The sequence below is a fragment of the Kitasatospora sp. NPDC048239 genome (assembly GCF_043202015.1).
In the GTDB taxonomy this organism is placed as follows: domain Bacteria; phylum Actinomycetota; class Actinomycetes; order Streptomycetales; family Streptomycetaceae; genus Kitasatospora.
This window is the reverse complement of record NZ_JBICZP010000002.1, coordinates 1-57,154: the sequence shown is the minus strand read 5'-3', so window position 1 is coordinate 57,154 and position 57,154 is coordinate 1. Positions and strand designations below refer to the sequence as shown.

The window sequence follows — 57,154 nt, the reverse complement described above, 5'->3', positions numbered from 1 at the left end:
CGGAGCAGGTGGTGGCGAAGGCCCTCGGCTCGCAGGCGCAGACGCTCTCCGGCACGGTCACGGTCTCCGCGGACCTCGGTGTCCCGGGCCAGCTGTTCTCCGCCGCGGGCGGCGGGATCGGCTCCGGCGGCTCCGGCGGCTCCTCCTCGGCCGCGCCGGAGGCCAAGCTGGCCGGCCTGCTCGGCGGCGACCACACCCTGCGGGTGGCGGTGGACGGCCCGGACCGGCAGCGGATCGGCCTGATCGAGAACCTGTCCGAGTACGAGCTGGTGCACAACGGCGACCAGGTCTGGGCGTGGGACAGCGCCACCAACGAGGCCGTGCACCTGACGGCTCCGCAGGGCGCACGGTCCGGCGGCCACCAGGGTGGCGCCCCGCTGACCGGGGTCCCGGCCACGCCGGCCGAGGCGGCCCGGCAGTTCCTCGCGGCGGGCGCGGGCACCACCGCCGTCACCGTCGACGGCACGGCGAGCGTGGCCGGGCAGAAGGCGTACCAGCTCAGCGTGAAGCCGACCCAGTCCGGCTCGACCATCGGCGAGGTGCGGATCGCGGTGGCCGCCGACAACGGCGTGCCGCTCGCAGTGGTGGTCAGGGGGACGGACGGCTCCACCGTGCTGGACGTCCACTTCAAGGACGTCTCGTTCGCCAAGCCGGCCGCCAAGTCCTTCGAGTTCTCGGCCCCCAAGGGCGCCAAGGTGACGGAGCAGAAGGCGGACGGGCGGGGCGAGGGCCACCAGGCTCCCGGCGCCTCCGCGGAGAAGGGCGACCTGAACGTCGTCGGCGAGGGCTGGACGACGGTGCTGAGCACCCGGCTGCCGAGCGGTGACGCCACCGCTCCGGCCGACTCCGGCAAGCCGGGCCGGCACGGCGACAAGGGCCGGGGCAACGGCGGCGGCCAGAGCGTCCAGGGCCTGGTGAAGTCGCTCGGCAAGCCCGTCAAGGGCGGCACGCTGATCAGCACCAAGGTGCTGAACGTGCTGGTCACGGATGACGGCCGGGTGTTCGCCGGTGCGGTGACGCTGCCGGTGCTGCAGAGTGCGGCCGGGGTGAAGTAATGACCCAGGCTCCCGTAACGGGGGACGTTACGGAGCCGGCCGGGGGGCGGGGCGCCGAGGTGCGCCCGGCCCCCGCGGCCGTTCCCGCCGTCGCTCCGTCCGGTGCTTCCTCCGGCGCTCCGTCCGGTGCCCCTGCCGTCGCTCCTGCCGTCGGCTTCTCCGAATCCGACAGTGTGATCAGCGCCAGGGGTCTGACCAAGCGCTTCCGGGGCGGCCAGCTCGCCGTGGACGGGCTGGACCTGACGGTGCCCCGGGGCAGCGTCTTCGGCTTCCTCGGCCCGAACGGCTCCGGCAAGACCACCACCATCCGGATGCTGATGGGGCTGATCGCGCCCACCTCCGGCGTGGCCACGGTGCTCGGTGAGTCGATGCCGCAGTCCGTCGCCACCGTGCTGCCCCGGGTCGGCGCGCTGATCGAGGGCCCGGCCCTGTACGGCTTCCTCTCCGGCCGGGACAACCTGGCGCGCTTCGACGCGGCGGATCCGACGGCCGACCCGCGCACCCGGCGCCAACGGGTCACCGAGGCGCTGGACCGGGTCGGGCTGACCGCCGCCGCGGGCAAGAAGGCGCGGGCGTACTCGCTGGGGATGAAGCAGCGGCTCGGGCTGGCCTCGGCGCTGCTCCAGCCGCGTGAACTGCTGGTACTGGACGAGCCGACCAACGGCCTCGACCCGCAGGGCATGCGGGAGATCCGGGCGCTGATCCGGGAGGTCGCGGCGGAGGGGACGACGGTGTTCCTCTCCTCCCACCTGCTGGACGAGATCGAGCAGGTCTGCACCCACGCGGCGGTGATGTCGCGCGGGCGCCTGATCGTCCAGGGCACCGTCGCCGAACTGGCCGCGCGGGCGCAGGGCCGACTGGTGGTCCGGACGCCCGACGTGGCGCAGGCCGCCGACCTGCTGACGGCTTACGGGGTGGCCGATGTGGCCGCCGGCGAGGGCCGGGTGGACGGCGTGCTGGGCGTGCCCGCCGAGGGCGCGGCGGCCGCGGAGGCGGCGACCGACGAGATGCTGCCCAAACTGTGCGCGGCGCTGGTCGAGGCCGGGGTGCGGGTGCGCGGCTTCGGGGTCGAGCGCGGGACGTTGGAGGACGCCTTCGTGGCGCTGACCGGGGAGGGCTTCGATGTCGCGGGCTGAGGTTGCCGGGACGGGGGTTTCCGGGGTTGCGGGTACCGGGGTCGCGGGCGCCGGGGCTTCCGGGGCCCGGGTGGCCGCCGGGCCGGTGGTCGGGCGGCGGCCGCAGACGGCGGCCGGGTTCCTGGCGCTGTTCCGCAGCGAGCTGGTGCTGACCTTCCGCCGGGTGCGCACCATCGTGCTGCTGGCGATCCTCGCGGTGCTGCCGATCCTGATCGGTGTGGTCGTCAAGATCGAGACGGACGGGCCGCGCGGCGGCGAGGGCCCCGCCTTCATCGCGCAGGTGACGCAGAACGGCCTGTTCCTGGTCTTCACCGCGCTGGCGGTGGCGCTGCCGGTCTTCCTGCCCATGACGGTCGGCGTGGTCGCCGGGGACTCCGTCGCGGGCGAGGCGGCCGGCGGGACGCTGCGCTACCTGCTGGTCGCGCCGGCCGGACGGACCAGGCTGCTGGCCGCCAAGTTCACCGCCGGCCTGGTGTTCTGCCTGGCGGCCACGGCGACGGTCGCGCTGGCGGCGCTCGCCACGGGCGCGGCGCTGTTCCCGCTCGGCGAGGTCACCCTGATCTCCGGTGACACCATCGGCCTCGGCTCCGCGCTGCTGCGGGCGGTGCTGGTCGCCGCGGTGGTGGCGGCCTCACTGGCCGGGCTGGTGGCGATCGGGCTGTTCATCTCGACGCTGACCGGCAGCGGCATCGCGGCGATGGCCGCGACCGTCGGCCTGGTGATCACCGTGCAGATCCTGGACAGCTTCCCGCAGCTGCACTCGATCCAGCCGTTCCTCTTCACCCATCACTGGCTGACCTTCGGGGACCTGCTGCGCGCACCGATGTACTGGGACGGCGTACTGAAGAACCTCGGTCTGCAGGCCGCCTATGTCGCGGTGTTCGGCTCGGCCGCGTGGTCGCGGTTCACCAGCCGGGACATCACGGCGTAGCGCGGTGCCTGGCAGCGGGCCCCCGTCGACGGCTGTCGGCGGGGGCCCGTGGGGTTTCGGTCCGCGGAGGAGGGGGCGTGTGGGCTTCCGTCAGCGGGTGGCCGCCGGGGCGGTGGCGGGTACGGCGTCGTGGACCGCCGCCGCCCGCGCCAGGAGGGCCGCCCGCTCGACGCGGTCCGCCCGCACCCGGCGCAGCGCGTCCCAGGTGAGCACCGCGAGCGCCGCCCACACCAGGGCGAAGCCGGCCCAGCGGGCGGGCGGCATGGACTCGTGGAAGACCGCGATGCCGATCAGGAACTGGAACACCGGCGCCAGGTACTGCAGCAGCCCGAGCATGGTCAGCGGTACCCGGATCGCGGCGGCGCCGAAGAAGAGCAGCGGGATCGCGGTGATCACCCCGCTGATCAGCAGCAGCCCCGAGTGCCCCCAGCCGTACTCGCCGGGCACGGTGTGCCCGAAGGTGCCTCGGCCGACGACCTCCAGGTAGACCAGGTACCCGAGCGCGAACGGGAACATGAAGGCGCTCTCCACCGCCAGGCTCTCCAGCCCGCTGAGTCCGACCTTCTTCTTCAGCAGCCCGTAGGTGGCGAAGGAGAGCGCCAGGGTGAGCGCGATCCAGGGCAGCCGCCCGTACCCGATGGTCAGCACCGCCACGGCGAGGACGCCGATGCCGACGGCCGTCCACTGCACGGCCCGCAGTCGCTCCTTGAGCACCAGCACGCCGAAGGCGATGGTCACCAGCGGGTTGATGAAGTAGCCGAGGCTGGTCTCCACGACGTGCCCGGCGTTGACGCCCCAGATGTAGACGCCCCAGTTGACCGAGATCACGGCGGCCGCCGCACCCGACATGGCGAGTCGGCGGGGCTGGCGAAGCAGCGGGCGTATCCAGCCCCAGTGCCGCTGGGCCAGGAGGAGGAGCACCACGGCGACCAGGGACCAGACCATCCGGTTGGCCAGGATGTCGTCCGCGGCCCCGGGCTCCAGCAGCGGCCAGAAGAGCGGGAAGAGCCCCCATATCCCGTAGGCGGCGACGCCGAACCAGAGGCCTCGACCGGCGTCCTGCTGGGTTGTCTCTGCCATCGACGGCCTGCCCTCCGCGCGCACGTGTGTCGAGCCGACGGTAGCGGGCGCGGGGGCAGGCTGTCATCTACGTATCCGCCTTTTGGTCATGACATGACGCGCGCCGGCTCCGACACCGGGACGGTGCCGGCGCGCGTCGGGCGCCGGTTGGGCCCGGGGCGGCTGGAGGGCCTAGGCGCCCAGGGCCGCGCGGACGCTCTCCGCCAGCGGCGTGGTCGGGCGGCCGATCAGCCGGGCCAGGTCGCCGGGGGTGCCGGCCAGCTCGCCGCGGGCGATACCGGCGTCCACGTCGACCAGGATCTCGGCGAAGCCCTCCGGCAGGCCCGCGCCCACCAGCACCTCGCGGTGCTCGGCCGGGGTCACGTCGCGGTGCTCCACGGACCTGCCCGAGACCTCGGCCAGCTCGGCGGCCAGCTCGGCCAGGCTCCAGGCGGTGTCGCCGCTCAGCTCGTAGACCCGGTTCTCGTGGCCCTCGCCGAGCAGCACCGCGACGGCGGCGTCCGCGTAGTCCCGACGAGGGGCGCTGGCCACCCGGCCCTGCCCCGCGCTGCCGATCACGGCGCCGCGCGCCGCGGTGCCGGCCGCGTCACCGAGGTAGTTCTCGGTGTACCAGCCGTTGCGCAGCAGGGCGAAGGGCACACCGGACTCGCGGATGGCCGCCTCGGTCTCCTTGTGCTCGTCCGCCAACCGGAAGGTGGCCGCGCCCGGCGCACTGGTGTAGGCGAGCAGCGCGACACCGGCTGCGCGCGCCGCGTCCACCACCGCGCGGTGCTGCGGGATCCGGCGGCCGACCTCGCTGCCCGAGATCAGCAGCACCCGGTCGCCGGCCGCGAAGGCGTCGGCCAGGCTCTCGGGGCGGTCGTAGTCGACCACCCGGACGCCCACCCCGCGGTCGGCGAGGTCGGCGGCCTTCGCGGCGGAACGCACGGCCACCGCCACCTCGCCGGCGGGGACCTTGGCCAGCAGGCCCTCGACGACCAGGCGGCCGAGCTGTCCGGTGGCACCGGTGACGACGTACATGATGTTGCTCCCTGGGTTGGCTTCGCTGCTTCGTTGACCTCGCAACTAACCCTAGGGACTGCACTAACCTTTCGAAAGTACGAACTTCAAAGTACGGTACTGGCATGAAGGTAATGACCCCGGCGGCGGGCCGGGCGGCCGCCCCTCTCGGCGAACTGCCCCCGCCCGACGTCTACGACCGGATGTGCCCGTCCCGCGGCGTCCTGGAGCACGTCACCACGCGCTGGGGCGTCCTCGTCCTGGCGGCGCTGGAGGAGCGCGGCTACCGCTTCAGCGAGCTGCGCCGCCGGGTGTCGGGCGTGAGCGAGAAGATGCTCGCCCAGACCCTGCAGACCCTCGAACGCGACGGCTTCGTCCTGCGCGAGGCCCACCCGGTGATCCCGCCCCGCGTCGACTACAGCCTCACGCCGCTCGGCCGGGAGGCCGCCCAGCTGGTCGCCGCCCTGGCGCACTGGTCCGAGTCCCGCGTCCCCGCCGTCCTGACGGCCCGCGCGGAGTACGACGCCCGGCCGCGCTGAGCGGGGCCGGAATGCCGAGCGGGGCCGGAACAGGGGGCCGGAATAGACCGACCGGTCTACATGGATGGACCGGTCTGCTTATACCGACCGGTCTACAGATTCCCCTCGACCAGTGCCGCCAGCCCGTCCAGCACCCGGGCCAGCCCGAAGACGTAGGCGTGGTCAGGGCTGTACGCGCCGCCGTGGGCCTCCCCGGCGGCGGCGCCCACACGGGCGGCGGTCGGGTAGCGCTCGGCGTCGAAGACCCGGGCGAGCAGCTCCGCGTTGGCGACCCACCACTGCTCGTCGCTCATCGCACTGTCCTGCTCGGCGGCGCGTCCGTCGGCGGCCATCCGCGCGCAGGTCTGGACGAAGCCGAGCAGGTGGGTGAGGGCCGCGTCCAGGTCCACGTCGGACAGGCCCGCGCCCTCCAGGGCCCGCAGCTCGTACTCGTACTTCGCCATCAGCCCCGGCCCGAGCGGCGGGCGGCTGGTGGAAACGCTCGCCACCCAGGGGTGGGCGCGGTAGAGGGCGCGGTTGTCGTCGGCGACGGCGGTGGCCCGGGCGCGCCAGCCGTCGTCCGCGGGCGCGGTCCGGGGCATCCGGGCGTAGACGGTGTCCAGCATCAGGTCGAGCAGCTCGGCCTTGCCCGGCACGTACGTGTAGAGCGCCATCGCCGAGAGCCCGAGCTCCTGGGCCACCCGGCGCATGGTGACGGCGTCCACGCCCTCGGCGTCGGCCAGCGCGATCGCCGAGGCGGCGATCTCCTCCGTCGAGCGCGCCTGGCGCGGCCCGCGCCGGCCCGGCTTCTCGGCCGCCGTCAGCCCCCAGAGCAGGGCGAGGGTGCGCGCGGGGTCTCCTGCGCTACTGCGGTCGGTGGCCATGCGCGAATCCTTTCACGGCGACGGCCCGGGCCCGGCCCCGTCCGGCCGGGCCCCGTCCGGCCGGGAGCCGTGACGGCGGGCGGGCGTCCGGCTAGGTTCGGGCCATGACCAGCCCCGGACCGACTCCCCTGCCCGGCACCCCGCCCGAACAGGAGCTGCTGCGCCCCCACGTCACCTGTCGGCGCTGCCACCGCCCGCTCCACGATCCCGAGTCCCGTCTGCTCCGACTCGGCCCCGGCTGCCGCGACACCTCCGAGCGCGTCCCCCGCCACCACGTCGAGCAGGATCCGCTGCCGGGGATGGGCTAGGGTCCGTCCACGCCGGGCGCGGGGGCGGCTGGTCAGCGCCTGCCGAAGAGCCGCCTGAGGAGACCCGGGCGGGCGGCCGGGGCCTCGGGGGCCGGTGCGGCCACCAGGTCCGGGGCGCTGCCGAGGCCGACGGCCCGCTCGCGACCGCCGTCCACCCCGGCCTGCCCGTCCTGCTCGGCCTGCCCGTCCTGCTCGGCCTGCCCGGCAGCGTGGTCCCGTTCGTCGCGCTCGATCAGGGACGCCGCCAGTCCGAGGGCGTCCTCGTCCAGCCACGGACAGGCGCGCACCAGCGTGCAGACCGACCGCAGGATGGTCACGTCCCGGTGCCGGGCCGCCTCGCCGGTGTAGCTCAGCCGCTCCACCAGCCGGGCGCCGACATCGGCCCGGGTCTCCGGCTGGGTCCAGGCGATCGCGACCAGCGCGAAGCCGGCCGCCTCGACCACCCAGTCCTCGGAGCCGAGCAGCAGGTCGAGCAGCACCCGGCGGCGGTCCGATCCCTCCCAGGGCTGGTCGGTGCGGTGGTGGGCGATACCGAGGCAGGCGAAGGCCTGGACGGCGCGGACCCACAGTTCGGGCTGGTGGGCCAGCAGTGCCCGGCCGAGTTCGTCCTCGCGCGGCGCGGGCGGGTGGGCCAGCACCCCTAGCAGGTCGTCCAGCGGCACCTGGGCGAGCCGGACCGCGTGGTCGTAGGCGGCCGGCAGACCGGGCCAGGCGACCTCGGCGGTGTCCCGGACCAGCTCGGCGGATGCCGCCGACGGCGGGGCGACGGCCGGGCGCGGTACGGCTCCGTCGTAGTCCCAGATCCGGATGCCGACCTCGCGCAGGGGCACCCGGGGGTCGGGTTCGGGGATCGCCCCGTACTCGATGGTGGCCAGGGGCAGCGCGAGGAGGAGGGCCGACCGCGAACTGGGCGGTTCCAGATCGGAGGCGGTGAAGGCGATCCGGCTGTCCCGGGTCGCATCCGACGATGCCAGGAACTGGTGGAGGACGTTGACCGACGCCTCGGTCGCCCCGGGCACGATGCCCAGCCAGGGCTGGTGACGACTGAGCCGGGACAGCAGTTCGGCCGCGTACTCGTGCTCGGGGTGGGCCCGGTGATGGTCCACCAGGGCCAGCAGTTGAGCCGTTCCCCCCTCGACGGCGTGCCGCAGGCCGTACAGGGCCGGGGCGGCCTTGGGGTGCTCGGGCTCCGCGTCGAGGACGCGCTCCAGCCAGGGCAGGCCCTCGGCGGGCCGCCCGGTCGTCCCGTACAACTCGGCGATGTCGACGGCCAGATAGCTGTTGGAGGGGTCGCGGGCCAGTTCGGCCTCCCAGACCGCCAGGGCCCGGCCGGGCTCCCCGTGGGCGCGCAGGGCGTTGCCGAGCATGACGGCGGGGAGGTAGTCGGGCGAGAGCCGGTGGGCGTGCTCGGCGAGCTCGACGGCGCGGGCGGTGTCGCCGAGGCGCCTGGTCAGCCCGGAGGCCAGGGCGAGCAGCAGCGGGTGCTCGGGGTGACGGTCCGCCACGGCCCGCACGAAGGCCTCGAACGGCTCGACGGCCGGGCGCAGTTCCTCGTCCAGCGGGTCCGCGAGGGAGCCCGAGGCCCGGGCCGCGGCCTGGGCCACCGCGTCGGCGGAGACCAACCCCGGCAGGTCCTCCCGGGTCAACCAGGCGGCGTGCGCCCAGGGTTGGGCGGGCTCGAACTGGATCGCCGAGGCCAGCAGCCCCACCGCGGCGTCCCAGTCGCCCGCGACGGCCTCGACGTGGGCCCGGCAGACGAGGGTGCCCAGGTAGACCTGCTCGCCGAGCGGGAAGAACTCCCGCGCCGCCACCGGGCCACCCGCCCGGGCGCAGAACTCGGCCAGCGCCTCGTGCAGTTCCGGCAGCTGCGGGTCGACGGCCATGGCATCCGCCAGGTGGTCGGCGGCGTGCGGGAGGTCCCCGGAGTCGATGGCCAGCCGGGCCATCGCCACCTCGCCCTCCGCCGCCAGTCGCCGATCGTCGTGGCTCTCCGCGTGCTCCATAAGCCGTGGCCCCCCTCTGCCCTGTTCCGACGCGTGCGCGGACGAGGCTATCCGGCGGTGGCCGGCGCCGGATGATCACCCCACCCGGCCACGCTCCGCCAACCATCCGTCACATCACGTGACATCAGCCGGTTCGTCGGACCCTCGGGCGGGTACCACTGGAGGGCTGATCGCAGCCGGAAAGCACCGGCATCCAGGCCAGGAGAAGCCGATGGACCACACGAACCTCCTCCGGCGACGGGCCGACAGCAGGCCCTCGGTCGAGCCGCCGGAGGCCCTCCCCGGCGCAGGGCCCACCCACGTCGGCACCGCGCGCGGCGGCTGCGGTGCGCCCCCCGGTCCAGCGGCGCGCCCGAGCCCCTCACCGGCGGACTTCAGCGGGACGCCGCTCCGAGCGAAGGCCCTGGTCGGATCGGTCGACGACCCGCTGGAGCACGAGGCGGACCAGCTGGCCGCGCGCCTGGTCGCAGGCGGCACGCCCGATCACCACGGCGGCGGCGCGAGCGGCGCCAGCACCATCGGCCCCAGCGGCCCGGCCGTGCTGCGGCGCTGCCCCGGCGCCTGCACCTGCGAGTCGGAGGACCACACCCTCCTGCGCTCCCCGGAGACCGACGGCGGAGCAGGCCCGGGCCCGTCGCCCGCACCGGCGGCGGCGACGGCCGTGCTCGGCCAGGCGGGACGGCCGCTCACCCCGTCGGACCACGCGTTCTTCGAACCGCGCCTGGGCATCGACCTCTCCGGGGTGCGGCTGCACACCGGACCGACGGCCGACGCGGCGGTGAACGCCGTCCAGGCGAAGGCCTTCACCGTGGGCGAGCACATCGTCCTGGGCAGTCGGCACTGGTCGCCGGGCGCCGCCGCGGACCGCAGGCTGCTGGCGCACGAACTCGTCCACGTCGCGCAGCACCGGCGCACCCGGTCCGCACCCGCCGCCGGGCCGACCCTCCGGCGCCAGCCCGCGACGGCGGAGGACCTGGGGCGTCAGATCCTGGAGAACGAGCGGAAGCTGGCCGACCAGAGCCTTCCCCCGGAGGAGCTGCGCCGGCTCAACGCGGAGCGCGACGAGCTTCTGGAGCGGTACCGCGCGGTGGCCCGGGGAGGCTCCCCCGCCGCACGCCCGGCCGCACCGGCAGCCGCGCCGACAGGGGCTGCGGCAACCGGGGCGCGGCCGGCCGCGCAGTCCGCGGGCGAGCAGTCCGCGGGCGAGCAGGTCGTCCCGGTGGGGGTGACGTACGAGGTCCTCCAGCCCCTGGCGTACGCGCAGCCGTCCGGGGCCGGCCAGGACTCCGACCTGCCGCCGTGGGTGGCGCCCTACCTCGCGGGTGCGTCGACCGCGGCCGGCCAGGGGGCCCTGCGGTACGTGGACCCGCTGCCCGGGAACGTCGCTCCCGGCACCTCGAACGTCTTCACCAGGTTCGTCGGGCCGGGGCGCGGAGAGCTGCGGCCGCGGCTCGGCCAGGCCGGCGACTTCGCGGAGGGGGCCGAGGCCTTCGAACAGTTCAAGGTGCGGGGGGTCGACTACGGCCAGCTGTCGCGGCTGTCCGCGAAGCTGCGGGCCGGCGGCGTCAGCGCGCTCACCCAGGAGGAGGCCGCACTCCTGCGGACGGTGACCCAGATCCACGCGACGGTGCACGGGGCCACCCCGTCCAGTCCGCTGCTGTCGCTCACCGAGCTGGAGCCCGCGGCCGGGGTGAAGGTGCTGCCTCCGGTGGCGACCCAGCGCCTCTACGTGGTCCGGGTGCGGATCGACCCGAACGACGTCATCCGCGTCAACGAGATCCTCAAGCGGACCGGTCAGACCGGGCTCGCGGCCGAGCAGGAGGTGGTGGTCGCGCTGGATCTGGCCGCGGGCTCCGGCGCCCGCGGTCCCGAGATCCTGTCGATCACCGCCAACCAGGCCAAGGGCGCACCGCTGGCCGGTGCGGCCGGCACGGCCCTGCGTTTCGTGGGGCGCGCCCTGGTGGTGGTCGGCGCCGGGCTGGCGGTCCGCGAGGTGGTGACGGCGGAGGGGGCGAACCGCCGGGAGACCCAGGGCCGCGCCGCGGGGAGCTTCGTGGGGGCCACGGCCCTGGGCGCGTTCGGCGCGGGGCTGTGCGTCGGCCTGGGGATCGCGACCGGCGGCATCGCCCTGGCGCTGTGCGGCCTGGGCTTCGGCCTCGCGGGTGCGCTGGGCGGCGGCGCCCTCGGCGGGCGGATCGGCCGCGCCTTCGACTAGGGCCCGAAGGTAAGGCCGGGACGGCCCCGGGTCCGGATCCGGATCCGGGTCCGGATCCGGGTCCGGACAGGGCTGCTCCACAGGGCTGGGGACAACTCTTGCGCGATTCTCCGTACTATGTATAGTGTACTGCGTACGGGATAATCGCCGACGAGAGGCACCTCTTTTATGCAGATCACCGCGTCCGCCGTTGCGCTCACCGTCGAGGACGTCGACGCGTCCTCCGCGTTCCTTCGGAGGCACTTCGGATTCACCGAGCAGATGGCCGCCGACGGATTCGCCTCACTCGGTCGCGAGGATGCCGGGATGAACGTCATCTACCTGCGGCGCGGCCTTGAGGTCCTGCCCGAGGGGTTCCGGGACCAGCACGCCGCCGGGCTGATGCTGGCCTTCACCGTGCAGGACCTGGCCGGCGAGGAGGCCCGGCTGCAGGGCGAAGGGGTCGAGATCACCATGCCGCTGCGCGAGGAACCGTGGGGTGAGCGACTGTTCCAGGTCACCGACCCGAACGGGGTGGTGATCGAGCTGGTCGAGTGGGTCCAGCAGTAGGGGCACACGACGGCGCCCCCGGTCGGATGGTTCTCCGACCGGGGGCGCCGTGCTGGAGCCCGCCCGACGCTCAGTCGACCGTCCAGGTGTCCCCGCCGGCTAGCAGCGTCGCGAGGTCCCCCGGCCCGCGCTGGGCGGCGGCGGTGGCCAGCTGGTTCGCCATCAGCTCGTCGTACACCGGGCGCCGCACACTGCGCAGGACGCCGATCGGCGTGTGGTGGAGGGTGTCCGCGTCGGCGATCCGGGAGAGCGCGAAGGCCGTCGTCGGACTGTCGGCGTGGGCGTCGTGCACCAGGACGGCGCCCTCGTTCTCCGCCGTGACCGCGGCGACCGACAGCTCGCCGTCCGCGCCGCGGAAGACGCCCTGCGAGCGATCGGCGCCGAAGCGGATCGGCTGCCCGTGTTCGAGCCGGATCAGCGCCTCGTCGCGCGTCCCCGACTCCTTGAGCACCTCGAACGCGCCGTCGTTGAAGATGTTGCAGTTCTGGTAGATCTCCACCAGCGCCGTGCCCTCGTGCTCGGCGGCCGCCCGCAGCACCGCCTGCAGGTGCTGGCGGTCCGAGTCGATCGAGCGGGCGACGAACGAGGCCTCCGCCCCGATGGCCAGCGAGAGCGGGTTGAACGGGGCGTCCAGCGAACCCATCGGCGTGGACTTGGTGATCTTTCCGACTTCACTGGTGGGGGAATACTGCCCCTTGGTAAGTCCGTAGATGCGATTGTTGAACAAGAGGATCTTCAGATTCACATTGCGCCGCAGCGCATGAATCAGATGATTCCCACCGATCGACAGCGCATCGCCGTCACCCGTCACCACCCAGACGCTGAGATCCTGCCGCGCCGAGGCCAGCCCGGTGGCGATCGCCGGCGCCCGGCCGTGGATCGAGTGCACCCCGTAGGTGTTCATGTAGTACGGGAAACGCGAGGAACACCCGATACCGGAGACGAAGACGGTGTTCTCCCGTCTGATCCCCAGTTCCGGCATGAACGCCTGCACCGCGGCCAGGATCGCGTAGTCCCCGCAGCCGGGGCACCAGCGGACCTCCTGGTCGGTCTTGAAGTCCTTGCCGCTCTGCGGCGCCTCGGCCTTCGGCACCAGCTTCAGCGAGGGGAACCGGTCGTCAGTCATCGCTCTCGTCGCCTTCCAGGTTGCCGATCGCCGCCCACAGCACGTCCGCCAACTGCGCTGCCTTGAAGGGCAGTCCACGCACCTGGTTGTAGGACTGCGCGTCCACCAGGTACTTGGCACGCAGCAGCAGGGCCAGCTGCCCGAGGTTCATCTCGGGGACGATCACCTTGTCGTAACTCCTCAGCACCGCGCCCAGGTTGGCCGGGAACGGGTTGAGGTTGCGCAGGTGCGTCTGGGCCACCCGGCCGCCGTCCGCCCGGACCCGGCGGACCGCCGCGGTGATCGGGCCGTACGTCGAGCCCCAGCCGAGCACCAGCACCCTGGCCTCGCCACTGGGGTCGTCGACCTCCAGGGCGGGCACCGCGATGCCGTCCACCTTGGCCTGGCGGGTGCGGACCATGAAGTCGTGGTTGGCCGGGTCGTAGCTGATGTTGCCCGTGCCGTCCTGCTTCTCGATGCCGCCGATCCGGTGCTCCAGACCGGGCGTGCCGGGTACCGCCCACGGGCGGGCCAGCGTCTTGGGGTCGCGCTGGTACGGCCAGAAGGAGCCGTCCTCGCGGTTCGGCCCGGTAGCGAAGTCCGGCTTGATCTCCGGGAGTTCCTCGACGGCTGGGATGCGCCACGGCTCGGAGCCGTTGGCCAGGTAGCCGTCCGAGAGCAGGAACACCGGGGTGCGGTAGGTGACCGCGATCCGGGCCGCCTCCAGCGCCGCGTCGAAGCACTCGGCCGGGGTCGCGGGGGCCACGATCGGCACCGGCGCCTCGCCGTTGCGCCCGAACATCGCCTGCAGCAGGTCCGCCTGCTCGGTCTTGGTCGGCAGGCCGGTGGACGGGCCGCCGCGCTGGATGTCCACCACCAGCAGCGGCAGTTCGAGCGAGACGGCCAGGCCGATGGTCTCGCTCTTCAGCGCCACACCCGGGCCCGAGGTGGTCGTCACCCCGAGCGCCCCGCCGAAGGCCGCGCCGAGCGCCGCACCGATACCGGCGATCTCGTCCTCGGCCTGGAAGGTGCGCACGCCGAAGTTCTTGTGCCGGCTCAGCTCGTGCAGGATGTCCGAGGCCGGGGTGATCGGGTACGAGCCGAGGTAGAGCGGCAGCCCGGAGCGGTCGGAGGCGGCGATCAGGCCGTAGGACAGCGCGAGGTTGCCGGAGATGTTGCGGTAGCGGCCCGGGGGCAGCTTGGCCGGCGGCACCTCGTAGGAGACCGCGAAGGTCTCGGTGGTCTCGCCGAAGTTCCAACCCGCCCGGAAGGCAATGATGTTCGCCTCGGCGATCTGCGGCTTGCGGGCGAACTTGCTGCGCAGGAAGGACTCGGTGCCGTGGGTGGGCCGGTGGTACATCCAGGAGAGCAGGCCCAGCGCGAACATGTTCTTGGCCCGCTCGGCGTCCTTGCGGGCCAGGCCGCTCTCCTTGAGCGCCTCCAGGGTCAGCGTGGTCAGCGGCACCTTGTGCAGGTGGTAGGCCTCGAGCGAGCCGTCGGCGAGCGGGTCGGCCGGGTAGCCGACCTTGGCCAGCGCGCGCTTGGTGAACTCGTCGGTGTTGACGATGATCTCGGCGCCGCGCGGCAGGTCGGGCAGGTTGGCCTTGAGGGCGGCCGGGTTCATCGCCACCAGGACGTTGGGTGCGTCCCCCGGGGTCAGGATGTCGTGGTCGGCGAAGTGCAGTTGGAAGGACGAGACGCCCGGCAGGGTGCCGGCAGGGGCACGGATCTCGGCCGGGAAGTTGGGCAGGGTGGAGAGGTCGTTGCCGAAGGACGCCGTCTCCGAGGTGAAGCGGTCACCGGTGAGCTGCATGCCGTCCCCGGAGTCTCCCGCGAAGCGGATGATCACCCGGTCCAGTCTGCGGATCGGCTTGGCGCGCCTTGGCTGCGAAGTGGGCGGCACGGTGGGACCGGAGCGGCCCTCACCGGGCCCGGAGCGGCCTTCGTCGCCGTCCGAGCCGTCCACTGCCTCTGACTGATCGACCTGACTGGTCACTGCCGCGGACCTCCTCGTGGGAACCAGCCGCGGGCGTGAGCCGTGTGCCCCGTCCGCCTGGTGCACCTCTCGCATCCTATGCGGGTAAGGATTGCCTGGGACGGAACTGCCCCATGCGGCGGGAAATCACCTCCGTATGTCGGTAGAAGGCGAAAAACCCCCGGGTTCATTCCGCCCGGGGGTACTCGCAGTGTCCGGTCGATCGGGAACGGCCGACCGGACACGAATGGTCGACCGACCGCGAATGACCGGGCCGCCTTGGCGACCGACCGGCGCGCCGATCACTCCGGCCGCTCCGGCTGCTCCGGCTGCTCCGGCTAGGAATTCAAATAGGTGAGCACCGCCAGTACCCGGCGGTGGTCCTCGGAGCTCTGGGCCAGGCCGAGCTTGAGGAAGATGTTGCTGACGTGCTTCTCCACCGCGCCGTCCGAGACGACCAGCTGCTTGGCCACCGCCGCGTTGGTGCGGCCCTCGGCCATCAGGCCCAGCACCTCGCGCTCGCGCGGGGTCAGCCCGGCCAGGACGTCGCCCTTGCGGCTGCGGCTGAGCAGCTGCTGGACCACCTCGGGGTCCAGCGCCGTCCCGCCCTGGGCGACCCGGACCACCGCGTCGACGAACTCGCGCACCTCGGCGACCCGGTCCTTCAGCAGGTAGCCGACACCGCGGGTGGAGCCGGCCAGCAGCTCGGAGGCGTACCGCTCCTCGACGTACTGCGAGAGCACCAGCACGCCCAGCTCCGGGTAGAGGCCGCGGAGCGTGACGCAGGCGCGCACGCCCTCGTCGGTGTGGGTCGGGGGCATCCGGACGTCGGCCACCACCACGTCGGGGAGCGCGTCGGCGGCGGAGAGCTCGTGTACGGCCTTCAGCAGCGCCTCGCCGTCCCCGACGCCTGCGACGACCTCCAGGCCCCGGTCGGTCAGCAGCCTGGTCAGGCCCTCCCGCAGCAGTACGGAGTCCTCGGCGATGACGACGCGAAGCATGGTGACCTTCCGGTGGGCAGAGCTGACGGGAGTCAGTCTTCCCTACTCGCGCGCCGGTCGGGCGGCAAAGCCGGACACCGGAGCCCGGCCACCGGGCACCGGTCACGGAAGATCACCGGGCCGTCACCGGCGATCACATGGTGCGGATCGCCACCGCGTCGCACAGCCCCTGCAGGGCGGCCTTGGCCGGGCCCTCCGGCAGCGGGTCGAGCAGCGCGCGGGCCTCCTCGGCGTGCCGGAGGGTCTCCCGGCGGGCGTGCTCCAGCGCCGGGTGTCGGCGCAGCAGGCGCAGCGCCTCGGCGTGCAGCCCGTCGTCGGTGAGGTCGAGGGTGAGCAGCTCGCGCAGCCGGTGGTCGGCGGGGTCGGACTCGTCCGCCGGCATCTGCTGGAGCAGCAGGATCGGCAGGGTCGGGACGCCCTCGCGCAGGTCGGTGCCGGGGGTCTTGCCGGACTCGTGGCCGTCGCTGGCGATGTCGAGAACGTCGTCGGCCAGCTGGAAGGCCATGCCGATCCGCTCGCCGTACGCGGCGAGGATGTCGGTCACCCAGGGCTCGGCGCCGGCCATCAGCGCACCGATCCGGCAGGAGACCGCGATCAGCGAGCCGGTCTTGCCGGACAGCACGTCGAGGTAGTGGCGCAGCACGTCGTCGTCCGGGCCGGGGCCGGCGGTCTCCAGGATCTGGCCGGTGACCAGCCGTTCGAAGGCGTCGGCCTGGAGCCGGACGGCCTCCGGGCCGAGGTCGGCGAGCACCTGGGAGGCGCGGGAGAAGAGGAAGTCGCCGGTGAGGATGGCGACCGAGTTGTCCCAGCGCGAGTTGGCGCTCGGGGCGCCGCGGCGCACGGGGGCCTCGTCCATGACGTCGTCGTGGTAGAGCGTGGCGAGGTGGGTCAGCTCGACGACGACGGCCGCGGGCACCACACCGGGGGCGTAGGGGTCGCCGAACTGCGCGGCGAGCATCACCAGCAGGGGGCGGAAGCGCTTGCCGCCGGCCTCGATGAGGTGGCTGGCGGTCACGGTGATGAACGGGACGTCGCTCTTCACGGCCTCGTTGAGGGCGGCCTCGACCGCGTCCATCCCGGCCTGGACATCGCGGGTCAGATCGCGGTCCTGCACGCTGAGCCCAAAGGGTCCCACGACGGTCACGAAGACCACTCCTCTGTCCCTGGTCGATCTAGCGGCCTGGTCCCTGAGTGCCGCCGCTGGCCATACAGGCAGGGTATCCGGTCACGAGTGGATCACTGCACGGGCGTGCGGATCCTGTCATGGTCGGGCCGGATCGGCTGGTCAGGGCTGGCCCTGGAGACGGCTCGTCCGGGCCGCGCGGATAAGGGCGCGGCCCGGACGGGACGGCGGTGACGGGCACTCGGGGCTTCGCCGGTCCCCGGGGGTTGGCGGGGTGTCGGGGCTTCGCCGGTCCCCGGCGGTCCGCCGGTCCCCGATGGTTCAGCGGACGAAGAGCGAGGCCTTCGACGCCAGGTCGAGGAAGTACTGCGGGAGCAGCCCCAGGCCGAGGGTGACCAGGACTCCGATGCCGATCGCCGTCGCCGTGAAGGCGCTGGGGATCGCGACCGTCGGGCCGCCCGGCTGCGGGTCGGAGAAGAACATCAGCACGATGACCCGGATGTAGAAGAACGCGGCCACCGCGGAGCTGAGCACACCCACGATCACCAGCGGGGTGGCGCCACCGGCCGCCGCGGCCTGGAAGACCGCGAACTTCCCGGTGAAGCCGGAGGTGAGCGGGATGCCCGCGAAGGCCAGCAGGAACAGCGCGAAGACCGCCGCGACCAGCGGGGAGCGCCGGCCGAGGCCGGCCCAGCTGGAGAGGTGGGTGGCCTCGCCCTTGGAGTCCCGCACCAGGGTGACCACGGCGAAGGCGCCGAGCGTCACGAACGAGTAGGCCAGCAGGTAGAACAGCACCGAGCTCAGGCCCTGCTTGCTGGTGGCGATCACCCCGGTCAGGATGAAGCCGGCGTGCGCGATGGAGGAGTAGGCGAGCAGCCGCTTCACGTCCTGCTGGGTGACGGCGAGGACGGCGCCGACCACCATGGTGAGGATCGCCACCCCCCACATCACCGGTCGCCAGTCCATCCGCAGGCCGGGGAAGGCCACGTAGAACAGCCGCAGGAACGCGCCGAAGGCCGCCACCTTGGTGGCCGCCGCCATGAAGCCGGTCACCGGAGTGGGGGCGCCCTGGTACACGTCCGGGGTCCAGGAGTGGAACGGCACCGCGCCGACCTTGAAGAGCAGGCCGACGGAGAGCAGTGCCAGGCCGACGAGCAGCAGCGCGTCGTTCTGGGTGGTGCTCAGCAGGGCCGGCGTGGCCAGGGCCTTGCCGGAGATGACGTCCGAGATCTCACCGAGCCGGACGCTGCCCGCGTAGCCGTACAGCAGGGCGGTGCCGAACAGGAAGAACGCCGAGGCGAAGGCGCCGAGCAGGAAGTACTTGACCGCCGCCTCCTGGGAGAGCAGCCGGCGGCGGCGGGCCAGCGCACAGAGCAGGTAGAGCGGGAGGGAGAAGACCTCCAGCGCGACGAACATGGTCAGCAGGTCGTTGGCCGCGGGAAAGAGGAGCATCCCGCCGACCGCGAACATGGTGAGCGGGAAGACCTCGCTGGTCGCGAAGCCGGCCCGGACCGCGGCGCGCTCCTGCTCGCCGCCGGGGGTGGCGGAGGCCTGGGCGGCGAAGGCGTCGGCCGGCTCACCGCCCGCCTTGGGCTCCAACTTGCGCTCCGCGTAGGTGAGCACGGCCACCACGGAGGCCAGCAGGATGACGCCCTGGAGGAACAGCGCGGGCCCGTCGAGCGCGACCGAGCCCATGGCGAGCAGGTCGACCTTGGTGGAGCCGTAGCCCTCGGAGGCCAGCACCACCACGGCGACGAACGCCCCGATCAGACCGGTCAGGGCCAGCGTGACCTGGGCCCAGTGCCGGTGCCGGCGGGGCAGGAAGGCCTCCAGCAGGATGCCGGCCACGGCGGCGCCGAACACCACCAGCATCGGGGAGAGCTGCCCGTACTCGACGTGCGGCGCCGGAATGCTGGAGGTGTTGCCCCCTGCGGCGGCGAGCCATCCGGTGGTGCTCACTTGTGGTCACCTCCTGAGGTGGCGGCGACCGGGTGGGCCGGTGCCGGGTCGGTCTCGTGGATCTGCGAGAGCGTCGCGTCCACCGAGGGGTTGACGATGTCGGTGAGCGGCTTCGGGTAGACGCCGAGCAGGACGGTCAGCGCCACCAGCGGGGCGACGACGGCGAGCTCGCGCACCTTGAGGTCCGGCATGTCGCGGACCCCCTCCTTGACCGGGCCGGTCATGGTGCGCTGGTAGAGCACCAGGGCGTACAGCGCTGCCAGCACGATGCCGAAGGTGGCGACGATGCCGAGCGCCGGGTAGCGGGTGAACGTGCCCACCAGCACCAGGAACTCGCTGACGAAGGGCGCCAGCCCGGGCAGCGACAGGGTGGCCAGGCCGCCGATCAGGAACGTCCCGGCGAGGACCGGTGCCACCTTCTGCACGCCGCCGTAGTCGGCGATCAGGCGCGAGCCGCGGCGGGAGATCAGGAAGCCGGCCACCAGCATCCACGCGGCGGTGGAGATTCCGTGGTTGACCATGTAGAGGGTGGCTCCGCTCTGACCCTGGCTGGTCAGCGCGAAGATGCCCATGATGATGAACCCGAAGTGCGAGATCGAGGCGTAGGCGACCAGCCGCTTGATGTCCTTCTGGCCGATGGCCAGCAGGGCGCCGTAGAGGATGCCGATCACCGAGAGCACCATGATCGCCGGACCGAAGGTCTTGGAGGCCTCCGGGAAGAGGCCCAGGCAGAACCGGAGCATCGCGAAGGTGCCGACCTTGTCCACCACGGCGGTGATCAGGACGGCCGTTCCCGCGGTGGACTCGCCCATCGCGTTCGGCAGCCAGGTGTGCAGCGGCCAGAGCGGGGCCTTCACCGCGAAGGCGAAGAAGAAGCCGAGGAACAGCGCCTTCTCGGCGGTGCCGCTGAGCACCAGCCGGCCGTCGGCGATCGCGCCGGTCAGGGTGGGCAGGTCGAAGGTGCCGAAGCCCTGGTCCTGCGCGATCACGTACAGGCCGATCACGGCGGCCAGCATGACCAGGCCGCCGAGCAGGTTGTACAGCAGGAACTTGACCGCCGCGTAGGACCGCTGACGGGAGGACTCCGGGCCGCCGGCCCGGTCCCCGAAGCCGCCGATCAGGAAGTACATCGGGATCAGCATGGCTTCGAAGAAGACGTAGAAGAGGAAGACGTCGGTGGCGTAGAAGGAGACGATCACCATCGCCTCCACCGCCAGGATCAGGGCGAAGAAGCCCTGGGTGCGGCGCCTGTTCTCGAACGTCCCGTCCGGCGCGGCGGGCCCGGGATCGGCGTCGTGCCAGGAGGCGAGCATGACGACCGGCACCAGCACGGCGGTGAGCAGGGCGAGGACGGCGCCGATGCCGTCCACCCCGAGCGAGAAGGTGATGCCGAAGGAGCGGATCCAGCTGTAGGACTCGGTCAGCTGGTAGCGCGCGCCGTCCGGGTCGAAGCGGGCGGTCACCACGGCGGCCAGCGCCAGGGTGACGGCCGAGACGCCCAGGGCTACCACCTTGGTGGTGCGCCGCCGGGCCTCGGTGGAACCGGCGGGCAGCGCGGCGGTGAGCACCGCGCCGGCCGCCGGGACGGCGCAGGTCGCGGTCAGCAGGGCGCTCATGCGACACCTCCCTGACGGTCTGTGTTTTTCCTGTCCATCAGACGGACCTCATCAGGAGAGTCGTGGCGACCAGCACCAGCGTGCCGCCGAACATGGAGAGCGCGTACGAGCGGACGTAGCCGTTCTGGATCCGGCGCACCCGGCTGGAGATGCCTCCGATGGCTGCGGCCAGCCCGTTGACCAGGCCGTCCAGGCCCCGGCTGTCGAAGTAGACCAGCGCCGCGGTGAGCGCCGAGCCGGGGCGGACCAGGACGGCGTGGTTGAAGTCGTCCTGGAGGAGGTCCCGGCGGGCCGCGCGGGTGAGCGGGGAGCCGACCGGCGCCACCACGGGGACGGCGGACCGGCCGTACATCAGGTACGCGAGCGCGACACCGGCCACCATGCAGACCGTGGCGAGCACGGTGACCACCAGCGGGGAGAGCGGCGAGTGGCCCTCGGAGTGGCCGGTGACCGGCTCCAGCCAGTCGACGAAGGAGCTGTTCAGGACGAACAGTCCGCCGGCGAACACCGAGCCGAAGGCCAGCACGATCATCGGGATGGTCATGCTCTTCGGCGACTCGTGCGGGTGCGGGTCGTGGCCCTCGGCGTCCGGCTGCCAGCGCTTCTCGCCGAAGAAGGTCAGGATCATCACCCGGGTCATGTAGAACGCGGTGACGGCGGCGCCGACCAGGGTGCAGAGACCGAGGATCCAGCCCTCGGTGCCGCCCTTGGCGAAGGCCGCCTCGATGATCTTGTCCTTGGAGAAGAAGCCGGACAGCCCGGGGAAGCCGATGATGGCCAGGTAGCCGAGCCCGAAGGTGACGAAGGTGATCGGCATGTACTTGCGCAGGCCGCCGAAGTGACGCATGTTCACCTCGTCGTTCATGCCGTGCATGACCGATCCGGCGCCGAGGAACAGGCCGGCCTTGAAGAAGCCGTGCGTCACCAGGTGCATGATCGCGAAGGCGTAGCCGATCGGACCGAGGCCCGCCGCCAGGATCATGTAGCCGATCTGCGACATGGTCGAGCCGGCCAGCGCCTTCTTGATGTCGTCCTTGGCGCAACCGACGATCGCACCGAACAGCAGCGTCACCGCACCGACCACCACCACGGCGGTCTGCGCGTCCGGCGCCAGGTTGAAGATCGCACCGGAGCGGGTGATCAGGTAGACGCCGGCGGTCACCATGGTGGCCGCGTGGATCAGGGCCGAGACCGGGGTCGGGCCCTCCATGGCGTCCCCGAGCCAGGACTGCAGCGGCACCTGGGCGGACTTGCCGCAGGCAGCCAGCAGCAGCATCAGGGCGATCGCGGTCAGCTTGCCCTCGCTCGCCTGGCCCGCGGCCCCGGCCGTCCCCTCCGAGCCGAGGATCGGCTCGAAGGCGAAGGAGCCGAACTCCACGAACATCAGCATGATCGCGATGGAGAGGCCCATGTCGCCGACCCGGTTGACGATGAACGCCTTCTTGGCGGCCGTCGCGGCACTCGGCTTGTGCTGCCAGAACCCGATCAGCAGGTACGAGGCGAGGCCCACGCCCTCCCAGCCGACGTACAGCAGGAGGTAGTTGTCGGCCAGCACCAGCAGCAGCATGGCCGCCAGGAACAGGTTCAGGTACGCGAAGAAGCGGCGCCGGCGCTCGTCGTGCGCCATGTAGCCCATCGAGTAGATGTGGATCAGGGTGCCGACGCCGGAGATCAGCAGGACGAAGGTGACGGACAGCTGGTCGAGCTGGAACGCCACGTCGGCCTGGAAGCCGTTCACCGGGATCCAGCTGAACAGGTGCTCGGTGACGGCCCGTTGGTCGGCGTCGCGGCCCAGCATGTCGAAGAAGAGTGTCAGGCCGAAGCCGAAGGACAGCGCGGCGAGCGCGGTGGCCAGCCAGTGGCCGTACCGGTCGAAGACGCGGCCGCCGAGCAGCAGCAGGGCGGCGCCGGCCAGCGGGGCCGCCACGAGCAGCGGAATGAGAGAGTTCACCGAAGGCCCTCCGCCTACAGCTTCATCAGGTTGCTGTCATCGACCGAAGCCGAGTGCCTGGTCCGGAAGATGGACACGATGATGGCGAGGCCGACCACGACCTCGGCCGCCGCGACCACCATGGTGAAGAACGCGATGATCTGGCCGTCCAGGTTGCCGTGCAGCCGGGAGAAGGTGACCAGGGCCAGGTTCGAGGCGTTGAGCATCAGCTCGACGCACATGAACAGCACGATCGCATTGCGCCGGATCAGCACGCCGGAGGCGCCGATGGTGAACAACAGGGCGGAGAGATAAAGGTAGTTGACCGGATTCACTCCGCCCCCTCCTCATGGTTGGCAGGCCCGGCGGTGCCGTTCGACACCGGCTCCAGGGACTTGCGCGGCCCGGTGACCGGCGGCCGCTCGGACGGCGGCCGACCCAGCCAGTCGGCGGTGGTGGACTCCAGCTCGGCCATCCGCTGGAGCATCTCCTGGCTGACGTCGCGGATCTGGCCGCGCTCGCGCAGGGTCCCCATCACCGAGTCCTCGGCGATCGTGCCGTCCGGCAGCAGGCCGGGGATGTCCACCGCGTTGTGCCGGGCGTACACGCCGGGGGCGGGCAGCGGCGGCAGCTGGATGTTGTCCATGACGCGCTGGGCGGCCAGCTCGCGCTGGGTCTTCGGGGCCTTCACGTGCTCGCGGTGGGTGAGCACCATGGCGCCGATCGCCGCGGTGATCAGCAGCGCGCCGGTGACCTCGAAGGCCCAGACGTACTTGGTGAAGATCAGCCGGGCCAGACCCTGGACGTTGCCCTCGGCGTTGGCCTCGGCCAGCCCCGAGAAGGTGTCCAGCTTGGCGTTGGCGATACCCGCGATCAGCAGCACGCCGAACCCGAGCCCGCACAGCAGGGCGGCGAACCGCTGCCCCTTCAGCTGTTCCTTCAGCGAGTCGGCGCTGGTGACGCCGACCAGCATCACCACGAACAGGAACAGCATCATGATCGCGCCGGTGTAGACGACGATCTGCACCACGCCCAGGAACACCGCGCCCTCGGCCATGTAACAGACCGCCAGGGCGAGCATGGTGGCGGCCAGGCAGAGCGCGCTGTGCACGGCCTTGCGCATCAGCAGCATGCCGAGCGCGCCGCCCACGGCGATCACCGCGAGCACCCAGAACTGGACGGCCTCCCCGGTCGAGGTGGTTCCGGTGGCCGCAAGGGTCATGGCGGTCACTTCTGCACCTCCGGCTCCCGGTCGGAACGCTCCTGCTGCACGGTGTCCGGCGCGGCCGCGGTGATCTCGCCCCGGTAGTAGGCGCCCTCGTCGGCGCCCGGGTAGTAGGCGTGCGGGGAGTCGACCATGCCCTCGGAGAGGCCGACCAGCAGCTGCTCCTTGGTGAAGATCAGGTCCCGGCGCGAGGAGTCCGCCAGCTCGTACTCGTTGGTCATGGTCAGCGCGCGGGTCGGGCAGGCCTCGATGCAGAGCCCGCACAGGATGCAGCGGGCGTAGTTGATCTGGTAGACCGCGCCGTACCGCTCGCCGGGCGAGTAGCGCTCCTCGTCCCGGTTGTCGGCGCCCTCCACGTAGATCGCGTCGGCCGGGCAGGCCCAGGCGCACAGCTCGCAGCCGACGCACTTCTCCAGGCCGTCCGGGTGCCGGTTCAGCTGGTGGCGGCCGTGGAAGCGCGGGGCGGTGGGCTTCTTCTGCTCCGGGTACTGCTCGGTGAGCCGCTTCTTGAACATGGCCTTGAAGGTCACGCCGAAGCCGGCGGCCGGGCCGAGAATCGATGGCCTTTCAGTTGAATCAGGCGCAGTCGGCTCGTCGGACGACATCTCGGTTCAGCTCCCTTCGGAATGGTCGGCCCCGTTGAGGGCGTCCTGGAGTTGCTTCGGGGCGCGGCTGCGCCGACGCGGAACGGGCGGGAGCTGCTGGCCGGGCAGCGGCGGCACCGGGTAGCCGCCCGCCATCGGGTCGAACTCCCCGCCGGGTGCGGCCTCCTCCGGCTCGGGCTTGCGCCGCAGGAAGTCCCGCAGCAGGGCCAGCAGCAGGATCGCGGCGACCGGTGCACCGACGTACAGCACCACCTCGCCGAAGTCGTAGCCCTCGTTGCGCAGGGCGCGGACGCTGGCCACCATCACCAGCCAGACCAGCGAGACCGGGATCAGGACCTTCCAGCCGAGCTTCATGAACTGGTCGTAGCGCAGCCGGGGCAGGGTGCCGCGGAGCCAGATGAAGAAGAACAGCAGGAGCTGGATCTTCAGGATGATCCAGAGCATCGGCCACCAGCCGTGGTTGGCCCCCTCCCAGAAGGTGGAGACCGGCCAGGGGGCCCGCCAGCCGCCCAGGAAGAGCGTGGAGGCGACGGCCGAGACGGTGACCATGTTGACGTACTCGGCCAGCATGAACATCGCGAACTTCAGCGAGGAGTACTCGGTGTTGAAGCCGCCGACCAGCTCGCCCTCGGCCTCCGGGAGGTCGAACGGCGCCCGGTTGGTCTCGCCGACCATCGCGATGATGTAGACGATGAAGGACACCGGCAGCAGCACCGCGAACCAGGTGGGCTGCTGCGAGGAGACGATCTCCGAGGTGGACATCGAGCCCGAGTAGATGAACACCGCCGCGAAGGACAGGCCCATCGCGATCTCGTAGCTGATCATCTGCGCGGACGAGCGCAGCCCGCCGAGCAGCGGGTAGGTCGAGCCGGAGGACCAGCCGGCCAGCACGATGCCGTAGATGCCGACCGAGGCGGTGGCCAGGATGTACAGCAACGCCACCGGGAAGTCGGTGAGCTGCAGCGGCGTCCGGGTGCCGAAGATGGACACCTCGTCGCCGGCCGGGCCGAACGGGATCACCGCGAAGGCCATGAACGCGGGGATGGCGCAGACGATCGGGGCCAGGATGTAGACCGCCTTGTCGGCGCCCTTGACCACCAGGTCTTCCTTGAGCGCCAGCTTCACGCCGTCGGCGAGCGACTGCAGCAGGCCCCACGGGCCGTGCCGGTTGGGCCCGATGCGCAGCTGCATCCAGGCCACCACCTTGCGCTCCCAGACGATCGCGATCAGCACCGTGCCGACCAGGAAGGCGAAGCAGAAGACCGCCTTGAGCAGCACCAGCCACCAGGGGTCGCGGCCGAAGAAGCCCAGGGTCTCGTACGCGGCGAGGTTCACTGCTCCCCCTCGGTGCTCGTGGCGGCCGTCTTCGCCGCGGCGTCGACGGTGGTGGTGCCGGTGGCCGCAGCGCCGGTGACCGCAGTGGCGGTGGCCGGGGCGGCGGCGGCCGGGGCGGAGGCGATGGTGTCGGCGGCGATGGTGACCAGGTGGCCGACCGTGGTGCCGAGCGCCCGGTACGCGCCGCCCGGGGTGGAGTTCAGCGGGATCCAGACCGTGCGGTCGGGGATGCCCTCGGCGATCTCCAGCGGCAGGGTGAGCGAGCCGGCCGGGCCGGTCAGCCGCAGCGCCGCGGTGGCACCGGACTCCTCGGAGCCGGTCTCGCCGGCGCCGATCTCCTTCGCGGTGACCGGGGAGATCCGGGCGACCGCCGGGTGCCGGGTACCGGCCAGGTGCGGATCGCCCTGCTGGAGCGAGCCCTCGTCCAGCAGGAGGCGCCAACCCGCCAGGACCGCCTGGCCGGTGGCCGGCCGGGGCAGCAGCCCGGGGTGTGCGGCGGGGTCGGTGGAGCGGTCCCCGGTCCACGGCGTGAAGCCGTCCAGCTCCAGCCGGGCGGACCGGACGTCGGACAGGCCGAGCCGGTGGCCCAGCGCGTCCGCCAGCATGTTCAGCACCCGCAGGTCCGGGTGGAGGTGGCGGCCCATCTGCTGGTCGGGCTTGAGTGCGGCCTCGAACATCCGCACCCTGCCCTCCCAGTCCAGGAACGTCCCGGCCTTCTCGGCCACCGCCGCGACCGGCAGCACCACATCGGCCTGCGCGGTGACGGCGGACGGGCGCAGCTCCAGGGAGACGACGAAGCCGACCCCGGCCAGCGCCTCCTCGGCGAGCACCGGATCCGGCAGGTCGTCCGGGTCGACACCGCCGACCAGCAGGGCGTCCAGGTCCCCCGCGGCGGCGGCCGCCAGGATCTGGTCGGTGTCCCGGCCGAGCCGGGCCGGGAGCTCGGCCACCCCCCAGGCCGCGGCGGCCTCGGCCCGGGCGGCCGGCACGGAGACCGGGCGGCCGCCGGGCAGCAGCCCGGGCAGCGCGCCGGCCTCGACGGCGCCGCGCTCACCGGCCCGGCGCGGGATCCAGGCGAGCCGGGCACCGGTGGCGTGTGCGAGGCGCAGCGCGGCGGTCAGCGCGCCGGGGGCGGCGGCCAGCCGCTCGCCGGCCAGGATCACGGCGCCGGGGGTGCGCAGCAGCTCGGCGGCACGGCCCGCGTCGTCGTTCAGCGGCTCGTCGGAGGCGAGGGCGGCCAGCCACTCGGCCTCGGTGCCGGGGGCGGCCGGCAGCAGCGCGCCGCGCAGCTTGGCCAGGCCCCGGGAGCCGTACGCGGCGATCGAGAACACCTTGAGGCCGTGGGCCCGGTTGGCCTTGCGCAGCCGCAGGAAGGCGATCGGCGACTCCTCCTCGGGCTCGAAGCCCGCGAGCAGCACGGCCGGGGCGCCCTCCAGCTCGTCGTAGGTGACGCCCTCGCCGTCGAGGTCGACGCCCCGGCCGGCGACGGCCGCGGCCAGGAAGTCCGCCTCCTCGCCGCTGTGCGGGCGGGACCGGAAGTCCACGTCGTTGGTGCCGAGCACCACCCGGGCGAACTTGGCGTACGCGTAGGCGTCCTCGACGGTGACCCGGCCTCCGGTGAGCACCCCGGTGCGGGCGCCGCGCAGGCCCTCGGCGGCCTTCGCCAGCGCCTCCGGCCAGGAGGCGGGCACGAGTTCACCGTTCTCGCGGACCAGGGGGGTGGTGATCCGGTCGCGCTGCTGCGCGTACCGGAAGGCGAACCGGCCCTTGTCGCAGTTCCACTCCTCGTTCACCGCCGGGTCCTCACCCGCCAGCCGACGCAGCACCTTGCCGCGCCGGTGGTCGGTGCGCTGCGCGCAGCCCGCGGAGCAGTGCTCGCAGACGCTCGGCGAGGAGACCAGGTCGAACGGGCGGGAGCGGAAACGATAAGCCGCCGAGGTGAGCGCGCCGACCGGGCAGATCTGGATGGTGTTGCCGGAGAAGTAGGAGTCGAGCGGCTCCGCGTCCCCGATGCCGACCTGCTGCAGGGCTCCGCGCTCGATCAGGTCGATGAACGGGTCCCCGGCGATTTGCTGCGAGAACCGGGTACAGCGGGCGCAGAGCACACAGCGCTCGCGGTCCAGCAGCACCTGGGTGCTCAGCGGGATCGGCTTCTCGTACGTCCGCTTCATCCCCTCGAAGCGGGAGTCGACGTCGCCGGTGGACATCGCCTGGTTCTGCAGCGGGCACTCGCCGCCCTTGTCGCAGACCGGGCAGTCCAGCGGGTGGTTGATCAGCAGCAGCTCCATCACGCCGCGCTGCGCCTTCTCGGCGACCGGCGAGCTGACCTGCGTCCGGACCACCATGCCCTCGGCGACCGGGATGGTGCACGAGGCGACGGGCTTGCGCTGACCCTCGATCTCGACGATGCACTGCCGGCAGGCGCCGGCCGGGTCGAGCAGCGGGTGGTCGCAGAAGCGCGGGATCTGGGTGCCGATCTGCTCGGCGGCCCGGATCACCAACGTCCCCTTGGGGACCTGCACTTCGACGCCGTCGATGGTGAGCGTGACCAGTTCGACCGCTGCCTTGGAGGTGGATGGCTCTGTGATCGTCACGCGTGCACCTCCCTTTCGGTGGCGGACTGGTGGCCGGGGCGGGGGCCGTCGGCCCAGACGGTGGAGGCGGCCGGATCGAACGGGCAGCGCCGCTCGGCGAGGTGCTGCTCGTACTCGGCCCGGAAGTGCTGGAGTGAGGAGACGATCGGGCTCGCCGCGCCGTCGCCCAGGGCGCAGAAGGACTTGCCGTTGATGTTGTCGGCGATGTCGAGGAGCTTCTCCAGGTCCCCGTCGACGCCCTCACCGGACTCGATCCGCTTCAGCAGCTGGACCAGCCAGTACGTCCCCTCGCGGCAGGGGGTGCACTTGCCGCAGGACTCGTGGGCGTAGAACTCCGTCCAGCGGGTGACGGCCCGCACCACGCAGGTGGTCTCGTCGAAGATCTGCAGGGCCTTGGTGCCGAGCATCGAGCCGGCCGCGCCGACGCCCTCGTAGTCGAGCGGGACGTCGAGGTGCTCGTCGGTGAACATCGGGGTGGAGGAGCCGCCCGGGGTCCAGAACTTGAGCCGGTGACCGGCCCGGATGCCGCCGCTGATGTCGAGCAGCTGGCGCAGGGTGATGCCGAGCGGGGCCTCGTACTGGCCGGGGTTGGTGACGTGGCCGGAGAGCGAGTAGAGCGTGAAGCCGGGGGACTTCTCGGTGCCCAGGCCCTTGAACCACTCCTTGCCCCGGGCCAGGATCGGCGGCACCGAGGCGATCGACTCGACGTTGTTGACGACCGTCGGGCAGGCGTAGAGCCCGGCGATGGCCGGGAACGGCGGCCGGAGCCGCGGCTGGCCGCGACGGCCCTCCAGCGAGTCCAGCAGCGCCGTCTCCTCACCGCAGATGTAGGCGCCGGCGCCCGCGTGCACGGTGATGTCGAGGTCGATGCCGGAGCCCAGGATGTCCCTGCCGAGCAGCCCGGCCCGGTAGGCCTCGGCGACGGCCGCCTGCAGCCGGCGCAGCACCGGGACGACCTCGCCGCGCAGGTAGATGAAGGCGTGGTTGCAGCGGATCGCGTACGAGGCGATGATCATGCCCTCGATCAGCGAGTGCGGGTTGGCGAACAGCAGCGGGATGTCCTTGCAGGTACCCGGCTCGGACTCGTCCGCGTTGACCACCAGGTAGTGCGGCTTCCCGTCGTTCTGCGGGATGAACTGCCACTTCATGCCGGTGGGGAAGCCCGCCCCGCCGCGGCCGCGCAGGCCGGCGTCCTTGACCAGGGCGATCACGTCGTCCGGCGGCATGGCGAGGGCGGCCGTCAGGCCCTCGTACCCGGCGTGGCGCCGGTAGGTGGCGAGCGTCCAGGGCCGGCTGTCGTCCCAGGAGGCGGAGAGCACGGGGGTGAGCAGCTTCTCGGCCGGCTCGGCGGAGGTCATCACGCTTCGGTCCCTTCGTGGCGGGGCGAGACGACCTTGGTGCCGCCGGTGCCGGGCAGGGCCTCGCCCTTGGCCAGGCGCAGGCCAGCGAGCGAGGGCGCACCGCCCACACCGGACTCGTCCACCGCACCGGGGCGCTCGTCGGGGAAGCCGGCCAGGATGCGGGCGGACTCCTTGAAGCTGCAGAGCCGGGCGCCGCGGGTGGGCCGGACCTCCTGGCCCGCCCGCAGGTCGTCGACCAGCCGCTTGGCGCTCTCGGGGGTCTGGTCGTCGAAGAACTCCCAGTTGACCATCACCACGGGGGCGTAGTCGCAGGCCGCGTTGCACTCGATGTGCTCGATCGAGATCTCGCCGTCCTCGGTGGTCTCGTTGTTGCGGATCCCGAGGTGCTGCTGGAGCTCGTCGAAGATCTGGTCCCCGCCGAGCACCGCGCAGAGGGTGTTGGTGCACACCCCGACGTGGTACTTCCCGGCGGGTCGGCGCCGGTACATGGTGTAGAAGGTGGCCACCGCGGTGACCTCGGCGGTGGTGAGGTCCAACTGCTCGGCGCAGAACCGGATGCCGGTCGGGCTGACGAAGCCCTCCTCGGCCTGCACCAGGTGCAGCAGCGGCAGCAGTGCGGACCGGGCCACCGGGTAGCGGCCGATCAGCTCCCGGGCGTCGGCGGCGAGGCGGGTGTGCACCTCCTCGGGGTACGGCCTGGCCGGCAGCGCCGGCATCCCCAACTGGACGTCTGTCACCGGTCCACGCCTCCCATCACCGGGTCGATCCCGGCCACCGCGACGATCACGTCGGCCACCTGGCCGCCCTCGCACATCGCCGCCATCGTCTGCAGATTGGTGAACGACGGATCCCGGAAGTGGACCCGGTACGGGCGCGTCCCGCCGTCGCTGACCACGTGCACGCCGAGCTCGCCCTTGGGCGACTCGACCGCCGCGTACGCCTGCCCGACCGGGACCCGGAAGCCCTCGGTGACCAGCTTGAAGTGGTGGATCAGGGCCTCCATCGAGGTGCCCATGATCTTGCGGATGTGGTCGAGCGAGTTGCCCATCCCATCCGGGCCGACGGCCAGTTGGGCCGGCCAGGCGATCTTCTTGTCCGCCACCATGACCGGGCCCGGACGCAGCCGGTCCAGGCACTGCTCGACGATCCGCAGCGACTGCCGCATCTCCTCCAGCCGGATCAGGAAGCGGGCGTAGGAGTCGGCGCCGTCGGCGATCGCCACCTCGAAGTCGTAGTCCTCGTAGCCGCAGTACGGGTCCGTCTTGCGCAGGTCGTGCGGCAGGCCGGTGGCCCGCAGGATCGGGCCGGTCGCACCGAGGGCCAGGCAGCCGGGCAGGTCCAGGAAGCCGACGTCGACCAGGCGGGCCTTGAACACCGGGTTGCCGGTGGCGAGCTTGTCGTACTCGTGCATCCGCGAGCGGAGCGTCTTCACCGCCTCGCGGATCTGGTCGACGGCGCCGGGCGGCAGGTCCTGGGCGAGGCCGCCGGGGCGGACGTACGCGTGGTTCATCCGCAGGCCGGTGACCAGCTCGAAGACGTCCAGGATCAGTTCGCGGTCCCGGAAGCCGTAGATCATCAGGGTGGTGGAGCCGATCTCCATACCGCCGGTGGCCAGGCAGACCAGGTGCGAGGAGATCCGGTTGAGCTCCATCATCAGGACCCGGATGACGCTCGCGCGATCGGGCACGTCGTCGGTGATCCCGAGCAGCTTCTCGACCGCCAGGCAGTAGGCGGTCTCGTTGAACAGCGGGGTCAGGTAGTCCATCCGGGTCACGAAGGTGGTGCCCTGGACCCAGCTGCGGAACTCCATGTTCTTCTCGATACCGGTGTGGAGGTAGCCGATACCGCAGCGGGCCTCCGTCACCGTCTCGCCGTCGATCTCCAGGATCAGGCGCAGCACACCGTGGGTGGACGGGTGCTGGGGGCCCATGTTGACGATGATGCGCTCGTCGTCGGCGCGGCCGACGGCCTCGACCACCTCGCCCCAGTCGCCTCCGGTGACCGTGAAGACCCGGCCCTCGGTGGTCTCGCGGGGCTGCGCCTCTTCGTAGTGCGCCGCCTGCTCGTGTTGAGTGGTCATCAGCTGTACGACCTCCGCTGGTCGGGCGCCGGGATCTGGGCGCCCTTGTACTCGACGGGGATGCCACCGAGCGGGTAGTCCTTGCGCTGCGGGTGGCCCAGCCAGTCGTCCGGCATCATGATCCGGGTGAGGGCCGGGTGGCCCTCGAAGACCAGGCCGAAGAAGTCGTAGGCCTCGCGCTCGTGCCAGTCGTTGGTCGGATAGACGCTCACCACGGACGGGATGCGCGGGTCGGCGTCCGGTGCGGTGACCTCCAGCCGCAGCAACCGGCCGTGGGTGATCGAGCGCAGGTGGTAGACCGCGTGGAGCTCACGGCCCTTGTCGCCCGGGTAGTGCACGCCGCTCACGCCGAGGCAGAGCTCGAAGCGGAGCGCCGGGTCGTCGCGCAGGGTGCGGGCCGTCCTCAGCAGGTGCTCGCGGGCGATGTGGAAGGTGAGTTCGGAGCGGTCGACGACGGTCTTCTCGATGACGTCCGACGGGGAGAGCCCCTGCTCCTCCAGCGCACCCTCCAGCTCGTCCGCCACCTCGTCGAACCAGCCGCCGTACGGGCGTTCGCTGGCGGACGGCAGCGCGATCGGGGCGGCGAGGCCGCCGAACCCCGAGGTGTCGCCGCTGCCCTGGGCTCCGAACATGCCCTGGCGTCGGCCGACCACCTCGACCGGGATCTCCCTGCGCGAGGCGGGGACGCCCTCGGCGGTCGGGGCGCTGTTGGCGTCCGGTGCGGCCGGCTTGGCGGTCGGCTCGCTCTTGGCGTTGGGTGCGTTCTTGGCGCCCGGCGTGTTTTCGGCGTTCGGTGTGTTCTCCGAGGTCATCGCAGCTGCCCCCGAATCTCGCTGACCGGGGTGGCCTGGAGGGCCAGGGCCTCGCCCAGCTCCTCGGCCCGGCGCTTGTTCACGCCCAGCGGCTCGTGCTGGATCTTGTCGTGCAGCTTCAGGATGGCGTCCATCAGCATCTCCGGGCGGGGCGGACAACCGGGCAGGTAGATGTCCACCGGAACGATGTGGTCGACGCCCTGCACGATCGCGTAGTTGTTGAACATTCCGCCCGACGAAGCGCAGACGCCCATCGAGATGACCCACTTCGGGTTGGGCATCTGGTCGTACACCTGGCGCAGCACCGGGGCCATCTTCTGGCTCACCCGCCCTGCCACGATCATCAGGTCGGCCTGCCGGGGGGAGCCCCGGAACACCTCCATGCCGAACCGGGCCAGGTCGTAGCGACCGGCTCCGGTGGTCATCATCTCGATCGCGCAGCAGGCCAGTCCGAAGGTGGCCGGGAAGAGCGACGCCTTGCGTACCCAGCCGGCGGCCGTCTCCACACTCGTGAGCAGAAAGCCGCTCGGCAGCTTCTCCTCGATTCCCATCAGATCCCTCTCAATGCCCTCAAGTGGCTCAAGTCCTGTGGTTTGTCCGCCCGTTCGGGCTTGTCCGCCCGTTCACAAGGTCAGCGGTCAGTCCCACTCCAGACCGCCACGCCGCCAGACGTAGGCGTATGCGACGAAGACCGTGGCGATGAACAGGAGCATCTCGACCAGCCCGAAGATCCCCAGGGCGTCGAAGCTGACCGCCCACGGGTAGAGGAAGACGATCTCGATGTCGAAGACGATGAAGAGCATCGCCGTCAGGTAGTACTTGATCGGGAACCGACCGCCGCCCACGGGCTGCGGGGTCGGCTCGATGCCACACTCGTACGCCTCCAGCTTGGCCCGGTTGTAACGCTTGGGGCCGGTCAGTGAGGCCATCACGACGGAGCCGACCGCGAACGCCGCCGCGATGGCACCGAGTACGAGGATCGGCGCGTAGGCATTCATAGCCCCCGCTCCCTCCGTCCAGTCGTCCTTGACTGCAGATCGGAACCGACGGGTCACGCTGTGGTGGACCCGTGTTCCAGTTCCCGAGATCCACCCCATGTGAGGCAGTTCACAAAGCCTGGAACGAGCGCATCCTATGCCCGTCGGCTTGTGATCTGCGACACGCAGTTCACCGTGATCTTTGTGATCTACGACACCTCTTGAATGGTGATGAAAGTGAGCATGCCCAGAGTTGTCAACGCAAAGAAGTCAAATGATCACAACCAGTCGCATTTACCTGCGAAGCAGCTGGTCAGCGGCGTGCTCCTATATCAACTATGCTCCGCCCACGGCAAATTTCCGGGCGTCATGTTGACGTGTTATTGGGCCTCACTCGCAGGGGTGGCAGGCCACCGAACGTCCGCTTGACCCTTCGTTCACAAGCGCGCGAACAGGGAGCGGTGAGGGCTGGGGACGGCGGGACGGAGGGGTGGCGGGGTGGCGGGCTCGGAGGGAAGTGGCGAGCGCGAGAGGTGGCGGGTGAGGGAGCGGCGGGGCGGACGTCGGCAGGGGCGAGGGCGGACGTTGGCAGGGGCGAGGGCTTGCCGGCGCGGCGGATCCCGGGCCAGTCGGAGGGTATTCAGGGCAGGCCGACCAGCGGGCGGGCCGACGAAGGCGGGCCGGCCCGGTGGAGGCCGATCTCAGATGCTGCTCTCCCAGGCCCAGGCGGCAATGCCGACCCGGTTCCGTGCGCCGATCTTCCGCTGGATCGCGGCCAGGTGGTTCTTCACCGTGCCGGCGGCGATGAACAGCTCTGCAGCGATCTCGGCGTTGGTCGCACCCCCGGCCACCAGCTTGGCGATCTCGGTCTCACGCCCGGTGAGATCTTCGAAGGGACCCCCCGACAGTTGTCCGCCCGGGCCTCCCTGCGCCCCGTCCATCGCCAGTTCCTTCTTCCTTTCCCGCGCCCCTTGCCTCCCCCACCGGCCCTGCCTTTCCAGGCTTTCCCGCCCCCCGTTCTCCTCCCGTCGGTCCTGATTCGGCTGCGACAGCTGCCGCAGCAGGCGGACGGTGACCTGCGGACTGATCAGGGCGTCCCCCGCGACCGCCGCTCGAACCGCCTCTGCCAGCAGGGTCGGGCCCGACCTCTTCAGCAGAAATCCGGCCGCTCCGGAGCGAATCGCCGTGTGCACGTACTCGTCCAGGTCGAAGGTGGTCACCACGACCACCCGGAACTCTCCGCCGAGCCGCCGGGTGAGCTCCAGCCCGTCCACCCGCGGCATCCGGATGTCCGCAAGGATCACGTCAGGGCGCAACCGTTCGGCCAGTTCAAGCGCCTCCTGGCCGTCCGCGGCCTCACCCACGACCTCGATGTCAGGCTGGGCGTCCAGGATGATCCCGTACGCGCTGCGGATCGTCTCGTCGTCGTCTGCCAACAGGACTCGGATGCTCATCGACCCTCCAAGGGCATGGTCGCCGTTGTTCGCCAGCCGTCACCATCTCGCGCCGCGGTGAGCGTCCCACCCAGCGCCTCCACCCTGGCCGCCAGCCCGGCCAGTCCGCTGCCGCCCCTGCGGGGGCTGGGGGGCTGCGAGCCACCACCGTCGTCGCGCACCACGATCTCCAGCCCCCTGCCCTCGCGTCGCACCCGGACATCGACGGATCGGGCGGAGGGTGCGTGGCGGCGGACGTTGGTCAGCGCCTCGACCACGATCCGATACGCCGTCGCCGCCACCTCCCTCGGGATGGCCGGCCCGTCCGGTACCGCGTCGAGCCGCACCTCGGTACTGCCGGAGGAAGCGAACCGCTCGGTGAGCTCTGCGAGTTCGGCCAGGCCTGGCTGCGGGCTTCGCTCAAGTGCGTTCTCCTCCTCACTGCGCAGCAGGTGAACGGTCCGGTCCAGCGAGGCCAACGCCTGCTGCCCGGCCTGCTCTATCCGCTCGAACAGGGCCGCCGCCCGGACCGGATCGGAGGCGGCCAACACCATGCCGGCCTGCGCCTGGGCGACCATGCCGCTGACATCGTGTGCCACGAAGTCGTGCAGGTCATGGGCGAGTTCCAGACGCTGGGTCCGTCGAGCAGCGGCCACCGAGCTCCGCCGGGTGTCGTCCAGCCTGCGCAGATAGAGTCCGGCCAGGACGGCGGGGAGTGCGAGCACCGAACCGAACCCGAAGAGCGTCAACGCATCCGTAGGGCCGACGATCGCCTCGAACCGGGAGGGCCAGAGCGCCACCGCACCGCCGACCGACCAGGTCGATGCCGCACACCGCCACCCCTCCTCGCTGCGCAGCGCGAGCACCACCAGCACCAGGAGGCAGGCCAGTTCGGCCAGCCCGACCAGCCCTGGCCACCGGTCGGACTCCGCCCACCGGCCCGCGGCCCAGACGCCGGCGGTGACCGCTGCAGACACCGCCCCTGCCACACCCGCAACGGCCGCCACTCCGAACCGTGCCCGCGCCGCCCAGCCGAGCAGCACGACCGCCGGAACGACCAGCGCAAGAAACTGACTCATCGTCGACTCCCTTCCCCCGAGTGCCGTCAGCCTACGGATCTCCAAAGTCGGCCGCCTCTGCCGATCGGCACATTCCTCGCGCCTTTCTGAGCAGCCAGAACAGTCCGATCGGCATCTGCCGCCAGCCTCGCCCTGCGGTCACGCTTGAGTCATCGATCGGCCACCGGGGCCGTTCGGGAGGGGAGTTCGCCACCATGATCGACACCGCGATCGACACCAAGCAGTCCGTCCGCCCGGCCCCTGCCGCCGACGACGTGCCGCCCGCCCCGCGCTGGATCGAGCGCGCCGCCAAAGCCGCCGTCTGGACGACGGTCCCCTCCGGCCTCTGGCGCATCGCGTTCGGCCTCGGAGTCCCGGTCGGGGCCAGCGGCGAGATGGCCAAGTTCGCCGGGGACCAGCACCCCGGCTGGGGAGCCGTCTACGCGGTGGCCCTCAGCGCACTCGCCGAGACCTTGGCCTTCCTGACGGTCGGCCTGGTCCGCCCCTGGGGCCGGATCACACCCCGCTGGCTCCCCCTGATCGGCGGCCGACGCGTCCGCCCCCTGGCCGCCATCGTCCCGGCCGCTCTCGGGTCGGCCATCCTGACCTACCTCAGCCTCGCTTCCGTCTGTGGCGGCTGGGCAAATGCCATGAGCAGCCCCGATTCCCCCCACGGCTTCGCCGGTCTGGTGATGACCGTCTGCTACATCCCGCTCATAGCCTGGGGCCCACTGGTCGCCGTGGTCACCGCCGACTACGCACGCCGCACTCTGCGCCGCCGGTAGCCCCGCCCGTCACGCCGACGCCGGCACCGCGACTGGAGCCGGATCCGGGCCCGGCTCCGGGGTGGTCGTCAACACCCGGTCGGCGTCGGGCTCCCGGTCGGATTCGGGCTCCGAGTCGACCGCATGGTGTGCGGCCGGGGCGCTCGTACGGCGACCCCACTCGGTGGCGACGAGGACGAGCACGGCGCCGAACAGGGCCAGCGGGCCGAGGTGGTCGCCGGCCAGGGTGATACCGAAGACGGCGGCCCAGAGGGGTTCGGTCCCGAGCAGCAGGCTGACCCGGGAGGGCGAGGTGGTACGCACCGCCCACATCTGAACGAAGAAGGCAAACAAGGTACAGAGCAGAGCCAGGTGGAGCAGCCAGGCCCACTGCGACGGCCCGTACGAGGCCGCCACGGTCCACGGGGCGGGGCCGGCGAAGGGCGTCACCACCGCGAAGACCGCGGTCGCCGTGGCGAGTTGCACCCAGGTGGCGGCCAGCGAGTCCGTACCCCGGATCGCGGGGATCCGGGACATGGTGAGCACATGGACGGTCCGCACCAGGGCTGCGCCGAGCATCAGCAGGTCGCCGAGCGAAGGCGCCTTCAACCCGCCTCCCCCGGTAAGCAGCGCGATACCGAGCACCGACAGGCCTGCCGCTGCCAGAAAGGCACGCGGTGGCGACGTCCGACCAAGGCCACTCTCAGCGAGAGGAGTGAACACCATCGTGAGGCTGATGATCAGACCGGCATTGGTGGCCGAGGTGTGCACCGCGCCATATGTCTCCAGCAGGAAGATCCCGCTGAGGACCAGGCCCAGCAGCGCGCCGCCCAGCCACTCCCTGCGCCCCATCCCCCGCAGGGCATGCCATGCGAACGCTCCGAGTACCGGCAGCACCAGCGCAAACCGCAGTACAAGCATCGCCACGACCGTCCCCGGCTCGGCGACCCGTTGCACTGCCAGAAAGCTCGACCCCCAGACCACTGCGACCAGCAACACCGGCACATCACGAACAAAAGCGGAGGAGGTGTGCATGCGTAGGCCCTTCCGAAGCGGACGGAATCGACAGACGAGATTCCCGTACGGCATCGGACGGATCCCTGTGCAGAGCGTGAGGCCCGCCATCCTCGCGCATCCCGGTCCGATCCATCAACGGCTTTGCGACTCCGCCCGGCAAAGCCCGCGCACACACCTCGCCCGCACGGCCTGGACCAGGACCAGGACCAGGACCAGGACCACGGTAGGACCGGGGCGCTCACCGCCTCGGCATGGTCTCCACTCCCCGATCCGGCCCGTCGCAGACCAGGCCGTTGGCCTCGGCGATGGCCTCGATGTCGGCGGGGGTACCGGCCATGATGTCCCGCACATGAGCGGTGACGAGTTCGACGGGCCAGTCCCACCAGGCGGCGCGCAGCAGGCGGGCGACGTCGGCCTCCGCGAAGCGGCGGCGGATCGTACGAGCGGGGTTGCCACCGACAACGGTGTACGGCTCGACATCGGCGGTAACCACGGCGCCGGCGGCGATGATCGCGCCATCACCGATCCGCACACCGGGGAGGACGGTGGCACCGTAGCCGAACCAGACGTCGTTGCCGATGACGGTGTCACCTCGGCTGGGGAGACCGGTGACGATGTCGAGGGTCCGCTCCGTCCAACTGCCGCCGAACATCGTGAACGGGAAGGTGGAGACCCCCAGATCGGGGTGTGCGGCACCAGCCATCAGGAAGCGGGTACCGGTGGCGATCGCACAGTACCTGCCGATCACCAACCGCTCCGGCCCATAGGCGTAGAGGACATTGCGCTCCTCGAAGGCGGTGGCAGCGTCGGGGTCGTCGAAGTAGGTGTACTCGCCGACCTCGATACGCGGGTCGGTGACCAGCGAGCGCAGCAGGACAACCCGGTCATGCCCGGCGAGGGGGTGCACCACAGTGGGGTCGGGGATCGCGGCAGTCATGGGACTCCTCTCATGGCCTCGAACACTCAAGGCCCTCGGGCTCTTGGACGCCCGGTCCTTCGGGCGCCAAGCCCTCCGGCACCCGAACTCTCGAAATGCGACTTCAGTCGCATTAAGATCGAGGATGGCACGCCCCCAGTGCCACGGCAAGCCTTAATGCGACTGGAGTCGACTTTGAGCGAGAGCAACCCCATCGCCCCCCTCACGCCCACCTCCCAGGCGCCCGCCTCCCGGACGGCCGCCACGCGCCCCGGCGGTCGCAGCGCCCGCGTCCGTGCGGACGTCGTGGCCGCCACGCTCGCCGAGGTCACCGAGAACGGGTACGACGGGCTGACCATCGAGGCCGTCGCCGCCCGCTCCGGCGTACACAAGGCGACGCTGTACCGGCGCTGGGGCGGCGTGGACGGGCTGGTCGCCGACGCCCTCACCGCCTCGGCCGACGCCCCCTGGGAGGCGCCGGACACCGGGGACTTCGGCGAGGACCTCCGCCGGATCACCCACGAGGTGTACGCCGTCTTCACCGACCCCCAGCTGGGCCCCACCCCCACCGCACTGATCTCCGCCGCCCAACGCTCGGACGTCGGCGCGGCCGCCCTGCGCGGGTTCTTCGCCGCCCGCCACCGCCAGGCCTCCGGCGTCGCCGAACGAGCCACGGCCCGAGGCGAACTTCCCGCCGGCACCGACGGCGCCGAGGTCGCCCGAGCGGCAACCGCCCCGCTCTACTACCGACTGTTCGTCACCGGCGAGCCGCTCGACGCCCGCACCGCCGAGCGGGCCGCCGACGCCGCCGCCCTCGCCGCCCGGGCCGGCCTGTTCACATGACCCGCCCGCCGCAATCGCCGACCACCACCACAACCCCTGAACAGCCAGCCGCACCCCGAGCCCGGCCGCCACAGCCGACGCCCCCGCCCGCCCCCAGCCCCAGCCCAACCACAGGCCACCCAATCGCCCCAAGAACCGCCCGGCGTCTACCGAACCGCCTCCCGTCCGTGGATGATGTCGCCATGACAACATCGCCGACCACCATCCTCCGGAAGGCTCGTCAAGTGAAGCGCAAACACTGGGCGTTGCTCACCGCCGCCACCGTCCTCCCGCTGGCCGTGACCACCGGCACCGCCGCCGCGGAGACCCCGCCGGCCGCCCCTGCAGCCACCACCTGCACGTACACGCCGGCAGTACCCGCAGACAACTTCAAGGGCATCCCGGTCTTCAACGCCAAGAAGGCCGCCAAGCCCTACAGCGCCACGCTGAAGACCACCCAGGGTTCGATCACCTTCGAGGCCCTGACGGACAAGGCGCCCTGCACCACCTTCTCGTTCCGCTTCCTCGCCGAACACGACTACTTCGACCGCAGCCACTGCCACCGCCTCACCACCCAGCGGATCTACGTCCTGCAGTGCGGCGACCCCACCGGCACCGGCAGCGGCGGCCCCGGCTACTCCTTCCCGGACGAGAACCTGACCGGCGCGGTCTACCCCGCCGGCACCGTGGCCATGGCCAACGCCGGGCCGAACACCAACGGCAGCCAGTTCTTCTTCGTCTGGAAGGACACCAAGCTTTCCCCCGCCTACACCCCGTTCGGCCGGATCACCGCAGGCCTGGACGTCCTCCAGAAGATCGCCGCCGGCGGCGAGGACGACCAGAACAACCCCGGCGACGGCTTCCCCACCCTCCCGGTGAACATCCGCAACGTGAAGATCAGCAACCGCTAGACCGCGGCCACCGGGCCACAGCACCGCAGCAGCGCAGCACCGCCGCACCGCCGCACCGCCGCACCGCAGCACCGGACCTGCCGCCGAGCCGGGTCGGCTCCCCGAACCAGCTTCGGGGAGCCGACCCAGCGGATCCGACCCCGCAGTAGTCGGCCGACGATTGCCAGCCCGGCGACAGCCGGTCCACCCCGACCAGCCGCCGCCGAGGCTGAGGCTGACGCCGAGGCTGCCCGTTCGACTCCCGTAGCGTGGTCGGCGTCAGCGGAGCCGTACGGGAGCAGGGCAGATGGACAGCAGGATCTGGGAGAGCGTCGACCACCTGGTCGCCTGGTTGGACGAGGAGAGCCTGCTCTCCTCTCAGGAGGAGCGCCTGCTGCGCATCCTCAAGCTCTCCGAGGAGGTCGGCGAGGTCGGCGCCGCTGTCATCGGCGCCACCGGTCAGAATCCCCGCAAGGGCGTCACCCACAGCTGGGAGGACGTCCAGCACGAACTCTGCGACGTGGTCTTCTCTGCCCTGGTGGCTCTGCGCACCCTCACCCCGGACGCGGCGCGCGTCTTCGCCGAGCGCCTCGCCTACGTCGAGCAGCGTTCGGCGGCCAGTCGCCGGGAGCCCGAGGACCGCCGGGAGCCCGAGGGTGACCAGGAAGCCTGAGGACAGGCCTCCGCCGTGTCGACGCCCGGCGCGAGGGCACCCGGAACTCCCCACCGCCGAACGGTGTCCAGGTAGGCGAGGGGGCGGACGGCCTCCCGGGAGGGGGAACATCAGGTGTCCGACACCAGCGGGCGGATCGGCGAGGCCGGGTCCGGGCCTCGGGGGCGGAAGGTGGGACGGCTGGTGACGGCCTGGGCCCTGTCTCTGTGCGGAGCGTTCACCGTGGCCGTCGCCGGTTGGGGCGTGGTCGCGGTGATGCAGGACCACTCTCCGCGCGAGACCGACGTCAGCCGGGCTGAGCGGCTGGCGCAGTTGCACGCCGGGCAGCACCCGGGCAAGGGCCGCTACTACATCCCGGAGGCCGCCCACTACGGCCTGGCACCCGACGGGACGCCGGTCGGCTACCTCCACTACCGCCTAGGCGGCGGTGACGACGTGAACCTGGACGACTTCCTCCACGTCTACGACCTCCCGCAGCCGGGCGCCCCGGTCCCCCTCCCCGCCGACCTGAGGGCGGCCCTGCCCGGCGAGGAGCCCGCCGAGGCCGCACAGCTGCCCGAACCGACGGACGACACCGCCACCGCGACCGCGCCCGCCACCACCACCACCACCAGACGACAGATCTACGTGGCGCCCGCGAACACCGGCCTGGCCGGCGCCGCGGACGTCTACGTACGGGCCACCGCGAGCTGAGCCGCTCCAGGCAGAGCGCCCATCGGCCGGGACCAGAGGCCGAGCCCCCCCCAACCGGGACCAGCCGCGCAGGCCCACCGAAAGAGAGCCCCCAGGCCCGGGCTCCCAGCGTCGGCCGATGCCGCGGCGTGCCTTCGGGGACGCCGCGGCGCCGGCGCGCGAGGCGGCCTCCGGCCACCGTCCACGCCCCACGGGCATGGCCTGACGCCGTGACGCCCGTTGCGGCGTGTGGGTGGTTACGCACTGGACGCGGCGATCGGGCGCGGACCTGCGGGCCGGAGCGCCGCCCGGATCCGCGCCGGAACCGGGGGCGTCCATCGGACGAGAGGGGGCTCAGGGCGTTCGCACCAGTGCCTCGACCGCGGTCGCCGCGGTCTGTTCGACGAGTGCGATGCCGGTCTCCCGCGTGGGCTGACCGTCGGTGAGTACGACGACGAGCAGCGTGTGTCCCGCGCGTTCGACGATGCCCACGCTGTTGACGACCCACCGCTGAGGCGTTCCGTCCGGGAGCCAGCCGTTCTTGAGCACGGGCGGGTCGCCGGGCGCTCCCGCTGCGCCGACGCCCCAGTTCTGTCCGTCGGTGACGGCGCTCATGAGAGTCCGCAGGTACGACCGGGATGCGGCGCTCAAGGGGGAGTCCTGGGTGAACACGGCCTTCAGGAGGGAGATTTGGTCACCGGCCGTGGTCCGGGTCAGTCCCCAGGGTCCCGTTTGGCCGGCGTGCGCCGGGGTGAGTCCGAGTCGGGCGTTGGCCGCGTCCAGGCCTTGGCGTCTTCCTATGTCGGTCCAGAGCTTCTGCGCCGCGTCGTTGTCGCTGACGCGGATCATGTCGGAGGCCAGTTGTCGCTGAGCAGGGCTGAGCCGGTCTCCGCGGTCCTGCGTCTGCAGCAGCAGGGCGGCCAGAATGTTGACTTTGATGATGCTCGCGGAGGTGAAGGTCTCGGTGGACGAACCGTAGGCGGCCGAGCGGCCCGAGGTGAGGTCCTCGACGGCGAGAGCGTACCGGCCGTGGTGCCCCCCGAGCCCGTCGAGCGCGAGGCGCACAGCCTGTTCCGGCGTTGTCGTACGTGTGGCGGCGAGTTGCTCGGGAAGCGTGCCCGGCGCTGACGGGTTCGACGCCGCTGACGGGGTTGACGTCGGCAGCGGGCCGGAAGGGGCGCCTTCGGCGGGACTCGAGGTCGGGACCAGGACGTGGGCCACCATGGCGACGCCCACGAGTACGGGTATGACGAAGGCTGTCCGATGCTTCACGCGGGCACTCGCTCTCCGACATCCGGGCATGCGGACATCGCCTATTGGCCGGTAAGGGCGTGCAGGGGTCTCCGGGCGCGCCGCGGCGCGTGCCCGGTCCGGTGTCGTTGGCCTCAGTGGCGGCCGGTGCGGCTCACTTGCCGCAGGATCCGGAGATCTTCCCGTTCTCGTCGATCTCGATCGAGAAGTCCTGGTGGCCGCCGAGGTGCACGGTCCATCCGTGGGTGAGAGTTCCGGACGAGGGGTTGTCGGCGAGCCAGAACGGGGGGGTGGTGAAGGAGCAGGTGCCTGCGGCCGGGCCCTGGCCGGAGCGAAGGTTCGCGGTCACGAACTGTTCCCCGAGCCCCGCCACTGCTGTGGAGTCTCCGGACTTGGTGGCCGCCACCAGCCCGCCGTAGAAGCCGGAAACCGTGGGGTCGTCGCCCTTGCTGTCTCCGACGACCGGCCTACAGGTCAGGTCGGTCACCTTCCCCGTGGCCCCGTCGAAGGTCAGCGAAGGGGCCCGATCGAGCCGCGCAACCCCCTGGTACAGCAGGGCCTCGCCCGCCGCCAGCACGCCGTCGACCGAGGCACCGCAGGTCACACCGCGAGAGTCGGCGCCCCAGATCCGTTGGTACGTGGACTCGTTGGCGAACAGAGCTGCTACCGCCACCGGGTCCACCTGGGAGCGGGTAGCCGGATTCTGGTAGCGCAGGGCAGCGAGGAACAGCGCGTTCGTCGTCCGGGCCGGGTCGGCCGGGGAGGCCGGTTTCGAAGCCGATGTCGAAGCCGGAGCCGAAGCCGTGGGCGATGGCGGCTCGGTGGGCGGGGGAGAAGGCGGCAGCTCGACACTCGGCGCGGTCGATGCCTGAACGGGCACCGAGACGCGGTCACGATCGGCTCGGGACAGGAAGCCCGCGCCCAGGGCCACGATCGCCACGGCCGCCGCCGCGCCTGCCTGCAGACGCCGGCGGCGCTGCCGTACCGACCCGATGAGGCCGTCGACGTCGTAGCTGCCCGGCGGTTCCCGCCGTGAACGGTCGAGCATGGCCGCGGCCAGCTCCTGCTCCAGGTCGTAGTCCTTCATGCCGCCCCTCCTGAACGTGACTGCACTGCCTGGGCATCGACGGTCGACCGGAGTTTCGACAGGCCTCGGGCCACCTGGGACCGGACCGAGCCGGCCGAGATGTTCATCAGGTGGCCTATCTCCGCGTCGTCGAGATCTTCGAAGTACCGCAGCACCAGTACGGTGCGCATGCCGATCGGCAGGGACTGCAGCTCGCGCATCAACGCGTCGCGGACCACGAGACCTCTGTACGGATCGACGTGTCCGTCCCCGACGCCGTCGTCCAGGGGCACTTCCGCATGTCCGCGCAGTTTGCGCCAGCGGTCGTTGGCGAGGTTCACCAGGATCCTGCGCGCATAGGCCTCCGGCGCGTCGGCGGAGCGAATCCGGCGCCAGTGCCGACAGACCTGTTCCAGCGTGGACTGCACCAGATCGTCGGCCACATGACGCTCGCCGGTGAGCAGCAGCGCGGTCCTGAAGAGGGCGGACGACCGGGCGTGCACAAATGCCGTGAAGGCAGGGACGTCAGCGGTTCGCATGGTCACCCGGCTGGTGTCTGTTGAGCATCTTCGCCCCTCCCGAAGCCCCCTTGGCTCCCCCGCTCAACCTGACGGAGCCCGGTTCGCGACTGCTGCACGCGATCTTCGGTCGTGATGCAAGCGTTATCTTTGCGGCGGGCTCCCGCGCCCGCAGTCGGGGGCGGCGCGGCGGAGGCGGCGCGGCGGAGCCACCTCGGAATCGGTCCCGCTGCACCACGCCGCGACCGCCTGGTGAGCAGGGACAACCTGCCGGGCTGCCCCGTCACCGATCCACAACGGCTCCCGCTGCACCGCCGCCGGCATGCCAAGGGCGCTCAGGGACTCTGCCGCGAGGAACTACCAGGCCCTCGTCACCATCGCCTGCCTCAAGCTATGGCTGCCATGACTTCTGCGGACCCGTCCTAGGCGTTCGGGGCGACCTTCGCCAGGCCGTTGATGATGCGGTCCATCGCGTCGCCGCCCTGGGGGTCGGTCAGGTTGGCCAGCATCTTCAGGACGAACTTCATCAGGATCGGGTGGGTGAGGCCGCGCTGGGTGGCGAGCTGCATCACCTTCGGGTTGCCGATGAGCTTCACGAAGCCGCGGCCGAGGGTGTAGTAGCCGCCGTAGACGTCCTTGAGGATCCGCGGGTACGCCTGGAGGGCGCGCTCGCGGCCCGCCTCGGTCACGCGGGCGTTGGCCTGGACGATGACCCCGGCGGCGATCTGCCCGGATTCCATCGCGTAGGCGATGCCCTCGCCGTTGAACGGGTTGACCATCCCGGCCGCGTCGCCGACCAGCAGCAGGCCGCGGGTGTAGTGCGGCTGCCGGTTGAAGGCCATCGGCAGGGCGGCGCCGCGGATCGGGTCGGTCATGTTCTCCGGCGTGTAGCCCCACTCCTCCGGCATGCTGGCGCACCAGGCCTTGAGCACCTCGCGCCAGTCCAGCTCGCCGAAGGCGGGTGAGGAGTTCAGGATGCCGAGGCCGACGTTGGACGTGCCGTCGCCCATCCCGAAGATCCAGCCGTAGCCGGGCAGCAGCTTCCGCTGGCCGTCCCGGGTGTCCCACAGCTCCAGCCAGGACTCCAGGTAGTCGTCGTCGTGGCGCGGCGAGGTGAAGTACGTCCGGTAGGCGACGCCCATCGGGCGGTCCTCGCGGCGGTGCAGGCCCATGGCGAGCGAGAGCCGCGTCGAGTTGCCGTCGGCGGCGACGACCAGCGGGGCCCGGAAGACGACCGGGCGCTTCTCCTCGCCGAGCTTGGCGGTGACGCCGACGATCCGGCCGGTGCGGTCGTCCAGGACCGGACCGCTGACGTTGCAGCGCTCGTACAGCCGGGCACCGGCCTTCTCGGCCTGCCGGGCCAGCAGCTCGTCGAAGTCGGCGCGCTTGCGGACCAGGCCGTAGTCGGGGAAGGCCGACAGCTCCGGCCAGTCCAGCTCCAGCCGGACGCCGCCGCCGATGATCCGCAGGCCCTTGTTGTGCAGCCAGCCGTTCTCCAGCGACACGTCGATGCCCATGTCGACCAGCTGCTTGGTGGCACGCGGGGTCAGGCCGTCGCCGCAGACCTTCTCACGCGGGAACGCCGTCTTCTCCAGCAGCAGCACGTCCAGGCCGGCCTGCGCGAGGTAGTACGCGGTGGTGGCACCCGCCGGGCCCGCGCCGACCACGATGACGTCGGCGGTGCTCTCCACAACCCCTGCGCTCAGGTCAACTGCGGTCTCGGACACGGTGGGCACACTCCTGCTGCGGGTCGGCTGGGCTTGGACGAGTCTACGAGCTGCTGACGGCCGGCCGGCCCGCTCAGACCTTGTACGCGCGGTGCAGTGCGACGATCCCGCCGGTGAGGTTCCGCCAGGCGGCCTTGCCCCAACCGGCGTCCTGCAGCTTCGCGGCCAGCCCTGGCTGGTCCGGCCAGGCGCGGATGGACTCGGCGAGGTAGACGTAGGCGTCCGGGTTGCTGCTGACGGCGGTGGCCACCGGCGGCAGCGCGCGCATCAGGTACTCGGTGTAGACGGTCCGGAACGGCGTCCAGGTCGGGGTGGAGAACTCGCAGATCACGAGCTTGCCGCCGGGCTTGGTGACCCGGTACATCTCGCGCAGCGCGGCCTCGGTGTCGTGCACGTTGCGCAGCGCGAAGGAGATCGTCACCGCGTCGAAGGTGCCGTCGGCGAACGGCAGCCTGGTGGCGTCGCCCGCGGTGAGCGGCAGCTCGGGGTGGCGGCGCTTGCCCTCGGTGAGCATGCCCACCGAGAAGTCGCACGGGACGACCTTGGCTCCGGCGTCGACGAAGGGCAGCGAGGAGGTACCGGTGCCGGCCCCGAGGTCGAGCACGAGGTCTCCCGGTCCGGCGGCCACCGCCTCGGCCACCGCCCGGCGCCAGGCGCGGGCCTGGCCCAGGGAGATCACGTCGTTGGTGCGGTCGTACTTCGCCGCGACGTCGTCGAACATGGCGGCGACTTCGTGCGGCTGCTTGTCCAGAGAGGCTCGGGTCACGACCCCATTGTTCACCCTGAGGACGACAGCACGGGCAAGGGGGCACGCCGTCCGTCGCACGAGGGCCTCACCGGCTCACCCCGCCAGGACCCCGGAACGCCCGACCAGGGCCCCGGAACACCCGCCACGGACCCCGCCGGGCCCGTCCGACCGACCCCGTCCGACCGACCCGGTCCGTCCGGACCGACCCGGCGCCGCCGGAGCGTCAGTGCAGGCCCCGGCGCCCGCCCGAGCGGCGCCGGCGGCGCGAGCGCTTGCCCTGCGTTATCGCGGGCATCCCGTCGGGCAGTGCGCCCGCGGCGAGCGCGACGGTGGTGGCGAAGCGGCTCTGACCGCTGCGGATGGCCACCGCCCGGCGGTGCCGGAGGATCCGCAGCATGCAGACGGCGAAGAACAGCAGGGCCACCGGCACGCTGAACCGGGCCAGCCCGACTCCGACCGGCTGCGGGTAGGTGTCGCCGCAGATCCGTACCGCGCCCGCGTCGTCGGCGGCGTGTTCCAGGCAGATCGCGTCGCCGAGCTTGGCGCCGTCCGCCAGCGGCAGCGCGGCGGCGGTGTGCGGCTGCCCGGCGGCCCGGTAGCTGACGGCACTGTAGGACCCGCCGCCGGTGGGCAGCTGGGTGACGACGCCCTCCACTCTCACCGGGTGGGCGCCGATCCGGTCCGCCTGGTCGGCTTGGCGCCAACCGAGCAGGCACATGCCGACGGCCAGCACGGCGCTGAGCACAGCGGCGAGGTACCAACCACGGCCCAACCGCGGGGAGCGCGGCGGGGGGACGGTCGCGGATCGCATGGTTCCTGTCCTGGCTTGCCTTCGGGGCCTGGGACAGGGCCCCGACACCCGCCGGGGGACGGGTGATGTGTGGTGAGGGTACGGAGTGAGCTGTCCGGGATCGTATCCGCTGGCGGGCCCTCAGGTCACGGCGAAGGGTGAATCAGACGATATGGCCGCAAGCGGAGTTCGGCGGCACACGAAGGAAGTCCGGTACGTCGAACGGGAATCCGGCTACCGACGGGTAGGAGATCGGATTCAGCGCCGCCGGTACAGCAGGCGCCCGGCCAGCACGGTGGCGAGGCAGCCGCCGGGGCGCGGGACGCCGCCATCGGCGCCGAACACCGCGAAGTCGGCCCGCCCGCCGACCGTCAGCCGCCCGTACACCGCCGCGGCGAGCGGCAGCACGGCAAGCGGGTCAAGCGGCCCCTCGCCCCCCACAGGCCCCCCGGCTCCCGCAGCTCCCGCAGCCACCGACGCCACCGGACCCCCCAGCGCGGCCAGCCCCGAACGCGCCACCGCCATCCGCACCGCATCGTGCTCGAACGGACCGGCCACCGCCGTCACCCCGAAGCCGAGCATCCGCTGCAGCCCGCGCCGGGCGCTCGCGCCGTACCGCGCCGGATCGGACCCACCCGCACCACCCACCGGGCCGTCCGCACCACCCACCGGGCCGTCCGCGCCACCCGACGGGCCACCACCCGCCGGGCCACCACCCGCAAGCCCCCCGGGCACCGGCTCGCTGCCGACCCCCTCACGCGGGTCCGGGTGGTAGGCGCACTCCAGCAGCCAGTGCCCGTACGGGTTGCACAGCCCGGGCGTGAGCACGGCGTCCCCCCAGTCCCGCACCCGGGCCTGCGGATACGCGTCCGCCGCCGCCCCGAACGGGCCGAGCGCGGCGATCCGCTCGCCCTGCACCACCACCGCCCCGTCGGAGATCGGCGGGGCGGCGGGGTCGGCCGGGTCGGGCAGCACGAGGGCGGCCCGGTGCAGGGTCAGCACGGCGGAGGCGGGGTCAGCACGGCGGGAGGCGTCAGGCGTTGTCGAGGATCTTCAGCTCCGGGTGCGCCGTCCCGCCCTCGATCGCGGTGGAGGCGATGTGCGAGGCGACCCGCGGGTCCACCGGGTCGTTCGCCGGGTCGTCCAGCACCCGCAGGTGCTGGTACGTGGTCGATCGCTGGGCCGGCACGCGGTCGGCGGCCCGGATCAGGTGGATCAGCTCGGTGAGGTTGGAGCGGTGCTTGGCACCGGCCGCCGAGACGACGTTCTCCTCCAGCATGACCGAGCCCAGGTCGTCCGCGCCGTAGTGCAGCGACAGCTGGCCGGCCTCCTTGCCGGTGGTCAGCCAGGAGCCCTGGATGTGGGCGACGTTGTCGAGGAACAGGCGGGCGATGGCGATCATCCGCAGGTACTCGAAGACGGTGGCCTGGGTCGAGCCCTTCAGGTGGTTGTTCTGCGGCTGGTAGGTGTACGGGATGAAGGCCCGGAAGCCGCCGGTGCGGTCCTGCACCTCGCGGATCATCCGCAGGTGCTCGATCCGCTCGGCGTTGGTCTCGCCGGTGCCCATCAGCATGGTGGAGGTGGACTCCACGCCCAGGCCGTGCGCGGCCTCCATGATCTCCAGCCAGCGCTCGCCGGACTCCTTGAGCGGCGCGATCGCCTTGCGCGGCCGCTCCGGCAGCAGCTCGGCACCGGCGCCCGCGAAGGAGTCCAGGCCCGCCTTGTGGATCCGGGTGATGGCCTCCTCGATGGAGACCTTGGAGATCCGCGCCATGTGCTCGACCTCGGAGGCGCCCAGCGAGTGGATCACCAGCTGCGGGAAGTCCGCCTTGATCGCCGCGAACGCGCGCTCGTAGTACTCCACGCCGTAGTCCGGGTGGTGGCCGCCCTGGAACATGATCTGGGTGCCGCCCAGCTCGACCGTCTCCGCGCAGCGGCGCAGGATCTCGTCGAGGTCGCGGGACCAGCCCTTGTCGCTCTTCGGCGCCACGTAGAACGCGCAGAACTTGCACGCCGTCACACAGACGTTGGTGTAGTTGATGTTGCGCTCGATGATGTACGTCGCGATGTGCTCGGTACCGGCGTAGCGGCGGCGGCGGACGGCGTCGGCCGCCGAGCCGAGCGCGTGCAGCGGCGCCGAGCGGTACAGCTCCAGCGCCTCCTCCGGGCTGATCCGGCCGCCACCGGCGGCCCGGTCGAGGATGGCCTGCAGGTCGGTGCTGGGCGCATCGAGGGTGATCGCTGCGAGCTCGGACACCTGGCGGCCTTCTCTCTCTCGGGTACTGCTGCGTGTTCTGGAGGTACTGCTGAAACCACTGCTGGCTACGGCCGAACCAGCCTACGCCAGCCCTTGCGCGTGCCTGCGTCAGCCCGCGTGCCGCAGCGTCCCGGACGGGTTCCCGGCCGGCGGGTCGGCGGAGGTGAAGCGGATCGTGCCGTCCTTCTGCAGGGTGAGCGTCTCCGAGTTCGACCCGCCGGTGCACGCCCCGGGAAACGAGGAGCCGACCAGCCGCGAGGTGAAGACCAGCTTCTCGGGTGACACCGAGTCGAGCCTCCAGGCACCGTCACAGGTGACCGAGAGCGAACCGGCGATGACGACGGTGTTGTGGCTGGTGGTGTTCTCCTGGCCGATCGCGGCCGGGCCGATGGTGAGCGTGGTGACACCGGCGGGCAGCCGCTTCTCGGTGGTCATGTCCCCGCTCCAGGCGCCGAGGAACGCACTCGGCACCACACTCGGGCCGGACCCGCCCCCGGCAGCCGACGGGGGCGCCGGGAGGACGGTCGTCGAACTGGACGAGGACGTCGTCGAGGAGGAGGTGACCGACATGCTGAACGAGGCGCTGACGGTCGTCGCCGTGGTGGGCCCGGTCTCCGGATCCGGGCCCGGGCCCGCGTTCGACCGCAGGCCCCGGTAGATCCCGTACCCGAGGGCCGGGACCACCAGCGCGGCCACCAGGATGGCCACCACCCCGGACCGGGTGCGGCTGCCGCCCGCCGGCCGGGCCCCGGTGGGAATGCGGTCCACCGGGGAGGCCGCCCCGGTGGGGACGCGGTCCACCGGCGAGGCCGCCTCGGTCGGCGTACGCTCCACCGGTTCGGCCGACCGGTCACCCCCGGCACCGGACCCGGCGCTCACACCCGCGGCACCCGGCTCCCCCGCCTCCAGGTCCAGCAGCTGGACGGCGCTGCGCCCCACCGCCGCCGCCAGCGCGGGCGGCAGCCAACCGCCCCGCCCGAGCCGGACGGTGGCGCCGCCGTCGCCGTCCAGCCGGGCCCGCAACTGCTCGGGGGTCGGCCGGACGGCCGGGTCCTTGGCCAGGCAACCGAGCACGACCGAGCGCAGCGGCTCGACCAGCCCGGTCAGGTCCGGCTCCTCGTGCAGCACCCGGTAGAGCAGGACCGCGACGCTGACGCCCTCCCCGAACGGCTGGATGCCGGTGGCCGCGAAGGCGAGCACCGCACCGAGCGAGAAGACGTCGCTCGACGGCCCGGCAGACAGCCCGGCCGCCTGTTCCGGCGACATGAAGCCGGGCGAGCCGACCACATAACCGGACTGGGTGAAGCCGCTGGTCGCGTCCAGCGCGCGGGCGATACCGAAGTCGATCAGCCGCGGCCCGTCCAGGGTGAGCAGCACGTTGGACGGCTTGACGTCCCGGTGGACCAGCCCCAGCGCGTGCACGTGGGCGAGCGCCTCGGCGAGTCCGACGCCGAGGGTCCGCACGGCCGGCTCGGGCAGCGGTCCGAACTCCCGTACGGCGGCGCCGAGCGCGGGCCCGGCGACATAGCCGGTGGCCACCCACGGGTGCTCGCCCTCGGTGTCCGCGTCCAGCACGGGCGCCGTCCAGGCCCCGCCGACCAGACGGGCGGCGGCGACCTCCTGCCGGAAGCGGGCGCGGAACTCGGCGTCCTCGGCCAGCTCCCCGCGGACCAGCTTGACGGCCACCGTGCGCCCGCCCGCCGTCCGGCCGAGGTAGACCCGGCCCATGCCGCCCGCGCCGAGTCGGCGCAGCAGCCGGTACCGGCCCACCTCGCGCGGATCGTCCGACCCCAGTGCCTGCATCCCCCGCACGCTCCCCTCGCCCGCCCGGCGTCCACCGCCGAGGCCGTGTGCCGACGCTACCGGGCGGCCGGGGCCTGACGGGGGGTGGTTTGCCCCCCGCCTCCGCCGACAGCGGCTCCCGACCCCGCCGCGCCGTCAGAGCACCGCCATCAGACCACCACTGTTCAGAGCACCGCCGTCAGACCACCGCCGTCAGACCACCGCCGGCACCGGCTCCAGCAGCCGCACCGCGACGTCGGGGGCGAAGCCGCTGTCGTGGCCGACCCGGCGGGCGAACTCCGCGACGCCCGCCAGCTGCCGCTCGCCGAGCGAGAAGTCCAGCGCCTCGCTGAAGTAGCGCTCCAGCACCCCGGCGTCGAACTCCTCCCAGCGGGCCGCGTGCTCGGCTACCTCGCGGGCCTCCACCAGCGAGAGGTCCCGGGACTCCAGGAAGGCCCGGTGCACCGCGGCCGTCAGCTCGGGGCTGCGCTCGACGAAGTCGCGGCGGGCGGCCCAGACCGCGAAGACGAAGGGCAGACCGGTCCACTCCTTCCACATCTCGCCGAGGTCGTGCACCGCCAGCCCCTGCGCGGCCGCCTGCCCCAGGTAGGCCCGCAGCGCCGGGTCGCCGATCAGCACGGCGGCATCCGCCTCGGCGAGCATCGCGTCCAGGTCGGGCGGGCAGCTGAAGTACTCCGGCCGGACCCCTTCGCGTTCCTCCAGCAGCAGCCGCGCGAGCCGGACCGAGGTCCGGCTGGTGGAGCCGAGGGCGACCCGTCGGCCGTCCAGCTCGGCGAGCGGCAGCTTGCTGACGATCACGCAGGACATCACCGGTCCGTCGCTGCCGACCGCGATGTCCGGCAGGACCAGCAGGTCGTCCGCGTGGCGCAGGTACTCCACGCAGGTGATCGGACCGATGTCCAGAGAACCGCTCACCAACTGGTCACTCAACTTCTCGGGAGTGTCCTTGGTGAGATCGAGATCCAGCAGATTGCCGGTCCTGGCCAAGCCCCAGTAGAGGGGGACGCAGTTCAGGAACTGAATATGTCCGACCCGCGGCCTGACCGGCGTCTCCGAGGTCTCCTGGACTACCGCAACCGGTTCTGCCACTGCCGTCACTCCCTTGCTGTTCGTGCCCTCCCCGCAGGGTATGCCCGGCGTTCCCGACGGCCCGCACCGGCCTTGCGACACGCTCTGGATCGTCCTTCGCCACCCGTCCCGGACCCGTCCCGGAGCTACTCCGAACGTGCTCTGAACGCGCCCCGAACCCGCTCCGGACCGGCCTCCCGGCACGTCCTGCGAGCCCCTTCAGGACACCGCGCCAGGGCCCGACAACCGGTCTGTACAGGCCTTACGACACGCCTTGTCCGGACCGCAAGTCACCCCTGGTCGTCACAGCGCACGCATGCTAGCGTTGCCCTCAGTTGCAGTTTGATTCCCCTTGCAGTACTTGAAGCCTGCGGAGCATGTAACCGCAGGCTTTTTGTAGTTTTTCAGCAATATCGAAAAACTCCGGACCCGTCCGGAGGCAGGGCGATCAGCGCAGCGGACCGGGTGCCACACGGTGTGGCCCCCAATACGTCCCTCGCAAGGAGAACGGCATGGCTCAGGGAACCGTCAAGTGGTTCAACGCTGAGAAGGGCTTCGGCTTCATCGCCCAGGAGGGCGGCGGCCCCGACGTCTTCGTCCACTACTCCGCCATCAACGCGAACGGTTTCCGCTCGCTGGAGGAGAACCAGGCGGTCAGCTTCGACGTCACCCAGGGCCCGAAGGGCCCGCAGGCGGAGAACGTTACCGCTATCTGATCATCCTCTGATGTTCTGATCGCTCGGGACCCCTCGGGTCCGCCGGCGGCCCCCGCGGCCGTCACCATGAGCACAAGAGAAGTACCCAAGGGGGCCCGCCTGTAGGTGGGCCCCCTGCCTTGTGCCGGCACCCCCGCACCCCGCGACCCCACACCCTGTGCCCCTGCGCCCCGCGACCCTGCGCCGGCGGGCCGGGGCCCGCCTCCGGCCGCCACGCGAGAAGGCCCGCCCCCCACCGGGGACGGGCCTCTCGAAGCGTCGGCCGTCAGGCGGCGACGGCCTCCTTCTTCCCGGTCTGCGCCGGGATGGCGGCCGCGGGCTGGTCCTCGTAGAGGTCGCCGGCCGGGTTGTTGTACGCGGTGAGGTCGAGGGTCTTCTCGCGGGCCGCGACCAGGATCGGCACGAGCGCCTGACCGGCGACGTTCGTCGCGGTGCGGATCATGTCGAGGATCGGGTCGATGGCGAGGAGGAGACCGACGCCCTCCAGCGGGAGGCCCAGGGTGGAGAGGGTCAGGGTCAGCATCACGATCGCGCCGGTGAGGCCCGCGGTGGCGGCGGAGCCGATGACCGAGACGAAGGCGATCAGCAGGTAGTCCTTGATGCCGAGGTCGATGCCGTAGACCTGGGCGACGAAGATCGCGGCGATCGACGGGTAGATCGCGGCGCAGCCGTCCATCTTGGTCGTGGCGCCGAACGGGACGGCGAAGGAGGCGTACTCGCTGGGGACGCCGAGGCGCTCGGTGACGCGGCGGGTGACCGGGAGGGTGCCGACGGAGGAGCGGGAGACGAAGGCCAGCTGGATGGCGGGCCAGGCGCCCTTGAAGAAGTTCAGCGGGTTGAGGCCGCCGGCGAACTTCAGCAGCAGCGAGTAGACGACGAACAGCACCAGCGCGCAGCCGATGTAGATGTCCGCGGTGAGGGTGGCGAAGGGCTTGAGCAGGTCCCAGCCGTACTTGGCGACGGACTTGCCGATCAGGCCGAGGGTGCCGAGCGGGGAGAGCCGGATGACCCACCAGAGGGCGGTCTGGGTGAGCTCCAGGACCGACTCGCTGAGCTTGAGGACCGGCTCGGCCTTGGCGCCGAGCTTGATGATCGCGGCGCCGGCCACGACCGCCAGGAAGACGATCTGAAGCACGTTCACCTGGGTGAACGCGTCGACGATGTTGGTCGGGAAGATGCCGGTCAGGAAGTCGATCCAGGTACCGGTGGACTTCGGCGGCTTGAGGCCCTCGGTCTTGAGGTTGGTGCCCTCGCCCGGGTTGGTGAGCAGGCCCAGGCCCAGGCCGATCGCAACGGCGATCAGCGAGGTGATCAGGAACCAGAGCAGGGTGCGGACGGCCAGCCGGGCCGCGTTGGTGACGTTCCGCAGGTTGGCGACGGAGACCACGATCGCGGTGAAGACCAGCGGCGGGACGGCCAGCTTCAGCAGCTGGACGAAGATCTTGCCGATGGTCTCCAAGGTGGTGGCCAGCCAGGAGATGTCAGCGGTGCGGGCCAGGTAGCCGAGGCCGACGCCGAACACGAGGCCGGCGACGATCTGGACCCAGAACGGGGTCTTGCGGATTCTGGCGAGCACGGACGGCGACGAGGTCGCCTCGGGCGCTGTGGACATGACGGTGCGGCTCCGGGGGAGGGCGTTGCTGACGGTGAGATGAGGCGGGGAAGGCGGCACGGCGCGGGGGCCGGGCGGGGAGGGCTGGGCCCCCGGTCAGGGGCGTGCCGCCTGGATACAGCTCATGGCGCGACAACGGCGCGGGCTGTCCACAGCACCGGACAGACGGGACCCGCGGGCGGCGCCGGGCATCGAGCCCAGGCCGTGCATCCGGGGTGCGTCTGAGGTGGTCATGGCCGACACGTTAGCAGTAAAGGTTTGAGATGTTCAAAGTAGTTGTTTGAGATCCGGACAGTTACGGACACGAACGAGGCTGACACACCATCAGCTGCTCCGTGCCCGCCGATTGACCGCAGTGTGGTTATACGTATAACTTGGAGGTCGCCCCGCCCACGCCTGCCCAGAACCGGAGAGCCGTCCATGGGCTATCTCGCCCTGCTCCGCGCCCCCCACGTCAGCCGACTGCTCTTCGGCACCCTGCTCGGCCGGCTGCCCGCCGGAATGACCGCCCTGGTCATCGCCCTCGCGCTGCGCGAGGCCGGCACGCCGTACAGCCGGATCGGGCTGGCCACCGCCGCGTACGCCATCTCCGCCGCCGTCGGCGGGCCCGTGCTGGGCCGGATCGTGGACCGCACCGGGCAGCCGCGGGTGCTGCTCGCCTCCGCCGTGGTGGCCGGCGGCGGGTACGCACTGCTGGCGCTCGCGCCCGGCTCCGCGCTGGCCGCGCCGATCGGCGCCGCGATAGCCGGACTCGCCATGCCGCCGCTCGAACCCTGCCTGCGCTCGCTCTGGCCGGACGTCGTCGAGGAGCGGCAGCTCGACACCGCGTACGCCTTCGACTCCGCCTCGCAGCAGATCCTGTACGTCGCCGGGCCGCTCGCGGTGGCCGGGATCGCGGGCGCGTTCAGCCCGGTCGCGGCGCTCTGGGTGGCGGCCGGGCTGGGGCTGGCCGGGGCGCTGGTCGTCGCCACCGCCGGACCGGCACGGGCCTGGCAGGCGCCGCCGCGGTCCGCGCACTCCTCGGGGCTGCTCGGACCGCTGCGCTCCCCCGGTCTGGTGCTGCTGCTGATCGGGCTGGCCGGCGCGGGCTGGGCCGTCGGCGCGCAGAACGTGCTGTTCATCGCCTACGCCGAGGCGCACGAGGGCGGACTGCCCGGCGGGGCCGGGACGCTGCTGGCGCTGGCGGCGCTCGGCGGACTGCTGGGCGCGCTCGCGTACGGCGCGGTGCGGTGGCGCAGCAGCACGGCGACCCGGACCTGGGTGATGGCGCTCGGCATGGCGGCCAGCTACCTGCCGTTGGTGCTGCTGCCCGGACCGTACGCGATGGCGGGGCTGGCGTTCCTCTCCGGGATCGGGCTGGCGCCGCTGCTGGCGGCGGCGTTCGTGCTGGTCGCCGAGCTGGCGCCGGTCGGCACGGTGACGGAGGCCTTCGCCTGGCTGGTGACCCTGTTCGCGACCGGCAACTCGCTCGGCTACGCCGTCTCCGGCAACCTCGCGGAGGACTCGCTGCGGCCGGTGGCGCTCTGCGCGGCGGGCGGGATCACGCTGGGCGGGCTGCTGCTGTTCGGCGCCCGCGGCTGGTTCCGACCGGCGGCGGCCGTCCGCGCGGTCGAGCAGCCCGTCCCGGTCGGCTGACCGGGGCGATCAGGCCGATCGGGCCGAGGGGAACGAGGGGAACGAGGGGAACGAGGGGAACGAGGGGAACGAGCCCCTCCTGAAGACGTGGCTGCGCCCGTCGGACCGGGTGGTCTGGACGACGGGCGCAGTCGCACACCCGGGGATCACCCGGCATCGATCGACCGGTTCGGGGCGCACCAGGCACCCAGCCGCACCGGAACCAGAACCAGAACCAGCAGGACCAGGACCGGAGCCAGGCCCGGGCCTAGGGCCTTTCTTTTGGATCAGCGGGCGGACCAGATGAAGATGCCCGCGATGTGGAGTCCGGCCTGGAAGACGGTGGCGGTCTTCTCGTAGCGG

51 protein-coding genes (1 of these 51 cut by a window edge) are annotated in these 57,154 nt (G+C 71.9%); 14 read left to right on the top strand and 37 right to left on the bottom strand.

The genetic code is table 11. The features are described from left to right. The 3 genes in view from ACGFZP_RS04275 to ACGFZP_RS04265 are tightly spaced (each overlapping or abutting the next) and all read left to right on the top strand, a layout consistent with a single transcriptional unit that may run on beyond the window. Positions 1–1,055: the 3' portion of an outer membrane lipoprotein carrier protein LolA gene (locus ACGFZP_RS04275; protein WP_392928437.1), read on the top strand. The gene continues 175 nt to the left of window position 1, outside the view; 1,055 of the gene's 1,230 nt are visible here — the last part of the coding sequence; its start codon lies off the left edge, out of view; the stop codon is at positions 1,053–1,055. Then, entirely contained in the window at positions 1,055–2,191 is a 1,137-nt protein-coding gene (locus ACGFZP_RS04270; protein ID WP_392928435.1) for an ABC transporter ATP-binding protein, read from the top strand. The genes ACGFZP_RS04275 and ACGFZP_RS04270 overlap by 1 nt, the downstream gene beginning before the upstream one ends. Next, entirely contained in the window at positions 2,178–3,122 is a 945-nt protein-coding gene (locus tag ACGFZP_RS04265) for an ABC transporter permease (protein ID WP_392928434.1), read from the top strand. The genes ACGFZP_RS04270 and ACGFZP_RS04265 overlap by 14 nt, the downstream gene beginning before the upstream one ends. Positions 3,123–3,212: 90 nt before the next feature. Here the strand turns inward: ACGFZP_RS04265 and rarD are convergent, their stop codons facing one another. Continuing rightward, positions 3,213–4,202, bottom strand: a complete 990-nt coding sequence (rarD, locus tag ACGFZP_RS04260) for an EamA family transporter RarD (protein WP_392928432.1) — start codon at positions 4,200–4,202, stop codon at positions 3,213–3,215. Positions 4,203–4,373: 171 nt separating this feature from the next. Then, on the bottom strand, positions 4,374–5,225 hold the full coding sequence (locus ACGFZP_RS04255) for an SDR family oxidoreductase (protein ID WP_392929625.1): 852 nt from the start codon (positions 5,223–5,225) through the stop codon (positions 4,374–4,376). Between the two features lie 101 nt (positions 5,226–5,326). Here ACGFZP_RS04255 and ACGFZP_RS04250 point away from each other — a divergent pair, with 101 nt between their 5' ends. After that, positions 5,327–5,740, top strand: a complete 414-nt coding sequence (locus ACGFZP_RS04250; RefSeq protein WP_392928430.1) for a winged helix-turn-helix transcriptional regulator — start codon at positions 5,327–5,329, stop codon at positions 5,738–5,740. A gap of 92 nt (positions 5,741–5,832) precedes the next feature. Here ACGFZP_RS04250 and ACGFZP_RS04245 read toward each other — a convergent pair whose 3' ends face one another. After that, on the bottom strand, positions 5,833–6,603 hold the full coding sequence (locus ACGFZP_RS04245) for a TetR/AcrR family transcriptional regulator C-terminal domain-containing protein (protein WP_392928428.1): 771 nt from the start codon (positions 6,601–6,603) through the stop codon (positions 5,833–5,835). A gap of 104 nt (positions 6,604–6,707) precedes the next feature. On the opposite strand from ACGFZP_RS04245, the gene ACGFZP_RS04240 reads away from it, so the two are divergent. Continuing rightward, entirely contained in the window at positions 6,708–6,911 is a 204-nt protein-coding gene (locus ACGFZP_RS04240; RefSeq protein WP_392928426.1) for a DUF6011 domain-containing protein, read from the top strand. A 32-nt stretch (positions 6,912–6,943) separates the two neighbouring features. On the opposite strand, the gene ACGFZP_RS04235 is transcribed toward ACGFZP_RS04240, so the two are convergent. Next, complete coding sequence (locus ACGFZP_RS04235; protein ID WP_392928424.1) at positions 6,944–8,914, bottom strand: hypothetical protein; 1,971 nt, start codon at positions 8,912–8,914, stop codon at positions 6,944–6,946. Positions 8,915–9,125: 211 nt separating this feature from the next. Between ACGFZP_RS04235 and ACGFZP_RS04230 the strand changes: the two genes are divergently transcribed. Together ACGFZP_RS04230 and ACGFZP_RS04225 are read left to right on the top strand one after the other, a co-directional pair. Beyond that, complete coding sequence (locus ACGFZP_RS04230; RefSeq protein WP_392928422.1) at positions 9,126–11,129, top strand: DUF4157 domain-containing protein; 2,004 nt, start codon at positions 9,126–9,128, stop codon at positions 11,127–11,129. A gap of 168 nt (positions 11,130–11,297) precedes the next feature. Next, a complete protein-coding gene (locus ACGFZP_RS04225; protein WP_392928421.1) occupies positions 11,298–11,678 on the top strand; it encodes a VOC family protein in 381 nt (126 codons plus the stop codon). Between the two features lie 70 nt (positions 11,679–11,748). On the opposite strand, the gene ACGFZP_RS04220 is transcribed toward ACGFZP_RS04225, so the two are convergent. From ACGFZP_RS04220 to ACGFZP_RS04125, 20 genes are all read right to left on the bottom strand, one after another. Beyond that, on the bottom strand, positions 11,749–12,804 hold the full coding sequence (locus ACGFZP_RS04220) for a 2-oxoacid:ferredoxin oxidoreductase subunit beta (protein ID WP_392928419.1): 1,056 nt from the start codon (positions 12,802–12,804) through the stop codon (positions 11,749–11,751). Further along, on the bottom strand, positions 12,797–14,779 hold the full coding sequence (locus ACGFZP_RS04215; RefSeq protein ID WP_392928418.1) for a 2-oxoacid:acceptor oxidoreductase subunit alpha: 1,983 nt from the start codon (positions 14,777–14,779) through the stop codon (positions 12,797–12,799). The genes ACGFZP_RS04220 and ACGFZP_RS04215 overlap by 8 nt, the downstream gene beginning before the upstream one ends. A 317-nt stretch (positions 14,780–15,096) precedes the next feature. Then, positions 15,097–15,759, bottom strand: a complete 663-nt coding sequence (locus tag ACGFZP_RS04210) for a response regulator (protein ID WP_392928415.1) — start codon at positions 15,757–15,759, stop codon at positions 15,097–15,099. Positions 15,760–15,892: 133 nt separating this feature from the next. Beyond that, positions 15,893–16,903, bottom strand: a complete 1,011-nt coding sequence (locus ACGFZP_RS04205; protein WP_392928413.1) for a polyprenyl synthetase family protein — start codon at positions 16,901–16,903, stop codon at positions 15,893–15,895. A gap of 300 nt (positions 16,904–17,203) precedes the next feature. Next, complete coding sequence (nuoN, locus tag ACGFZP_RS04200; protein ID WP_392928411.1) at positions 17,204–18,841, bottom strand: NADH-quinone oxidoreductase subunit NuoN; 1,638 nt, start codon at positions 18,839–18,841, stop codon at positions 17,204–17,206. Continuing rightward, entirely contained in the window at positions 18,838–20,457 is a 1,620-nt protein-coding gene (locus ACGFZP_RS04195) for an NADH-quinone oxidoreductase subunit M (protein WP_392928410.1), read from the bottom strand. The genes nuoN and ACGFZP_RS04195 overlap by 4 nt, the downstream gene beginning before the upstream one ends. A gap of 37 nt (positions 20,458–20,494) precedes the next feature. Then, positions 20,495–22,408 carry an NADH-quinone oxidoreductase subunit L gene (gene nuoL / locus ACGFZP_RS04190; RefSeq protein WP_392928408.1) on the bottom strand — a complete coding sequence of 638 codons (1,914 nt, stop codon included), beginning with the start codon at positions 22,406–22,408 and terminating at the stop codon, positions 20,495–20,497. A gap of 14 nt (positions 22,409–22,422) precedes the next feature. Further along, entirely contained in the window at positions 22,423–22,722 is a 300-nt protein-coding gene (gene nuoK / locus ACGFZP_RS04185; RefSeq protein WP_209412994.1) for an NADH-quinone oxidoreductase subunit NuoK, read from the bottom strand. Continuing rightward, on the bottom strand, positions 22,719–23,609 hold the full coding sequence (locus ACGFZP_RS04180) for an NADH-quinone oxidoreductase subunit J (RefSeq protein ID WP_392929623.1): 891 nt from the start codon (positions 23,607–23,609) through the stop codon (positions 22,719–22,721). Before ACGFZP_RS04180 ends, nuoK begins: the two co-directional genes overlap by 4 nt. Before the next feature lie 5 nt (positions 23,610–23,614). After that, positions 23,615–24,217, bottom strand: coding sequence for an NADH-quinone oxidoreductase subunit NuoI (gene nuoI / locus ACGFZP_RS04175; protein WP_392928407.1), 603 nt, complete (start codon positions 24,215–24,217; stop codon positions 23,615–23,617). Between the two features lie 6 nt (positions 24,218–24,223). Continuing rightward, a complete protein-coding gene (gene nuoH, locus ACGFZP_RS04170) occupies positions 24,224–25,552 on the bottom strand; it encodes an NADH-quinone oxidoreductase subunit NuoH (RefSeq protein WP_392928404.1) in 1,329 nt (442 codons plus the stop codon). Next, positions 25,549–28,146, bottom strand: coding sequence for an NADH-quinone oxidoreductase subunit G (locus ACGFZP_RS04165; RefSeq protein WP_392928401.1), 2,598 nt, complete (start codon positions 28,144–28,146; stop codon positions 25,549–25,551). Before ACGFZP_RS04165 ends, nuoH begins: the two co-directional genes overlap by 4 nt. Further along, a complete protein-coding gene (nuoF, locus tag ACGFZP_RS04160; protein WP_392928399.1) occupies positions 28,143–29,504 on the bottom strand; it encodes an NADH-quinone oxidoreductase subunit NuoF in 1,362 nt (453 codons plus the stop codon). The genes ACGFZP_RS04165 and nuoF overlap by 4 nt, the downstream gene beginning before the upstream one ends. Beyond that, positions 29,504–30,244: an NADH-quinone oxidoreductase subunit NuoE gene (gene nuoE, locus ACGFZP_RS04155; protein WP_387942099.1), complete on the bottom strand. Its 741-nt coding sequence runs from the start codon at positions 30,242–30,244 to the stop codon at positions 29,504–29,506. The genes nuoF and nuoE overlap by 1 nt, the downstream gene beginning before the upstream one ends. Next, entirely contained in the window at positions 30,241–31,587 is a 1,347-nt protein-coding gene (locus ACGFZP_RS04150) for an NADH-quinone oxidoreductase subunit D (protein WP_392928397.1), read from the bottom strand. The genes nuoE and ACGFZP_RS04150 overlap by 4 nt, the downstream gene beginning before the upstream one ends. After that, positions 31,587–32,399 carry an NADH-quinone oxidoreductase subunit C gene (locus ACGFZP_RS04145; protein ID WP_392928395.1) on the bottom strand — a complete coding sequence of 271 codons (813 nt, stop codon included), beginning with the start codon at positions 32,397–32,399 and terminating at the stop codon, positions 31,587–31,589. The genes ACGFZP_RS04150 and ACGFZP_RS04145 overlap by 1 nt, the downstream gene beginning before the upstream one ends. Next, positions 32,396–32,950, bottom strand: a complete 555-nt coding sequence (locus ACGFZP_RS04140) for a NuoB/complex I 20 kDa subunit family protein (protein ID WP_392928392.1) — start codon at positions 32,948–32,950, stop codon at positions 32,396–32,398. The genes ACGFZP_RS04145 and ACGFZP_RS04140 overlap by 4 nt, the downstream gene beginning before the upstream one ends. Positions 32,951–33,037: 87 nt before the next feature. Continuing rightward, the gene (locus ACGFZP_RS04135) at positions 33,038–33,397 is read right to left on the bottom strand and encodes an NADH-quinone oxidoreductase subunit A (protein ID WP_014137597.1); all 360 of its coding nucleotides are present in this window, start codon (positions 33,395–33,397) and stop codon (positions 33,038–33,040) included. A gap of 680 nt (positions 33,398–34,077) precedes the next feature. Continuing rightward, positions 34,078–34,830: a response regulator gene (locus tag ACGFZP_RS04130; RefSeq protein ID WP_392928390.1), complete on the bottom strand. Its 753-nt coding sequence runs from the start codon at positions 34,828–34,830 to the stop codon at positions 34,078–34,080. Continuing rightward, complete coding sequence (locus tag ACGFZP_RS04125) at positions 34,827–35,888, bottom strand: sensor histidine kinase (RefSeq protein ID WP_392928388.1); 1,062 nt, start codon at positions 35,886–35,888, stop codon at positions 34,827–34,829. Before ACGFZP_RS04125 ends, ACGFZP_RS04130 begins: the two co-directional genes overlap by 4 nt. Before the next feature lie 194 nt (positions 35,889–36,082). On the opposite strand from ACGFZP_RS04125, the gene ACGFZP_RS04120 reads away from it, so the two are divergent. Further along, positions 36,083–36,652 carry a hypothetical protein gene (locus ACGFZP_RS04120; RefSeq protein ID WP_392928386.1) on the top strand — a complete coding sequence of 190 codons (570 nt, stop codon included), beginning with the start codon at positions 36,083–36,085 and terminating at the stop codon, positions 36,650–36,652. A 9-nt stretch (positions 36,653–36,661) separates the two neighbouring features. On the opposite strand, the gene ACGFZP_RS04115 is transcribed toward ACGFZP_RS04120, so the two are convergent. Both ACGFZP_RS04115 and ACGFZP_RS04110 read right to left on the bottom strand, forming a co-directional pair. Further along, on the bottom strand, positions 36,662–37,666 hold the full coding sequence (locus ACGFZP_RS04115; RefSeq protein ID WP_392928384.1) for a DMT family transporter: 1,005 nt from the start codon (positions 37,664–37,666) through the stop codon (positions 36,662–36,664). Positions 37,667–37,886: 220 nt separating this feature from the next. Further along, positions 37,887–38,585, bottom strand: coding sequence for a CatB-related O-acetyltransferase (locus tag ACGFZP_RS04110; protein WP_392928382.1), 699 nt, complete (start codon positions 38,583–38,585; stop codon positions 37,887–37,889). Between the two features lie 174 nt (positions 38,586–38,759). Here ACGFZP_RS04110 and ACGFZP_RS04105 point away from each other — a divergent pair, with 174 nt between their 5' ends. The 4 genes from ACGFZP_RS04105 to ACGFZP_RS04090 all read left to right on the top strand — a co-directional run bounded on the left by ACGFZP_RS04105 (position 38,760) and on the right by ACGFZP_RS04090 (position 41,642). Continuing rightward, positions 38,760–39,407, top strand: a complete 648-nt coding sequence (locus ACGFZP_RS04105; protein WP_392928380.1) for a TetR/AcrR family transcriptional regulator — start codon at positions 38,760–38,762, stop codon at positions 39,405–39,407. 224 nt (positions 39,408–39,631) lie between these two features. Further along, the gene (locus ACGFZP_RS04100; RefSeq protein WP_392928378.1) at positions 39,632–40,297 is read left to right on the top strand and encodes a peptidylprolyl isomerase; all 666 of its coding nucleotides are present in this window, start codon (positions 39,632–39,634) and stop codon (positions 40,295–40,297) included. Between the two features lie 286 nt (positions 40,298–40,583). Further along, a complete protein-coding gene (locus ACGFZP_RS04095) occupies positions 40,584–40,949 on the top strand; it encodes a MazG-like family protein (RefSeq protein WP_392928375.1) in 366 nt (121 codons plus the stop codon). A 114-nt stretch (positions 40,950–41,063) separates the two neighbouring features. Next, positions 41,064–41,642 carry a hypothetical protein gene (locus ACGFZP_RS04090; protein WP_392928373.1) on the top strand — a complete coding sequence of 193 codons (579 nt, stop codon included), beginning with the start codon at positions 41,064–41,066 and terminating at the stop codon, positions 41,640–41,642. 333 nt (positions 41,643–41,975) lie between these two features. Here ACGFZP_RS04090 and ACGFZP_RS04085 read toward each other — a convergent pair whose 3' ends face one another. From ACGFZP_RS04085 to ACGFZP_RS04040, 10 genes are all read right to left on the bottom strand, one after another. Then, the gene (locus tag ACGFZP_RS04085; protein WP_392928371.1) at positions 41,976–42,857 is read right to left on the bottom strand and encodes a serine hydrolase; all 882 of its coding nucleotides are present in this window, start codon (positions 42,855–42,857) and stop codon (positions 41,976–41,978) included. A gap of 169 nt (positions 42,858–43,026) precedes the next feature. Beyond that, positions 43,027–43,959, bottom strand: a complete 933-nt coding sequence (locus ACGFZP_RS04080; RefSeq protein ID WP_392928369.1) for a hypothetical protein — start codon at positions 43,957–43,959, stop codon at positions 43,027–43,029. Continuing rightward, positions 43,956–44,477 (bottom strand): SigE family RNA polymerase sigma factor, encoded by a 522-nt coding sequence (locus ACGFZP_RS04075; protein WP_392929621.1) that lies wholly within the window; start codon positions 44,475–44,477, stop codon positions 43,956–43,958. Before ACGFZP_RS04075 ends, ACGFZP_RS04080 begins: the two co-directional genes overlap by 4 nt. A 401-nt stretch (positions 44,478–44,878) precedes the next feature. Further along, positions 44,879–46,162 carry a geranylgeranyl reductase family protein gene (locus ACGFZP_RS04070; protein ID WP_392929619.1) on the bottom strand — a complete coding sequence of 428 codons (1,284 nt, stop codon included), beginning with the start codon at positions 46,160–46,162 and terminating at the stop codon, positions 44,879–44,881. 94 nt (positions 46,163–46,256) lie between these two features. Next, complete coding sequence (locus tag ACGFZP_RS04065; RefSeq protein WP_392928367.1) at positions 46,257–46,949, bottom strand: demethylmenaquinone methyltransferase; 693 nt, start codon at positions 46,947–46,949, stop codon at positions 46,257–46,259. 205 nt (positions 46,950–47,154) lie between these two features. Continuing rightward, on the bottom strand, positions 47,155–47,742 hold the full coding sequence (locus tag ACGFZP_RS04060; protein WP_392928366.1) for a hypothetical protein: 588 nt from the start codon (positions 47,740–47,742) through the stop codon (positions 47,155–47,157). Between the two features lie 237 nt (positions 47,743–47,979). Further along, entirely contained in the window at positions 47,980–48,723 is a 744-nt protein-coding gene (locus ACGFZP_RS04055; protein WP_392928364.1) for a hypothetical protein, read from the bottom strand. A 31-nt stretch (positions 48,724–48,754) separates the two neighbouring features. After that, positions 48,755–49,978, bottom strand: a complete 1,224-nt coding sequence (gene mqnC / locus ACGFZP_RS04050; protein ID WP_392928362.1) for a cyclic dehypoxanthinyl futalosine synthase — start codon at positions 49,976–49,978, stop codon at positions 48,755–48,757. A 108-nt stretch (positions 49,979–50,086) separates the two neighbouring features. Next, positions 50,087–51,781 (bottom strand): serine/threonine-protein kinase, encoded by a 1,695-nt coding sequence (locus tag ACGFZP_RS04045; RefSeq protein WP_392928360.1) that lies wholly within the window; start codon positions 51,779–51,781, stop codon positions 50,087–50,089. Positions 51,782–51,973: 192 nt separating this feature from the next. Then, positions 51,974–52,870, bottom strand: a complete 897-nt coding sequence (locus tag ACGFZP_RS04040) for a menaquinone biosynthetic enzyme MqnA/MqnD family protein (protein WP_392928358.1) — start codon at positions 52,868–52,870, stop codon at positions 51,974–51,976. A gap of 491 nt (positions 52,871–53,361) precedes the next feature. Here ACGFZP_RS04040 and ACGFZP_RS04035 point away from each other — a divergent pair, with 491 nt between their 5' ends. After that, positions 53,362–53,565: a cold-shock protein gene (locus tag ACGFZP_RS04035; RefSeq protein WP_057227626.1), complete on the top strand. Its 204-nt coding sequence runs from the start codon at positions 53,362–53,364 to the stop codon at positions 53,563–53,565. A gap of 265 nt (positions 53,566–53,830) precedes the next feature. On the opposite strand, the gene ACGFZP_RS04030 is transcribed toward ACGFZP_RS04035, so the two are convergent. After that, positions 53,831–55,177, bottom strand: a complete 1,347-nt coding sequence (locus tag ACGFZP_RS04030) for a dicarboxylate/amino acid:cation symporter (protein ID WP_392928355.1) — start codon at positions 55,175–55,177, stop codon at positions 53,831–53,833. 420 nt (positions 55,178–55,597) lie between these two features. On the opposite strand from ACGFZP_RS04030, the gene ACGFZP_RS04025 reads away from it, so the two are divergent. Further along, positions 55,598–56,812, top strand: a complete 1,215-nt coding sequence (locus ACGFZP_RS04025; RefSeq protein ID WP_392928353.1) for an MFS transporter — start codon at positions 55,598–55,600, stop codon at positions 56,810–56,812. Positions 56,813–57,154 lie beyond the last annotated feature (342 nt).

Coding starts and splice junctions, on each gene's coding strand:
- ACGFZP_RS04270 (WP_392928435.1), top strand. CDS start 1,055: ATGACCCAGGCTCCCGTAACGGGGGACGTTACGGAGCCGGCCGGGGGG.
- ACGFZP_RS04265 (WP_392928434.1), top strand. CDS start 2,178: ATGTCGCGGGCTGAGGTTGCCGGGACGGGGGTTTCCGGGGTTGCGGGT.
- rarD (WP_392928432.1), bottom strand. CDS start 4,202: ATGGCAGAGACAACCCAGCAGGACGCCGGTCGAGGCCTCTGGTTCGGC.
- ACGFZP_RS04250 (WP_392928430.1), top strand. CDS start 5,327: ATGAAGGTAATGACCCCGGCGGCGGGCCGGGCGGCCGCCCCTCTCGGC.
- ACGFZP_RS04245 (WP_392928428.1), bottom strand. CDS start 6,603: ATGGCCACCGACCGCAGTAGCGCAGGAGACCCCGCGCGCACCCTCGCC.
- ACGFZP_RS04240 (WP_392928426.1), top strand. CDS start 6,708: ATGACCAGCCCCGGACCGACTCCCCTGCCCGGCACCCCGCCCGAACAG.
- ACGFZP_RS04235 (WP_392928424.1), bottom strand. CDS start 8,914: ATGGAGCACGCGGAGAGCCACGACGATCGGCGACTGGCGGCGGAGGGC.
- ACGFZP_RS04230 (WP_392928422.1), top strand. CDS start 9,126: ATGGACCACACGAACCTCCTCCGGCGACGGGCCGACAGCAGGCCCTCG.
- ACGFZP_RS04225 (WP_392928421.1), top strand. CDS start 11,298: ATGCAGATCACCGCGTCCGCCGTTGCGCTCACCGTCGAGGACGTCGAC.
- ACGFZP_RS04220 (WP_392928419.1), bottom strand. CDS start 12,804: ATGACTGACGACCGGTTCCCCTCGCTGAAGCTGGTGCCGAAGGCCGAG.
- ACGFZP_RS04210 (WP_392928415.1), bottom strand. CDS start 15,759: ATGCTTCGCGTCGTCATCGCCGAGGACTCCGTACTGCTGCGGGAGGGC.
- ACGFZP_RS04195 (WP_392928410.1), bottom strand. CDS start 20,457: ATGAGCGCCCTGCTGACCGCGACCTGCGCCGTCCCGGCGGCCGGCGCG.
- ACGFZP_RS04180 (WP_392929623.1), bottom strand. CDS start 23,609: ATGACCCTTGCGGCCACCGGAACCACCTCGACCGGGGAGGCCGTCCAG.
- nuoI (WP_392928407.1), bottom strand. CDS start 24,217: ATGTCGTCCGACGAGCCGACTGCGCCTGATTCAACTGAAAGGCCATCG.
- nuoF (WP_392928399.1), bottom strand. CDS start 29,504: ATGACCTCCGCCGAGCCGGCCGAGAAGCTGCTCACCCCCGTGCTCTCC.
- ACGFZP_RS04150 (WP_392928397.1), bottom strand. CDS start 31,587: ATGACCACTCAACACGAGCAGGCGGCGCACTACGAAGAGGCGCAGCCC.
- ACGFZP_RS04145 (WP_392928395.1), bottom strand. CDS start 32,399: ATGACCTCGGAGAACACACCGAACGCCGAAAACACGCCGGGCGCCAAG.
- ACGFZP_RS04140 (WP_392928392.1), bottom strand. CDS start 32,950: ATGGGAATCGAGGAGAAGCTGCCGAGCGGCTTTCTGCTCACGAGTGTG.
- ACGFZP_RS04135 (WP_014137597.1), bottom strand. CDS start 33,397: ATGAATGCCTACGCGCCGATCCTCGTACTCGGTGCCATCGCGGCGGCG.
- ACGFZP_RS04130 (WP_392928390.1), bottom strand. CDS start 34,830: ATGAGCATCCGAGTCCTGTTGGCAGACGACGACGAGACGATCCGCAGC.
- ACGFZP_RS04125 (WP_392928388.1), bottom strand. CDS start 35,888: ATGAGTCAGTTTCTTGCGCTGGTCGTTCCGGCGGTCGTGCTGCTCGGC.
- ACGFZP_RS04120 (WP_392928386.1), top strand. CDS start 36,083: ATGATCGACACCGCGATCGACACCAAGCAGTCCGTCCGCCCGGCCCCT.
- ACGFZP_RS04115 (WP_392928384.1), bottom strand. CDS start 37,666: ATGCACACCTCCTCCGCTTTTGTTCGTGATGTGCCGGTGTTGCTGGTC.
- ACGFZP_RS04110 (WP_392928382.1), bottom strand. CDS start 38,585: ATGACTGCCGCGATCCCCGACCCCACTGTGGTGCACCCCCTCGCCGGG.
- ACGFZP_RS04095 (WP_392928375.1), top strand. CDS start 40,584: ATGGACAGCAGGATCTGGGAGAGCGTCGACCACCTGGTCGCCTGGTTG.
- ACGFZP_RS04080 (WP_392928369.1), bottom strand. CDS start 43,959: ATGAAGGACTACGACCTGGAGCAGGAGCTGGCCGCGGCCATGCTCGAC.
- ACGFZP_RS04075 (WP_392929621.1), bottom strand. CDS start 44,477: ATGCGAACCGCTGACGTCCCTGCCTTCACGGCATTTGTGCACGCCCGG.
- ACGFZP_RS04060 (WP_392928366.1), bottom strand. CDS start 47,742: ATGCGATCCGCGACCGTCCCCCCGCCGCGCTCCCCGCGGTTGGGCCGT.
- ACGFZP_RS04045 (WP_392928360.1), bottom strand. CDS start 51,781: ATGCAGGCACTGGGGTCGGACGATCCGCGCGAGGTGGGCCGGTACCGG.
- ACGFZP_RS04035 (WP_057227626.1), top strand. CDS start 53,362: ATGGCTCAGGGAACCGTCAAGTGGTTCAACGCTGAGAAGGGCTTCGGC.
- ACGFZP_RS04030 (WP_392928355.1), bottom strand. CDS start 55,177: ATGTCCACAGCGCCCGAGGCGACCTCGTCGCCGTCCGTGCTCGCCAGA.
- ACGFZP_RS04025 (WP_392928353.1), top strand. CDS start 55,598: ATGGGCTATCTCGCCCTGCTCCGCGCCCCCCACGTCAGCCGACTGCTC.